The 55,693-nt window shown below is 66.7% G+C and carries 58 protein-coding genes, 2 tRNA genes and 1 pseudogene (2 of these 61 running past the window's edge); 41 read left to right on the top strand and 20 right to left on the bottom strand.

All coding sequences use genetic code 11. The features are described from left to right. A protein-coding gene (locus tag BM002_RS15175) for a DUF2306 domain-containing protein (protein ID WP_092783028.1) crosses the window boundary here: on the bottom strand, window positions 1–350 show its 5' portion. It extends 151 nt beyond the left edge of the window; 350 of the gene's 501 nt are visible here — the first part of the coding sequence; it begins with the start codon at window positions 348–350; its stop codon lies beyond the left edge, outside the window. A gap of 123 nt (window positions 351–473) precedes the next feature. On the opposite strand from BM002_RS15175, the gene BM002_RS15170 reads away from it, so the two are divergent. Both BM002_RS15170 and lipB read left to right on the top strand, forming a co-directional pair. Continuing rightward, complete coding sequence (locus tag BM002_RS15170) at window positions 474–1,259, top strand: LytTR family DNA-binding domain-containing protein (protein WP_175484925.1); 786 nt, start codon at window positions 474–476, stop codon at window positions 1,257–1,259. 3 nt (window positions 1,260–1,262) lie between these two features. Next, the gene (gene lipB / locus BM002_RS15165) at window positions 1,263–1,904 is read left to right on the top strand and encodes a lipoyl(octanoyl) transferase LipB (RefSeq protein ID WP_092783022.1); all 642 of its coding nucleotides are present in this window, start codon (window positions 1,263–1,265) and stop codon (window positions 1,902–1,904) included. A gap of 56 nt (window positions 1,905–1,960) precedes the next feature. Here the strand turns inward: lipB and BM002_RS15160 are convergent, their stop codons facing one another. After that, window positions 1,961–2,878: a hypothetical protein gene (locus BM002_RS15160; RefSeq protein ID WP_092783019.1), complete on the bottom strand. Its 918-nt coding sequence runs from the start codon at window positions 2,876–2,878 to the stop codon at window positions 1,961–1,963. A gap of 301 nt (window positions 2,879–3,179) precedes the next feature. Here BM002_RS15160 and BM002_RS15155 point away from each other — a divergent pair, with 301 nt between their 5' ends. After that, complete coding sequence (locus BM002_RS15155; protein WP_092783016.1) at window positions 3,180–4,853, top strand: cytochrome c oxidase subunit I; 1,674 nt, start codon at window positions 3,180–3,182, stop codon at window positions 4,851–4,853. Next, window positions 4,853–5,365 (top strand): DUF2244 domain-containing protein, encoded by a 513-nt coding sequence (locus tag BM002_RS15150; protein ID WP_092783013.1) that lies wholly within the window; start codon window positions 4,853–4,855, stop codon window positions 5,363–5,365. The genes BM002_RS15155 and BM002_RS15150 overlap by 1 nt, the downstream gene beginning before the upstream one ends. Window positions 5,366–5,370: 5 nt before the next feature. On the opposite strand, the gene modC is transcribed toward BM002_RS15150, so the two are convergent. The 5 genes from modC to BM002_RS15125 are packed head-to-tail and all read right to left on the bottom strand — an operon-like array spanning window position 5,371 to window position 8,863. Further along, window positions 5,371–6,420: a molybdenum ABC transporter ATP-binding protein gene (gene modC / locus BM002_RS15145; RefSeq protein WP_092783010.1), complete on the bottom strand. Its 1,050-nt coding sequence runs from the start codon at window positions 6,418–6,420 to the stop codon at window positions 5,371–5,373. After that, complete coding sequence (modB, locus tag BM002_RS15140; RefSeq protein ID WP_092783007.1) at window positions 6,420–7,112, bottom strand: molybdate ABC transporter permease subunit; 693 nt, start codon at window positions 7,110–7,112, stop codon at window positions 6,420–6,422. The genes modC and modB overlap by 1 nt, the downstream gene beginning before the upstream one ends. Continuing rightward, window positions 7,109–7,852, bottom strand: a complete 744-nt coding sequence (modA, locus tag BM002_RS15135) for a molybdate ABC transporter substrate-binding protein (protein WP_245749284.1) — start codon at window positions 7,850–7,852, stop codon at window positions 7,109–7,111. Before modA ends, modB begins: the two co-directional genes overlap by 4 nt. Then, on the bottom strand, window positions 7,836–8,462 hold the full coding sequence (locus tag BM002_RS15130; RefSeq protein ID WP_092783004.1) for an SDR family NAD(P)-dependent oxidoreductase: 627 nt from the start codon (window positions 8,460–8,462) through the stop codon (window positions 7,836–7,838). Before BM002_RS15130 ends, modA begins: the two co-directional genes overlap by 17 nt. Next, window positions 8,462–8,863: a DUF1178 family protein gene (locus tag BM002_RS15125; RefSeq protein ID WP_092783001.1), complete on the bottom strand. Its 402-nt coding sequence runs from the start codon at window positions 8,861–8,863 to the stop codon at window positions 8,462–8,464. Before BM002_RS15125 ends, BM002_RS15130 begins: the two co-directional genes overlap by 1 nt. Before the next feature lie 101 nt (window positions 8,864–8,964). On the opposite strand from BM002_RS15125, the gene BM002_RS15120 reads away from it, so the two are divergent. Together BM002_RS15120 and BM002_RS15115 are read left to right on the top strand one after the other, a co-directional pair. Beyond that, window positions 8,965–9,468: a glutathione peroxidase gene (locus BM002_RS15120; protein ID WP_092782998.1), complete on the top strand. Its 504-nt coding sequence runs from the start codon at window positions 8,965–8,967 to the stop codon at window positions 9,466–9,468. Beyond that, a complete protein-coding gene (locus BM002_RS15115) occupies window positions 9,452–10,594 on the top strand; it encodes an acetoin utilization protein AcuC (RefSeq protein ID WP_092782995.1) in 1,143 nt (380 codons plus the stop codon). The genes BM002_RS15120 and BM002_RS15115 overlap by 17 nt, the downstream gene beginning before the upstream one ends. A gap of 72 nt (window positions 10,595–10,666) precedes the next feature. Here BM002_RS15115 and BM002_RS15110 read toward each other — a convergent pair whose 3' ends face one another. The 5 genes from BM002_RS15110 to BM002_RS15090 all read right to left on the bottom strand — a co-directional run bounded on the left by BM002_RS15110 (window position 10,667) and on the right by BM002_RS15090 (window position 16,211). Beyond that, window positions 10,667–11,752, bottom strand: a complete 1,086-nt coding sequence (locus BM002_RS15110) for a mandelate racemase/muconate lactonizing enzyme family protein (RefSeq protein ID WP_092782992.1) — start codon at window positions 11,750–11,752, stop codon at window positions 10,667–10,669. Next, on the bottom strand, window positions 11,737–12,693 hold the full coding sequence (locus BM002_RS15105) for a 2-hydroxyacid dehydrogenase (RefSeq protein WP_092782989.1): 957 nt from the start codon (window positions 12,691–12,693) through the stop codon (window positions 11,737–11,739). The genes BM002_RS15110 and BM002_RS15105 overlap by 16 nt, the downstream gene beginning before the upstream one ends. After that, on the bottom strand, window positions 12,686–13,534 hold the full coding sequence (locus BM002_RS15100) for a fumarylacetoacetate hydrolase family protein (protein WP_092782986.1): 849 nt from the start codon (window positions 13,532–13,534) through the stop codon (window positions 12,686–12,688). The genes BM002_RS15105 and BM002_RS15100 overlap by 8 nt, the downstream gene beginning before the upstream one ends. A 102-nt stretch (window positions 13,535–13,636) precedes the next feature. Beyond that, window positions 13,637–15,412: an IlvD/Edd family dehydratase gene (locus BM002_RS15095; RefSeq protein WP_092782983.1), complete on the bottom strand. Its 1,776-nt coding sequence runs from the start codon at window positions 15,410–15,412 to the stop codon at window positions 13,637–13,639. Window positions 15,413–15,470: 58 nt separating this feature from the next. Continuing rightward, a complete protein-coding gene (locus BM002_RS15090; RefSeq protein WP_092782980.1) occupies window positions 15,471–16,211 on the bottom strand; it encodes an SDR family oxidoreductase in 741 nt (246 codons plus the stop codon). 65 nt (window positions 16,212–16,276) lie between these two features. On the opposite strand from BM002_RS15090, the gene BM002_RS15085 reads away from it, so the two are divergent. After that, entirely contained in the window at window positions 16,277–17,143 is an 867-nt protein-coding gene (locus tag BM002_RS15085) for an NAD(P)-dependent oxidoreductase (protein WP_092782976.1), read from the top strand. Between the two features lie 41 nt (window positions 17,144–17,184). Here BM002_RS15085 and BM002_RS15080 read toward each other — a convergent pair whose 3' ends face one another. Continuing rightward, on the bottom strand, window positions 17,185–17,859 hold the full coding sequence (locus BM002_RS15080) for a GntR family transcriptional regulator (RefSeq protein ID WP_092782973.1): 675 nt from the start codon (window positions 17,857–17,859) through the stop codon (window positions 17,185–17,187). 163 nt (window positions 17,860–18,022) lie between these two features. Between BM002_RS15080 and BM002_RS15075 the strand changes: the two genes are divergently transcribed. The 13 genes and pseudogenes from BM002_RS15075 to BM002_RS15025 all read left to right on the top strand — a co-directional run bounded on the left by BM002_RS15075 (window position 18,023) and on the right by BM002_RS15025 (window position 29,408). Continuing rightward, window positions 18,023–19,039 (top strand): TRAP transporter substrate-binding protein, encoded by a 1,017-nt coding sequence (locus BM002_RS15075; protein WP_092782970.1) that lies wholly within the window; start codon window positions 18,023–18,025, stop codon window positions 19,037–19,039. Between the two features lie 120 nt (window positions 19,040–19,159). Then, entirely contained in the window at window positions 19,160–20,002 is an 843-nt protein-coding gene (locus BM002_RS15070; protein WP_245749283.1) for a TRAP transporter small permease subunit, read from the top strand. Window positions 20,003–20,038: 36 nt separating this feature from the next. Next, complete coding sequence (locus BM002_RS15065) at window positions 20,039–21,667, top strand: TRAP transporter large permease (protein ID WP_092782967.1); 1,629 nt, start codon at window positions 20,039–20,041, stop codon at window positions 21,665–21,667. Between the two features lie 10 nt (window positions 21,668–21,677). Then, window positions 21,678–22,607, top strand: coding sequence for a phytanoyl-CoA dioxygenase family protein (locus BM002_RS15060; RefSeq protein WP_092782964.1), 930 nt, complete (start codon window positions 21,678–21,680; stop codon window positions 22,605–22,607). A 6-nt stretch (window positions 22,608–22,613) separates the two neighbouring features. Next, the gene (locus BM002_RS15055; RefSeq protein ID WP_092782961.1) at window positions 22,614–24,116 is read left to right on the top strand and encodes a UxaA family hydrolase; all 1,503 of its coding nucleotides are present in this window, start codon (window positions 22,614–22,616) and stop codon (window positions 24,114–24,116) included. Beyond that, window positions 24,113–25,102, top strand: coding sequence for a Gfo/Idh/MocA family protein (locus BM002_RS15050; protein ID WP_139212394.1), 990 nt, complete (start codon window positions 24,113–24,115; stop codon window positions 25,100–25,102). The genes BM002_RS15055 and BM002_RS15050 overlap by 4 nt, the downstream gene beginning before the upstream one ends. Before the next feature lie 61 nt (window positions 25,103–25,163). Next, entirely contained in the window at window positions 25,164–25,985 is an 822-nt protein-coding gene (locus BM002_RS15045) for a shikimate dehydrogenase family protein (protein WP_139212393.1), read from the top strand. A gap of 5 nt (window positions 25,986–25,990) precedes the next feature. Beyond that, the gene (locus BM002_RS15040; protein WP_092782952.1) at window positions 25,991–26,875 is read left to right on the top strand and encodes a phytanoyl-CoA dioxygenase family protein; all 885 of its coding nucleotides are present in this window, start codon (window positions 25,991–25,993) and stop codon (window positions 26,873–26,875) included. After that, the gene (locus BM002_RS15035; RefSeq protein WP_092782950.1) at window positions 26,875–27,777 is read left to right on the top strand and encodes a DMT family transporter; all 903 of its coding nucleotides are present in this window, start codon (window positions 26,875–26,877) and stop codon (window positions 27,775–27,777) included. Before BM002_RS15040 ends, BM002_RS15035 begins: the two co-directional genes overlap by 1 nt. Continuing rightward, window positions 27,777–27,947, top strand: a complete 171-nt coding sequence (locus BM002_RS19575) for a Gfo/Idh/MocA family oxidoreductase (protein ID WP_245749282.1) — start codon at window positions 27,777–27,779, stop codon at window positions 27,945–27,947. Before BM002_RS15035 ends, BM002_RS19575 begins: the two co-directional genes overlap by 1 nt. Window positions 27,948–27,962: 15 nt before the next feature. Continuing rightward, a pseudogene (locus BM002_RS19665) lies at window positions 27,963–28,106 on the top strand (Gfo/Idh/MocA family oxidoreductase); the annotation flags it as partial. Window positions 28,107–28,133: 27 nt separating this feature from the next. After that, window positions 28,134–28,778: a Gfo/Idh/MocA family protein gene (locus tag BM002_RS15030; protein ID WP_281243840.1), complete on the top strand. Its 645-nt coding sequence runs from the start codon at window positions 28,134–28,136 to the stop codon at window positions 28,776–28,778. 36 nt (window positions 28,779–28,814) lie between these two features. Then, window positions 28,815–29,408, top strand: coding sequence for a LysE family translocator (locus BM002_RS15025; protein ID WP_092782947.1), 594 nt, complete (start codon window positions 28,815–28,817; stop codon window positions 29,406–29,408). Between the two features lie 9 nt (window positions 29,409–29,417). On the opposite strand, the gene hemN is transcribed toward BM002_RS15025, so the two are convergent. Then, complete coding sequence (hemN, locus tag BM002_RS15020) at window positions 29,418–30,782, bottom strand: oxygen-independent coproporphyrinogen III oxidase (RefSeq protein ID WP_425431869.1); 1,365 nt, start codon at window positions 30,780–30,782, stop codon at window positions 29,418–29,420. Window positions 30,783–30,833: 51 nt separating this feature from the next. Between hemN and fnrL the strand changes: the two genes are divergently transcribed. The 10 genes from fnrL (at window position 30,834) to pobA (ending at window position 40,954) form a co-directional block, all read left to right on the top strand. Then, on the top strand, window positions 30,834–31,565 hold the full coding sequence (gene fnrL / locus BM002_RS15015; RefSeq protein WP_092782944.1) for a transcriptional regulator FnrL: 732 nt from the start codon (window positions 30,834–30,836) through the stop codon (window positions 31,563–31,565). Window positions 31,566–31,664: 99 nt separating this feature from the next. Further along, complete coding sequence (gene ccoN / locus BM002_RS15010) at window positions 31,665–33,263, top strand: cytochrome-c oxidase, cbb3-type subunit I (protein ID WP_092782941.1); 1,599 nt, start codon at window positions 31,665–31,667, stop codon at window positions 33,261–33,263. A 6-nt stretch (window positions 33,264–33,269) separates the two neighbouring features. Then, the gene (gene ccoO, locus BM002_RS15005; RefSeq protein WP_092782938.1) at window positions 33,270–34,106 is read left to right on the top strand and encodes a cytochrome-c oxidase, cbb3-type subunit II; all 837 of its coding nucleotides are present in this window, start codon (window positions 33,270–33,272) and stop codon (window positions 34,104–34,106) included. Window positions 34,107–34,122: 16 nt separating this feature from the next. Next, the gene (locus BM002_RS15000) at window positions 34,123–34,353 is read left to right on the top strand and encodes a cbb3-type cytochrome c oxidase subunit 3 (protein ID WP_092782935.1); all 231 of its coding nucleotides are present in this window, start codon (window positions 34,123–34,125) and stop codon (window positions 34,351–34,353) included. Further along, window positions 34,346–35,218 (top strand): cytochrome-c oxidase, cbb3-type subunit III, encoded by an 873-nt coding sequence (gene ccoP / locus BM002_RS14995; protein WP_092782932.1) that lies wholly within the window; start codon window positions 34,346–34,348, stop codon window positions 35,216–35,218. The genes BM002_RS15000 and ccoP overlap by 8 nt, the downstream gene beginning before the upstream one ends. A 223-nt stretch (window positions 35,219–35,441) precedes the next feature. Continuing rightward, on the top strand, window positions 35,442–37,004 hold the full coding sequence (ccoG, locus tag BM002_RS14990) for a cytochrome c oxidase accessory protein CcoG (RefSeq protein ID WP_092782929.1): 1,563 nt from the start codon (window positions 35,442–35,444) through the stop codon (window positions 37,002–37,004). Further along, on the top strand, window positions 36,994–37,467 hold the full coding sequence (locus BM002_RS14985) for a FixH family protein (RefSeq protein WP_092783310.1): 474 nt from the start codon (window positions 36,994–36,996) through the stop codon (window positions 37,465–37,467). The genes ccoG and BM002_RS14985 overlap by 11 nt, the downstream gene beginning before the upstream one ends. Then, a complete protein-coding gene (locus tag BM002_RS14980) occupies window positions 37,464–39,581 on the top strand; it encodes a heavy metal translocating P-type ATPase (protein WP_092782926.1) in 2,118 nt (705 codons plus the stop codon). The genes BM002_RS14985 and BM002_RS14980 overlap by 4 nt, the downstream gene beginning before the upstream one ends. Beyond that, window positions 39,578–39,724: a cbb3-type cytochrome oxidase assembly protein CcoS gene (gene ccoS / locus BM002_RS14975; protein WP_092782923.1), complete on the top strand. Its 147-nt coding sequence runs from the start codon at window positions 39,578–39,580 to the stop codon at window positions 39,722–39,724. The genes BM002_RS14980 and ccoS overlap by 4 nt, the downstream gene beginning before the upstream one ends. A gap of 60 nt (window positions 39,725–39,784) precedes the next feature. Beyond that, window positions 39,785–40,954 carry a 4-hydroxybenzoate 3-monooxygenase gene (pobA, locus tag BM002_RS14970; protein WP_092783307.1) on the top strand — a complete coding sequence of 390 codons (1,170 nt, stop codon included), beginning with the start codon at window positions 39,785–39,787 and terminating at the stop codon, window positions 40,952–40,954. A 166-nt stretch (window positions 40,955–41,120) separates the two neighbouring features. Here pobA and BM002_RS14965 read toward each other — a convergent pair. After that, a tRNA-Cys gene (locus tag BM002_RS14965) sits at window positions 41,121–41,194 on the bottom strand. 166 nt (window positions 41,195–41,360) lie between these two features. Here BM002_RS14965 and BM002_RS14960 point away from each other — a divergent pair. From BM002_RS14960 to BM002_RS14950, 3 genes are all read left to right on the top strand, one after another. After that, complete coding sequence (locus BM002_RS14960) at window positions 41,361–41,984, top strand: protein-L-isoaspartate O-methyltransferase family protein (protein ID WP_245749280.1); 624 nt, start codon at window positions 41,361–41,363, stop codon at window positions 41,982–41,984. Between the two features lie 7 nt (window positions 41,985–41,991). Continuing rightward, window positions 41,992–43,392 (top strand): TolC family outer membrane protein, encoded by a 1,401-nt coding sequence (locus BM002_RS14955; protein ID WP_245749279.1) that lies wholly within the window; start codon window positions 41,992–41,994, stop codon window positions 43,390–43,392. Between the two features lie 121 nt (window positions 43,393–43,513). Beyond that, window positions 43,514–44,644 (top strand): hypothetical protein, encoded by a 1,131-nt coding sequence (locus BM002_RS14950; RefSeq protein WP_092782917.1) that lies wholly within the window; start codon window positions 43,514–43,516, stop codon window positions 44,642–44,644. Between the two features lie 122 nt (window positions 44,645–44,766). On the opposite strand, the gene BM002_RS14945 is transcribed toward BM002_RS14950, so the two are convergent. Next, on the bottom strand, window positions 44,767–45,096 hold the full coding sequence (locus BM002_RS14945; RefSeq protein WP_092782914.1) for a DUF6280 family protein: 330 nt from the start codon (window positions 45,094–45,096) through the stop codon (window positions 44,767–44,769). Window positions 45,097–45,561: 465 nt separating this feature from the next. Between BM002_RS14945 and efp the strand changes: the two genes are divergently transcribed. Then, window positions 45,562–46,125: an elongation factor P gene (gene efp, locus BM002_RS14940; protein ID WP_092782911.1), complete on the top strand. Its 564-nt coding sequence runs from the start codon at window positions 45,562–45,564 to the stop codon at window positions 46,123–46,125. 46 nt (window positions 46,126–46,171) lie between these two features. Here efp and BM002_RS14935 read toward each other — a convergent pair whose 3' ends face one another. Continuing rightward, the gene (locus BM002_RS14935; protein WP_092782908.1) at window positions 46,172–46,774 is read right to left on the bottom strand and encodes a TetR/AcrR family transcriptional regulator; all 603 of its coding nucleotides are present in this window, start codon (window positions 46,772–46,774) and stop codon (window positions 46,172–46,174) included. Between the two features lie 105 nt (window positions 46,775–46,879). Here BM002_RS14935 and BM002_RS14930 point away from each other — a divergent pair, with 105 nt between their 5' ends. From BM002_RS14930 to mgrA, 3 genes are all read left to right on the top strand, one after another. Beyond that, on the top strand, window positions 46,880–47,179 hold the full coding sequence (locus BM002_RS14930; RefSeq protein ID WP_092782906.1) for a hypothetical protein: 300 nt from the start codon (window positions 46,880–46,882) through the stop codon (window positions 47,177–47,179). 83 nt (window positions 47,180–47,262) lie between these two features. Beyond that, the gene (locus BM002_RS14925; protein ID WP_092782903.1) at window positions 47,263–48,549 is read left to right on the top strand and encodes a homoserine dehydrogenase; all 1,287 of its coding nucleotides are present in this window, start codon (window positions 47,263–47,265) and stop codon (window positions 48,547–48,549) included. A gap of 8 nt (window positions 48,550–48,557) precedes the next feature. Beyond that, window positions 48,558–49,616 carry an L-glyceraldehyde 3-phosphate reductase gene (gene mgrA, locus BM002_RS14920; protein ID WP_092782900.1) on the top strand — a complete coding sequence of 353 codons (1,059 nt, stop codon included), beginning with the start codon at window positions 48,558–48,560 and terminating at the stop codon, window positions 49,614–49,616. 100 nt (window positions 49,617–49,716) lie between these two features. Here the strand turns inward: mgrA and BM002_RS19185 are convergent, their stop codons facing one another. Then, complete coding sequence (locus BM002_RS19185) at window positions 49,717–50,262, bottom strand: hypothetical protein (protein ID WP_139212392.1); 546 nt, start codon at window positions 50,260–50,262, stop codon at window positions 49,717–49,719. Window positions 50,263–50,532: 270 nt separating this feature from the next. On the opposite strand from BM002_RS19185, the gene glpX reads away from it, so the two are divergent. Both glpX and BM002_RS14905 read left to right on the top strand, forming a co-directional pair. Then, window positions 50,533–51,492, top strand: coding sequence for a class II fructose-bisphosphatase (gene glpX / locus BM002_RS14910; RefSeq protein ID WP_092782894.1), 960 nt, complete (start codon window positions 50,533–50,535; stop codon window positions 51,490–51,492). Between the two features lie 187 nt (window positions 51,493–51,679). Then, on the top strand, window positions 51,680–52,237 hold the full coding sequence (locus BM002_RS14905; RefSeq protein ID WP_092782891.1) for a hypothetical protein: 558 nt from the start codon (window positions 51,680–51,682) through the stop codon (window positions 52,235–52,237). Here the strand turns inward: BM002_RS14905 and BM002_RS14900 are convergent. Further along, window positions 52,231–53,235, bottom strand: a complete 1,005-nt coding sequence (locus BM002_RS14900; protein ID WP_175484924.1) for an SRPBCC family protein — start codon at window positions 53,233–53,235, stop codon at window positions 52,231–52,233. The two genes, BM002_RS14905 and BM002_RS14900, sit on opposite strands and share 7 nt — an antisense overlap. A 183-nt stretch (window positions 53,236–53,418) precedes the next feature. Between BM002_RS14900 and recJ the strand changes: the two genes are divergently transcribed. Both recJ and BM002_RS14890 read left to right on the top strand, forming a co-directional pair. Beyond that, entirely contained in the window at window positions 53,419–55,182 is a 1,764-nt protein-coding gene (gene recJ / locus BM002_RS14895; RefSeq protein ID WP_092782885.1) for a single-stranded-DNA-specific exonuclease RecJ, read from the top strand. Between the two features lie 94 nt (window positions 55,183–55,276). Then, window positions 55,277–55,351, top strand: a tRNA-Glu gene (locus BM002_RS14890). Between the two features lie 47 nt (window positions 55,352–55,398). On the opposite strand, the gene BM002_RS14885 is transcribed toward BM002_RS14890, so the two are convergent. Then, window positions 55,399–55,693: the end of a diguanylate cyclase domain-containing protein gene (locus BM002_RS14885; RefSeq protein WP_092782882.1), read on the bottom strand. 734 nt of this gene lie beyond the right edge of the window; the window shows 295 of its 1,029 coding nt (coding positions 735–1,029); its start codon lies beyond the right edge, outside the window; the stop codon is at window positions 55,399–55,401.

Here is a 55,693-nt window from a genome sequence, read left to right as displayed (position 1 = left end):
AACAATCCCGCAAGGATCAGTCCGTTCCAATACAGACTGCGCAGGGTTTCGGAATGGCCCGCGAAATTGCGTGCACGCGCCATGCGCACCCCGTCCCAGACACCCCAGAGGGCGAGGAAGGCGAAGACATGGATCGGGCCGAGCGGGCCGATAATCGCGAAGTCCTGCAACCAGAACGAGGAGACCGCCGTGACCACGATCGCCGACAACCAGACATAGCCAACCAGCCGGTGCATCCGGTCCCGTCGCTTGGGATAGATCGCCACCGGCCCGAGGACGAGGGCAAGCATCGCGGCAAGGATATGAATGTCGAGGTAAATCGGCAGGTCGGGAAGCGGGGTCAGGGTCATGGAAATCTCCCTTGGCGAAGGCTGTTCAGGGCCGGGCTTGGCAAGCGGCGGCCCATTGGTTACCCAATCGGGGACGTGCCGCACCGTCTCAACACCGGCTGCGCCAATCACCCGGAGCGCTTCGTGCCTGACATCCTCCCACCATCCACGCTTCGCGAAATGCGGGGGCAATTCGCCCGCCCCGCAACCTGGGTCGTGCTGTTGGGAATCGCGGTCGTCCTGGCCGCACTCGGCCCCTTCGAGACGGACGCCCTGCTGCGCCCCCTGCCCCGCGCGGCGTTCTGGCTGACCCACACGGTCAGCAGCTACGGGATCGCTTTCCTGATCGTGCCGCCAGTGCGGCAGGTCTTGGGGAGCCTCGTCGGCCCGTGGCTTGCCAGCGCATGTGCCGGTGCCGTGGCCGGGGTAGCGATCACTTTCGGCGTCATGGCGATCAACGCCGCGATCCTGGGCTATATTCCGCACCGGGGCGCGGTACTGCCCCTTGCGGGCACGGTCATCCTGATCACTGTCGTCGTCACGTTGGTGCTGGACGTCATCGACCGTGAAATGGCCCGGTCCACCACCACATCGGGCAAATCTGCTGCGAAGCCGCCGACACTGTTGGACCGCCTACCGCTCGAGAAGCGCGGCGCGCTCGTCTCCGTCTCGGTCGAGGATCACTATGTTCGCATCCGCACGGACAAGGGCGAAGAACTGGTGCTCATGCGGCTGTCCGACGCCCTGCGCGAGACGGGCAACGTGGCGGGGCTACAGGTGCACCGCTCCCATTGGGTCGCGCTGGACCAGGTAACCGCCGCCCGCCGCGAGGGGGACCGGGCGGTCCTGACCCTGCGGCATGGTCCCGAAATCTCCGTCAGCCGCGCCAACCTGGCCGCGATCCGGGAGGCAGGGCTGCTGCCCCGGTAACCGATGGTCGACTGGCTCACCTCCTCCGGCCTTGTGGCCTATGAAACGGCCCTGGCCGAAATGCAGGCACGGGTTGCCGCCATTCAGTCCGGCACCGCGACCGAGGCGATCTGGCTGCTGGAACATCCACCGCTCTACACGGCGGGCACGTCGGCCCGGCGCGAGGATCTGCGCGACCCCGACCGCTTCCCGGTGTTCGAGGCGCGGCGGGGCGGGCAATACACCTATCACGGGCCGGGTCAGCGGGTCGCCTATACCATGCTCGACCTCGGCAGCCGGGGCCGCGACGTGCGGGCCTTCGTCAAGACGCTGGAGCATTGGGTCATCGCGACGCTGGCCGAGTTCGGCCTGACCGGCCACATCCGCGAGGGCCGCGTCGGCGTCTGGATCGAACGGCCCGACAAGCCCCCCCTGCCCGACGGGACGATGCGCGACGACAAGATCGCCGCCATCGGCATCCGCCTGTCCAGATGGGTCAGCTTTCACGGCCTGTCGATCAACGTGGAGCCGGACCTCGGCCATTTCGACGGCATCGTCCCCTGCGGCATCACCGGGCACGGCGTCACCTCGCTGGTCGATCTGGGCCTGCCGGTAACGATGGACGATCTGGATGCGGCGCTCAAACGCACCTCGCCCTGGACGTGACATCGGCCACCTGTGCACCGCCCCGGACACCTGATGGTCGTCCGGGGCGGGCCGTATCAGCCGATGATGTCGTCGGCGCCGTACTCGGGGATCGGGCCCTCGCCGATCAGCCATTCCTCATCGAAGACGAGGTCTTCGCCGATGATTATCTCCGGCTCCTCGCCGATCACCACCTCCGGGACATCGGCATCTGCGGGGCCTTCATCGACCGGCGTATCGTCCACAAACACGAATTCGTCGTCGGCGGGCACATCTTCACCCAGGATGACATCGTCGGTGGGCTCCTCCTCGACCGGCGGCTCCTCGATGATCGGATCATCCTCCCCAACCGGCTCCTCCTCCACCGGCGGTTCTTCCACGATAGGTCCGTCTTCCCCGACCGGCTCCTCCTCCACCGGCGGCTCCTCGATGATCGGGTCGTCCTCCCCGACCGGGTCCTCTTCTACCGGCGGTTCGTCGACAATGGGACCATCGTCATCGGGCAAGTCGATGGGATCGGCCACGCCGCCGATCTTGAGCGATCGGTCCCGTGAGCCATCAATTTCACCGACCGATGTCAGACGCGCCGCGGTGTCCTGCCCGATGAACAGATCCAGCGTCAGCGCCTCGCTCTCATGGGTCAGAACGAAGGACACAGACTGGATGTCGTCCTTGCCGATGCCCTGGGTCCCGAACTGAACGCCAAGGTCGAAGGCCCCGAATTCCTTGAGAACCTCGCCCTTGATCGTGGTGAAATTGTCGATCTTGGTGACCGAATTGGCATCGAAGGCCGTTCCGGTCACGTCGGCACCTACGACACTGAGACCGTCAAGCAGCGACTCGTCCAGAATGTCGAGGTAGAGCGCGTTCAGGTCGCCGATCGTCCCGCTGATCTCCAGCACGTCAAGATCGAAGCGCAAATCGCCGTCGATTTCGGTCACGGTCACGCGCACGGTCACACCGCCGCCGCTGATGTCATAGGTGAAACTGTTCAAGGCCTGGTCTCCATCCAAAGTCGATGGCGACGGTTTCGGCGCCGACCGCGCCCGAGGTCAGGCAGAAAAATGGCAAACCTGGATCGAAAATCGTCAATACTGTTCTACTGTGTGACGCTTTGCCCATATGCCCGGATATGTCCACTGTGACTGCATCTCGACCCCGGGTCATATCGATTTCGTGCGATTTCGCCCTGATTGCGACCTCTTGTGCCGTTGCTCCCCGAAGGCACGATGGCTAGAAAGCCCCTGAGCGGGGAATTGCCCGCACCAGAATCGACCAAGTCACGGGAGCGACCGCATGGCAGACGCCGCCATCTCCGGACACGACCAGCACGAGAAGCCCGGCTTCTTCACCCGCTGGTTCATGTCCACCAATCACAAGGACATCGGTATTCTCTATCTGCTGGTGTCGGGCTTTGCCGGGTTCATCTCGGTTGCCTTCACCGTCTACATGCGGCTCGAGCTGATGGACCCCGGTGTCCAGTACATGTGTCTGGAGGGCGCGCGCATCACCGCCGCGGCCGCGGGCGAATGTACCCCTAACGGCCACCTCTGGAACGTGCTGATCACGGGCCACGGCATCCTAATGATGTTCTTCGTCGTGATCCCGGCGCTCTTCGGCGGTTTCGGCAACTACTTCATGCCCTTGCACATCGGTGCACCGGACATGGCCTTCCCGCGCCTCAACAACCTGTCGTTCTGGCTGTTCGTGGCGGGCACCTCGCTCGCGGTCCTGTCGGTCTTCGTTCCCGGCGGCAACGGCCAGACCGGATCGGGCATCGGCTGGGTCCTCTATCCGCCACTCTCGACCACCGAAGCGGGCTATTCCACCGACATCGCCATCTTCGCGGTGCACGTGTCGGGGGCCTCGTCCATCCTGGGCGCGATCAACATCATCACCACGTTCCTGAACATGCGCGCGCCGGGGATGACCCTGCACAAGGTGCCGCTGTTCGCCTGGTCGATCTTCGTGACCGCCTGGCTGATCCTTCTGGCCCTGCCCGTGCTGGCCGGCGCGATCACCATGCTGCTGACCGACCGGAACTTCGGGACGACCTTCTTCGACCCGGCCGGTGGCGGCGACCCCGTCCTCTATCAGCACATTCTGTGGTTCTTCGGTCACCCCGAGGTCTACATCGTGGTCCTGCCCGCCTTCGGCATCATCAGCCACATCGTCTCGACCTTTTCCAAGAAGCCGATCTTCGGCTACCTGCCGATGGTCTATGCGATGGTCGCCATCGGTGGTCTGGGCTTCGTCGTCTGGGCGCACCACATGTACACCGTCGGCATGTCGCTGTCGCAGCAGGCCTATTTCATGGTTGCCACGATGATCATCGCGGTGCCGACGGGGGTGAAGATCTTCAGCTGGATCGCCACGATGTGGGGCGGCTCGATCACCTTCAAGACGCCCATGCTTTTCGCGATCGGCTTCATCTTCCTGTTCACCGTGGGCGGCGTCACCGGCATCGTCTTGTCGCAGGCCGGCATCGACCGCGTTTATCACGACACCTACTACGTCGTGGCGCACTTCCACTACGTGATGTCGCTCGGTGCGGTCTTCGGCATCTTCGCCGGCGTCTACTACTGGATCGGCAAGATGTCGGGCCGCCAGTATCCCGAATGGGCAGGCAAGCTGCACTTCTGGACGTTCTTCATCGGTGCGAACATCACCTTCTTCCCGCAGCACTTCCTGGGCCGTCAGGGCATGCCGCGCCGCTATATCGACTATCCCGACGCCTTCGCGATGTGGAACGAAGTGTCGAGCTGGGGCGCCTTCCTGTCCTTCGCCTCGTTCCTGTTCTTCATCGGCATCGTGGCCTACACCGTCTTCGCCGGTCGCAAGGTCGAGGAAGAGGCCTATTGGGGCGAGCATGCGGACACCTTGGAGTGGACCCTGCCCAACCCGCCGCCGGAGCACACCTTCGAGCAGCTTCCCACGCGCGACATGTGGGACAAGCAACCGGGTCACTGATGCCCTACCGCGTTGTCAACGACACGCTGCACGAGGCCCCGGCGAAGTCCGGGGCCTCTCGCTATGAGGTGGAGCTTTGGCCCCACCAATCCCTGACGGGCAACGGCTTCGTCTGGGTCGTCGGGGCCAGCCTGACGCTCATCTCCCTGCCGATCCTCGGGCTTCTGGGCACCAAGGCGCTCTGGGGGATCCTGCCCTTCGCCCTCGGGGTGATCGGCCTGCTGTGGTTCTCGCTCAAGCGGAACTGGCGCGACCGTGACATCCTCGAGACGCTGACGCTCACCTCCGACATCGCCCGGCTGGTCCGCATCGACCCCGACGGCACCCGGCGCGACTGGCAGGCGAACCCTTATTGGGTGCGCATCACGCGTCACGAAAAGGTCGGCCAGATCGAGGATTACCTGACCCTCGAAGGCGGCCCCCGCACGGTCGAAATCGGCGCGTTCCTCACACCGGAAGAACGCCGCACGCTCGAACACAACCTGCTGGGCGCTCTGGGTCGCCTGAAATAACGGCCTTAGCCGCCGCCCACATCGGCGCGCGCGACGCCCGATGTCTTCACGATGGCCCAGACCGCGACCCCGGGGGCCAGCGACAGCCGCTCCGCCGACCGGCGTGTGATCCGCGCCAGAAGCGCGCCCTCGCCCGCCCGAAGGCGCAGCATCACACCCGGTCCCTGCCCCGGTTGCACCGCCTCGACCACGGCGGGCAGGACGTTCAGGGCCGACACGCCCTCGGGCCGCGCGGTTGCGACGATGATATCCTCGGCCCGGATGCGAATGCGCAGCCGCTGACCGACCTCGCCGCCCGGCACATGCAGCACGCCCGCCGGGGTCTCGACCGCCGCCAACCCGTCGGCCACGGCCGTCACCACGCCTTCCAGCACCGCGCCCGCCTGCGATGGCCCCATGAGGGCCGCCGCCACCGGATCGGACAGAACCTCGGCCAGCGGCCCGGCGCGCACCACCGCCCCGTCGCGCAGAAGGACAAGCGTATCGGCCAGCCGCGCCACCTCCTCGATGGCATGGGAGATATAGAGGATCGGCACACCCGCCTCCCGCACCCGGCCAAGCCAGGGCAGGATCGCGGCACGGCGCCGCGCATCCAGTGCGGCCAGCGGCTCATCCAGGATCAGAAGCTCCGGCTGCCTCAGCAACGCCCGCCCGATGGCGACCCGCGCCGCCTCGCCCCCCGACAGGCCAGCAGGGCGTCGGTCCATCAGGTCGGCGATCCCCAGCATCTCGGCCACCGGCCCCGCCTCCTCCCCGCGCGGTGCGCCGAACATCAGGTTGCCACGCACGTCCAGATGCGGAAACAGCCGCGCCTCCTGAAAGACGTAGCCGATCCCGCGCCGATGCGGGGCAAGGTCCGTCGTCCCGTCGAACAGAACCCTTCCATTCAGGACGATCCGCCCCGCATCGGGCCGCGCCAGCCCCGCAACGCACCGCGCCAACGTCGTCTTGCCCGCCCCCGAAGGTCCGAAGACGGCGGTCACGCCGGACGAGGCCTCGAGGGCGACGTCCAGGGTGAAATCGCCCGCCCGGCGCTGGACCGAGACCTCCAGCATCAGCGCCCGCCCACCCGGGCCGCCACGCGCGGGGCCAGCCAGTTCGACAGCAGCACCGCGCCCACCGCCACCGCAACCGCGATCAAGACCAGCCCGCGCAAGCCCGGCGCGCCGCCCGGCACCTGAAGGAAGGCATAGATGGCGGCGGGCAGCGTCCGCGTCTCGCCCGGGATGGAGGCGACGAAGGTGATGGTCGCGCCGAACTCCCCGAACGCCTTGGCAAAGCCCAGGGTCACCCCGGCCAGCACCCCCGGCAGGGCCATGGGCAGGGTGACGCGCCACCAGACCCGCGCGGGCGACAGGCCCAGGGTCGCCGCCGCCTCCTCCAGCTTGGGATCGACCGCCTCGATGGCCAGGCGGATCGCGCGCACCATGAGCGGAAAGGCCATGATCGCCGCCGCAATCGCGGCCCCGGTCCAGCGGAACGCGGGCGACAGGCCCAGGGGCTCCAGAACCGCACCCAGGGGTCCGGCGCGCGAAAACAGCAGCAGCAGCGCATAGCCCGTCACCACCGGCGGCAGGACCAGCGGCAGATGGATCGCCGCATCGACCAACCCCTTGCCGCGAAACTGCCGCCGGGCCAGCAGATGCGCGACCCACAGCGCCAGCGGCAGCGACAGGACCGTGGCCACCACCGAGACGCGCAGCGACAGGGCCAGCGCCTCCCAGGCCTCTGGCGGCAGGTCGATCACGCGGCGAAGCCGTGGGCGGCAAAGATGGCCTGCGACCCCGCGATGTGCGCCAGCAGATCCGCCGCACCCGGCCGCGCCCCGCGTACCAGCGCCGCGGGATAGACGATCGGCGCGTGGGTCGGAGCGGGAATTTCGGCGGCCACCTCGACCCCCGTCCCCCGGGCGTCCGAGGCATAGACCAGACCGAGGGGCACATCGCCCCGCGCGACATAGGCCAGCGCAGCGCGGACGTTGTCGGTCATGAGCAGATGCTCCGACAGCGCGGCCCAGATGCCCAATGTCTCCAGCGCCTGTTGACCATAGCGCCCGGCGGGCACCGACATCGGGTCCCCCATTGCCAACCTGCCGGTGCCAAGCCGCGCCAGTACCGCCGCGGCGCTCAGACAGACGGGCCCTCCGCCCGGCGTCCCCGCCATGACAAGCCGGTTTCCGGCCACCGACCGCGCGGCGCCCTCCACCGCCCCCTGCGACACCAGCCAATCCATCCAGTCGGTCGCCGCCAGCAAAACCACATCCGCAGGCGCGCCCGCCGCTATCTGCCGCGCGATGGCTCCGCTGCCGCCGTACGCCAGCGCCACAGGGTCGGGCCAGGTCGCCGCGATTTCGTCCAACGCAGGCTTGAGGGAGGCAGCGGCCATCACCACCAGAGCATCCGGCGCGGCCCGGGCAGGCCGGGCCAGAAGCGCGGCACTTCCTGCAAGCAGAAGGCCGCGCCGCGTCGGATCAGGGCGCAAGGGCACGCCCCCGATAATCCTCGAAAACGCCGGTCCGGGCCATGTCCAGCGCCTCGAACCGGTCCCAGAGGCCGCGCGCCGACGCAGGGGAAGTCACCTCGGCCTCGGCCCCGCCCATGTCGGTCTGCACCCAACCGGGGTGATAGATGCCCACGGCGACGCCATGATCCCGCAAGGCCTGCGCCAAGTTCAACCCCAGGTTCAGCGCCGCCGCCTTGGATGCGCGGTAGGCAAAGGCGTTGCCCGCGACCGCCGTCGACGACCCCATCCGGGACGAGATGATCGCCACCCGGCTGCGCGGCGACAGGTTGCGCAACTGCGCCTGCACCGTCAGGGCCACGCCCGCGACATTGGCCGCAAACGTCTCCTGCAACCCCTCAAAGGTCAGGTCCGACAGCCCCAGGCCCTTGTCGAGATAGACGCCCGCATTGCAGACCAGCAGGTCCAGCGGCCCGACCTCGGCCGCGACGCGCGCTTGGGCCGCCGCATCGGTGACATCCAGCAGCAGCCCCTCGCCCGCCCGGACCGTTCCCCAGACCTCATAGCCGCGCGCCTGCCCCTCGGTGACCAGCGCGGCCCCGATCCCGCGTGACGCGCCCGTGACAAGCGCCCGCATCAATTGGCCCGCGATTTGGGGATAAAGGGAAGCGGCGCGACCGGGATGCCGTCTTCCAGCAAGGCCTTCACTTCGGCCCCGTTCGCCTCGCCATAGATGGGGCGGTCGGGGGCCCCGCTCTCGTGGATCGCCCGCGCCTCGCTGGCGAAGCGGCTGCCGACATAGGTCGCCTCGGCCTCGACCTTGGCGCGCAGGCTTGCGACCCGCGCTTCCATGTCCGAGGCGGGGGCGCTCAGGCTGCCGCCGACCTTGGGGGCCATCAACGCCTTCTCCACGTCCTTGGAGCCGCAGACGGCACAGGTCGCCATGCCCGCCAAAACAAGCCGGTCATAGGCATCGACCGACTGAAACCAGCTGTCGAAGGCGTGACCTTCGGAACATTTGAGCGAATAGCGGATCATCTTCTGCCCATGTCGTTATCTACCTGAGCAACCTAAGGGGATTTGCGCCCCGCGCAAGACCGCCCCTTGATTGACGCGCTGCGGCCGCTACCCTTCGTGACATGATCCGGACTCTCGCCATCCTTGCCCTGACCGCCCTGCCCGCGGCCGCCTTCGAATTCGAGGCGCTGGAGGGCGGGACGCTCGACCTGTCCGATCTGTCGGACCGCGCGGTCCTTGTGGTCAACACCGCCTCGCTCTGTGGCTTCACCGATCAATACGCGGGCCTTCAGGCCTTGCAGGACCGCTATGGCGACCGGGGTCTGACGGTTGTTGCCGTCCCATCCGACGACTTCGCGCAGGAACTGGCGACCGAGGCAGAGGTCGCGGACTTCTGCGAGGTCAACTATGGCCTCACCATCCCGATGACGACGATCACCGCCGTGACCGGACCCGACGCGCACCCCTTCTATGCCTGGCTGAAGGATCAGGGGGCGGTGCCGAACTGGAACTTCAACAAGGCGCTGCTGGCCCCCGGCGGCGCGCTTGTGGCGTTCGAGAGGGCGTCGACCCGCCCCGACGCCCCGCGCCTGATCCGCGCGATCGAGGATGTCCTTCCTGACTGACCTGCCGCTGCTTCTGGGCTCCGAAATCTATCGCGGGTCCAGCTATGGCCAGTGGCACCCCCTGCGGGTGCCGCGCGTGTCGACCGTGCTGGACCTGAGCCGCGCGCTTGGCTGGTTGCCGCCCGCACGGTTCCGCAGTTCGCCCCGGGCGCGCCCGGCAGCCCTGTCGGTCTGGCACACCCCCGCCTACCTCGCGGCGCTGCAACGGGCCGAAGCCAGCCAGACCGTCGATGAGGCGACCCGCGAACGGCACGGCCTCGGCTCTGCCGCGAACCCGGTCTTCCCCGAGATGTTCCGCCGCCCCGCCACCGGGGCCGGCGGCTCCCTTCTGGCGGGCGAACTGCTGCGCCACGGCGGCCGCGTCCACAATCCCGGCGGCGGCACCCACCACGGGATGCCGGACCGGGCGAATGGTTTCTGCTATCTCAACGACGCGGTGCTGGCCGTCATCTCCCTGCGCCGCAACGGGGCGCAGCGGGTGGCCTATGTCGACATCGACGCGCATCACATGGACGGCGTCGAACATGCGTTTGCCGATGATCCCGACACGCTACTGATCTCGACCCACGAAGAGAAACGCTGGCCGTTCACCGGCGCGCTGACCGACGCAGGCATCGGCCAGACCTTCAACCTGCCCCTGCCGCGCGGGCTGAACGACAGCGAATTCGCCCTGGCCCGCGACCGCGTGATCCTGCCCGCGGTCGAGGCCTTCGCCCCCGACGCCATCGTCCTGCAATGCGGTGCCGACGCGGTCGACGAAGACCCCCTGTCGCGCCTGTCGCTGTCCAACAATGCGCATTGGGATGTCGTGGCACGGCTGATGGAGATGGCGCCGCGGTTCCTCCTGCTGGGTGGGGGCGGCTATAATCCCTGGTCGGTCGGTCGGCTCTGGACCGGGGCCTGGGCCGTTCTGTCGGGGCAGGACGTCCCGGAGCGTTTGCCCCCCGAGGCCGAGGCGGTCCTTCGCGGCTTGCGGTTCGACGGCAATTCGCGGGGAAAGAACCCGCCGGAGCATTGGTTCACCACCCTGCGCGATGCGCCCCGGACAGGACCGATCCGGGGGGAGGTTCAGGACCGCGTCGCCACGTTGGCAGCGCGCATCCGGCGGGGTCCGGGCATGGGTTGAGGGCGCCGGGGGCCAGCCCCCGGACCCCCGGGATATTTGGGCCGAGAAGAAACAGGGACGCGCGCGTTAACCTTAATGGTGGGTAAACGGCCCAAGGCGGTCCCAGTCGAAGGTCACGCCGATACCCGGGTCTGATGGGGCCAGGGCCTTGCCCTCCTCGACCACCAGCGGGCGGGTTGTGTAGCGGTCGATGGGAAAGCTGTGGACCTCGATCAGGCCGGGGTTCGGTTGTGCGGACACGAGGCTCACATGCAGTTCCTGCATTCCGTGCGAGCAGACCGGAAGGCCCGCAGCCCGGCACATCGCGGCGGCGCGCAGCCAGCCGGTGATGCCGCCGCAATTGCTGGCGTCGGGTTGAAGGAAGGCCAGGTTCGACTGGGCCAGGGCATAGCCGAACTCGTGTTCCGTATGCAGGTTCTCACCCATGGCGAGGGGGCAGCCGGTTGCCGCGTGGATCCGGGCATAGCCCGCGTAGTCATCGGGGATGATCGGTTCCTCGAACCACAGGATGCCGAGATCCATGAAGCCCCTGGCGGCGTCGATGGCCTCGCTTTCGGTCAGGGAATAATTCGCGTCGACCATGAAGGCCCGGTCATCGCCGATCAGCTTTCGCACGGCGGCGGCGCGGGCCTGATCGTCGGGGCGGCCCACCTTGATCTTCACCCCGTCGAAACCGCGTTCCAGATATCCTTCGACCGAGGTCAGGAGCTTGGGCAGATCGAAGCCCAGATCGATGCCGCCGGCATAGGCCCCGCAGCGGTCCGACACACCGCCCGCCATCTGCACGAGGCTTTGCCCCTCGCGCTTGCCACGCAGATCCCAGAGCGCGATGTCTGCGGCGGAGATGGCGAAGGACGCGATACCGCCGCGCGCCACGTAATGCACATGCCATTGCATTGCATCATAGAGCACCGCCGCATCCGCCACCTGCCCGGTCAGCATCGGCGCCAGATCGTCGCGGATCATCGCCAGGATCGCCGTGCCACCCTTGCCGCCGGTGTAGGTATAGCCGGTGCCCGACAGCCCGTCGGACGTGGTGATCGCGCAGGTCACCAGCTGGAAATGCGTATGATCGCCATGCTTGGCGTCCACCAGCACCTCGTCCAGCGGCACGTCGTACAGACGCGCCGCCACTGAGGTGATTACAGGTGCCGACATTCGGGCACCGGTGTCTTGACCGACCCGTCGTCCAGCCATTGCTTCAGGTTGGCCACCACCAGATCGCCCATGGCCTGCCGCGTCTCGTGGGTGCCCGAGGCGACGTGGGGTGTCAGGACGACGTTGTCCATCGTCTTGAGCGCATCCGGGATCTTCGGCTCTTCCTCGAACACATCGAGACCCGCGCCCGCGATCTTGCCGTCCTGCAGGGCCTTGACCAAAGCCGCCTCGTCACAGACCGAGCCGCGCGCCACGTTGATGAAGAACCCGTCGGGGCCAAGCGCCTCCAGCACCTCGGCGTTGACCATGTGCTTGGTCGACGGCCCGCCGGGCGTGATCGCCACCAGAACCTCGACCGCCGCGGCGCAGCCAAGGGCGCTGTCGTGATAGGTGTAGGGCACATCCTTGGGCGTGCGGGAATGGTAGTGGATGTCCGCGCCGAACGCCGCGCAGCGGTCCGCGATGGTCTGGCCGATGCGGCCCAGGCCCAGAATGCCGACTCGACGGTTCTGCACCGAACGGGTCAGCGGGAAATTCCCCTCGCTCTCCCATTTGCCCGACCGGGCGTGCCGGTCCGACGGGATCAGCTGCCGCGACACGGCCAGCCACAGCATCACGAAGGTATCCGCCACCTCGTCGTTCAGGACGTCGGGCGTATGCGCCACCTTGATGCCGCGCGCGGCATAGGCGTCGGCGTCGATGCCGTCATAGCCCACACCATAGGATGACACGACCTTCAGGTTCGGGGTCGCGGCGGCCACGTCCTCGGGCACGCCCCAATGACCGTTGGTCAGGATGGCGGGGTAATCCGCCCCGTGGGCGGCCAGAAACGCGGCCCGGTCGCCTTGGGCGAACAGCACGTCAATGTCGAAGGACGGCGACAGGGCGTCGCGCATCCGGTCGGTGATGTCCCCGATCTGGAGGAGTTTCGTCTTAGTCATCGGCCCGCACCTCCTGACGCTGCTCGCCCAGTCCCTCGATGGTCAGTTCCATGACATCGCCCGCCTTCAGATAGACCGGCGCGGGCTTCATCCCCATGGCGACGCCCGGCGGGGTGCCCGTGGTGATGATGTCGCCCGGATGCAGGGTCATCAACTGGCTCAGATGGCTGATGCACTGGGCCACGGTAAAAATCATGGTCGACGTGTTCCCGGTCTGCATCCGCTTGCCGTTCACATCCAGCGACATGGCGAGGTTCTGCGGATCGCCAACTTCGTCGCGGGTGACCAGCCAGGGGCCGATGGGCCCGAAGGTGTCGCAGGATTTGCCCTTGGTCCACTGTCCGGTCAGCTGGGTCTGGAAATGCCGCTCGGACACGTCGTTGACGACGCAATAGCCCGCCACGTGATCCAGCGCGTCCTCCTCGCTGACGTATTTGCACCGCGTTCCGATCACCACGCCCAACTCGACCTCCCAATCGGTGTGCGTCGATCCGCGCGGCATCACCACGTCGTCATCCGGCCCGACGATGGCGCTGGTGGCCTTGTGGAACAGGATCGGATGCTCGGGGATCGCCGCGCCGGTTTCGGCGGCATGGTCGGAATAATTCAACCCGATGCACAGGAATTTGCCCACGCCGCTCACACAGGGGCCGAACCGCACCGGGCGGTCGACCTTGGGCAGGGCCATCGGGTCCGTCTTGCGGAGTATCTCCAGCGTCGCATCCGACAGCGCTTCATGCGCGATATCCTCGACCACGCCGGTCAGGTCGCGCAGATCGCCGTTGTGGTCGATCATGCCGGGTTTCTCGTGGCCGGGTTTACCGAAGCGGCAAAGTTTCATGGGGTCTCTCCTTGGATTTTCGTGTCCCCCCGACTGTAATCGAAGGACTTTGCAGATGGGCGGGCCGCGATCCGCGACCGGCGCGATATCGTCGTCCTGATGTCAGTGGTTGTCGCGCGGCACACCCTTCTGGGCGGTGCCACGATATTTGTCGGCCCCGCGCAGGATCATGCCGTCGGACAGCGGCTCGACCCGGTCCCGGAAAATCTCCTGCCAGGGTGTCTCGCTCTCGGGGGTGAAGGGGCGCGGGCCAAGGGCGGCGCGCCGTTCGGCCAACACCGACTCCTCCACCAGCATGTTCGCCGTGCCCCGGCCCAGATCGATGCGCAGCCGGTCGCCCGTCGCCACGAGGGCCAGGCCCCCGCCCGCCGCAGCCTCGGGCGATGCGTTCAGGATCGACGGGCTGCCCGATGTGCCCGACTGGCGGCCATCCCCAATGCACGGCAAGGCCGAGATACCCTTCTTGATGAGGTAGGACGGTGGCCGCATGTTCACGACTTCGGCGGCCCCCGGATAGCCGATGGGCCCCGCCCCCCGCATAATCAGGATGCAATCATCATCGATTTCAAGGGTTTCATCGTCGATCTTCAGGTGGAAATCCTCGGGGCCGTCAAAGACGATCGCCCGCCCCTCAAAAGCCTCCGGATCGTCGGGGTCCGACAGGTAGCGTTTGCGGAACTCCGGGGAAATCACGCTCGTCTTCATGATGGCGCTGTCGAACAGGTTGCCCTTGAGATTCAGGAACCCCGCATCCGCCTTCATCGGCGCATCGATGGGCTTGATGACATCCGGCAGGGCCGACGACAGGCCCGCGCAATTTTCGCCCATGGTCTTGCCGTTCACCGTCATCGCATCGGGATGCGGCAGCAGCCCCGCTTCGATCAATTGCCCCGTGACGGCGGGCACGCCCCCCGCATGATAGTAGTCTTCACCCAGGTATTCGCCCGCCGGTTGCAGGTTGACCACAAGCGGGATCTTCAGCCCAAGGGCCTGCCAGTCATCGTTATCGAGCGGCACGCCCATATGCCGCGCGATGGCGTTGAGGTGGATGGGCGCATTCGTCGACCCCCCGATGGCCGAATTGACCACGATGGCATTCTCGAAAGCCTTGCGCGTCATGATGTCGGACGGCTTCATGTCCTCGTGCACCATCTGCACGATCCGCTGTCCCGTCTGATAGCTGATGTGCCCCCGCTGGCGGTAGGGCGCGGGAATCGCCGCCGCCCCCGGCAGCTGCATCCCCAGGGCTTCGGCCAGCGAATTCATCGTCGTGGCCGTGCCCATGGTGTTGCAATAGCCGACCGACGGCGTGGACGAGGCCACGATCTCCATGAAGCCCGCATCGTCGATCTCGCCCGCCGCGTGCAATTCGCGCGCCTTCCAGACGATGGTGCCCGACCCGGTCCGCTGCCCCTTGAACCAGCCGTTCAGCATGGGTCCGACCGACAGCGCGATGGCCGGAATATTGACCGTCGCCGCCGCCATCAGCAGCGCGGGCGTGGTCTTGTCGCAGCCGATCATCAGGACGACCCCGTCCAGCGGATAGCCGTTCAGCGTCTCGGACAGCGACAGATAGGCCAGGTTCCGGTCGAGCGAGGCCGTGGGCCGCTTGCCCGTCTCCTGGATCGGATGGACCGGCACCTCCAGCGGGACGCCCCCCGCTTCGATGATGCCGTCGCGCACCCGCTTGGCCAGCTCGATGTGGTGGCGGTTGCAGGGGCTCAGGTCGCTCCCGGTCTGGGCAATCGCGATGATTGGCTTGTCGCCCTGCAATTCCTCCCGCGTCAGGCCATAGTTCAGATACCGCTCCAGATAGAGGGCCGTCATCTCGCGGTTGTCGGGGTTGTTGAACCACAGGCGGGAACGGAGTTTGGTCATCGCACGCTCATCGGATTTGTTAATATTTCAGAAAGGGTTACCCGTGGGTAACCCCCCCTCATTGCCCTGACCAGCCGCCATCGATGATGTGCGGATGCCCCGTGGTGAAGCCACTTTCGTCGCTCGCCAGGTAAGTTACCAGTGCCGCGATCTCGGTCGCCCGGGCGACCCGGCCCATGGGCTGGCGCGCCACGAAGGCCTCGAGTGCGGCGTCATAGCTCCCCATCTCCTCGCCCAGTTTGCGGACCCGGTCATGCCAGGACGGCGATTCCACCGTGCCGGGACAGATCGCGTTACAGCGGATGCCCTGCTTGATGTAGTCGACCGCGATTGACTTCGTCAGCCCGATCACGGCCGCCTTTGTCGCGCCATAGATGAAGCGGTTCGGCGCGCCGATGATCGACGAACAGGCCGACGACATGTTGATGATCGACCCGCCCCCGTTGGCGAGCATCCCGGGGAGGACGGCGCGGATGGTGCGGAACATCGACTTGACGTTCAGGTCGAACCCCATGTCCCACTCCGCGTCGGTCGCCGCCTGCACGTTGCCGTGGTGGACGAAGCCCGCGCAGTTGAACAGCACTGTCGGGTTGGCCCTGCCCACGCCCGCCACGACCGATGCGTCGTCGCGGACATCCATCGCAAAGGTCTCGCAGTCCAGACCCGCAAGCAGATCGGCGTTCACATCCGTAGCGAAGACCTCTGCCCCTTCGGCGATGAACATCTCGGCGGTCGCCCGGCCGATGCCCTGGCCCGCAGCGGTGATGAGGGCGCGTTTGCCCCGAAGACGATCGGTCATGACAACTCCTTGGTTGCGCAGGGGGCGTCCTGCTTTCTAGGGTCCGCACAAACACGGAGAGCGATATGCCCAAAGTTACACTTCTCGGAACCGGCCTGATGGGTGGACCGATGTCCCGCAACCTTCTGGCGGCGGGTCACGACCTGACGGTCTGGAACCGCTCGCGCGCCAAGGCCGAACCTCTGGCCGACCACGGGGCCAATGTCGTCGACTCCCCGGCCGAGGCGGTCGCGGGATCCGGCATCGTGATCTCCATGCTGTCGGACGGTCCGGCCTCGGACGCGGTCCAGGTCGCGGCGATGGAGGCCTTTGCGCCCGGCGCCATCTGGGTCGAGATGGGGTCGATCAAACCCGCCGAAGCCCGCGCCCATGCCGCCCGGTTCGCCGAGCGCGGCCTGGGCTATGTCGATGCGCCGGTATCTGGCGGGACGAAAGGTGCGGAAAGTGCAAGTCTCGCGATCATGGCCGGCGGCGACCCCACGACTTTTTCCAAAGTGGAAACAGTGCTCAAGGCCTTGGGTCGCCCGGTTCACGTCGGACCCGTCGGTGCGGGGCAATTGTCGAAATTGGCCAATCAGGCGATCGTGGCCTGCACCATTGGCGCGGTCGCCGAAGCGATGCTTCTGCTGGAACGCGGCGGGGCCGATCCGGCGGCGGTGCGCGCTGCACTGAAAGGCGGGTTCGCCGACTCGACGATCCTGCAACAACACGGAGCACGAATGACCGAGGGCAACTTCGTGCCCGGCGGATTGACCAAGTTCCAGATCAAGGACCTCGACAACGTGCTGGACGAGGCGGCGGGACTGTCGCTGACCTTGCCGACCGTCACGGCGATCAACGATCGCTTCAAGCGGCTGCGCGACGCCATGGACGGGGGCGAGATGGATCACTCGGCGCTCTATCTGGAGCTGAAGGACCTGAACGGGCTCTGACCCTTTGGGCATAATGTATTCAATATCTTGCGCGACATTCTTCATGTGATGTGCCGCGCCTGGTGGTCGTGGATCGCATGACGCAGCGCCGCCTCGTCGCCGGACAGGGCGGCGTCGACGATAGCCTGATGGTCGCTGATGATCCGGTGGAAATAGCTGGGCACGCAATTCTGTTCCAAGCCGACCATCTGCTGGCGGAACTGCATGTAGATGCTGTCGAAGGCCTCCAGCAGCGGTGGCAGGCGGCATTCGGACATCAAGGTGCGGTGAAAGGCCAGCTCTGCATCCGACCAGATCCCGACAAAGGGAACCGTATCAGGCATTTGCGCGATCTGGCGTTCGATGTGCATCAGCCGGTGATGGGCCGCGGTCAGCGCGGCCTCCCACTCCAGGCCGCCGTTGCGCATCGAGGCGACGGCCCCCTCCTGCTCCAACATGACGCGAAAGCGGGCCACTTCGGAGCGGCGTTTCAGGCTGACCTGACGGGCACGAAATCCGCGCTGGATCTCGAAATCGACCAAACCGACCTTGGAGAGCTGCAACAGGACATCGCGGACCGTATTGGCCGAACAGCCGAATTCCTGATGGAGCGCTGACGGCATCAGTTTGGCCCCCGGCTCAAACCCTCCGGTCAGGAGCCGCCGTTGCAGGCTGTCATAGATTTCGGGCGTCCCGATCCGATCTCTCGGCTCGGTCCCGGTCTGGCCATCCGCCATGCCACATCCTCCCTGAAATTTCGATATTCCGATAAATATCGACTTGTCCAGTGATTTTCATTTTTCGTTTGCGCTCTGCCGATTCCCGGCTAGGGTCGAAGGGCACCCCCTGATGGGAGGCCCTCCGGGGCTCAGGGGTCGAGCTTCACTTTGGGAGGAACTGATGAAGAAACTGACACTTGCGGCCATTGCCGCCGCATCCACTGCGCTTGTGAGCACCGCTGCTCTGGCCCAGACCACGAGTTTGCGAATCCAGACACACTACGCGCCCGAGACAGAATCCGGCCGGCTTGCGGCGCAGTACGTCGATAACGTCCAGACCATGTCGAACGGCGAGATCACCATCGAGATGTTCTATTCGGCCTCGGTCGTGAAGCCGACCGAGACGTTCGATGCGGCCGCGACCGGCATTCTCGACTGTGACATGACCGGCGGGGCCTATCAGACCGGCAAGAACCCGGCGTTCCAGTTCGTCGGCGACATCATGGGCGGCTATTCCACCCCCTATCAGCAGCTGAGCTGGCTGTATTACGGTGGCGGTCTCGATGCCGCGCAGGAACTGTATCACACCTATGACATGCACCTGGTCGGCTGGTGGGTCTACGGTCAGGAGAGCTTTGCCTCGACCAAGCCGATCGCGGGCATTTCCGACCTCGTGAACTGGAAGTTCCGTTCGCCTCCGGGCATGGAGACCAAGATCTTCGAAAAGCTGGGCGCGACGCCCATCGTGATGGACTTCACCGAGATCTTCACCGCGCTTGAGACCGGCATCATCGACGGGGCCGACGCCTCGGGTCTGTCGAACAACGTGGGCCTTGGTCTTTATGACATCGCGAAGTTCGCCAACTATCCGGGCTTCCACTCGATGCCGTCCGACCATCTGGCGTGCAACAAGTCGGTCTGGGACGCGATGCCCGCGCATCACCAGCGGATCATGTCCATCGCCATGGAAAGCCTGGCGCTGCAGACGGCCCTGACGTTCGAGAAGAAGAATGCCGAAGCCGCCGCACAGCTGCGCGCCGATGGTGTGACCCTGTCAGAATGGTCGCCGGAAGACCTGCAGACGTTCCGCAACGCGGCGCAGGAGACCTGGCCCGAGTTCGCCACGACCCCCGAGGCCGAGGCCCTGGTCGAGTCGCACCTGACCTACCTGACGCAACTGGGTCTGGTTCAGAACTGATCCGACGCCCCGATACGGCGCGGCCCCCACCCTGCGGGGCCGCGCCTGACCCTGCCTGCGGCCTGCGGGCCGGTGTCTGACGTGTAGCTTCCCGATCCCCGTTTGCCAGACAGGTGCGCAATGGCCGAAACGAGACCGCAGACCACTACCGACGCGAAATCCGTGGCAGCCATATATGTGCCCGGCGCCGCCGAGGTCATCGTGCCGCTGCTCTTCGTCTTTGCCAGCGCCTGGACCATCTGGCATTTCCCGGGGTTCCTGATGATCCTGCGCGAACCCGGGCCCGAGGTGGACCGGTTGGCGCGCGAATGGCCCGGTCTGAGGGCCATAGACTGGGGCATGGCCGCCGCGATGCTGGCCTTGCTGGTGCTGGGCGTGAAGACGGTGCGCCGCGCGCCGATGGAATGGCAGGGCTGGGGCCTCTTTGACCGGCTGTCGTGTTTCCTCGGCCGGGTGGTCATGGCCCTGATCGCGGTGATGGTCTGCGTCATGCTTTACGAAGTTCTGCTGCGCTACGTCTTCGAGAAACCGACGCTCTGGGCGAACGAGGTGACGCTCTGGCTGGCCGGGTTCACCTTCCTGCTGTCGGGTCTCTATGCGATGCAGCAACGCAGCCATATCCGCATCTACCTGCTTTATGACATCATGCCCCGCTGGGCACAGCGCACCTGCGACGTGATCTCGACATTGCTGATCGTGGTCTTCGCCTTCTTCCTGGTCTGGGGGGGCTGGGGCGAGGCGACGCAGAAATTCCTCCGCTGGGAGCTTTATGGCACGGCGTTCAACCCGCCCCTGCCCGCGACGATCAAGCCAGCCATCCTGCTGGTGATCGTGCTGGTGGCACTTCAGGCGGTGGCGAACCTGTTCCGCGACTGGAACCTTGAACCGGTGGTTCATACCGCCGCCGACGACATCGACCCCGACGAGATCGAGCGGCTGCGCCGCACCGTCGGGACGGAATAAGTCCGGGAAAACGGACGCGAGGGGGAGAGAGACACGATGGACGTCGGAACGATTTCACTGGTCCTGATGATCGGACTCATGTTGCTGCTGGCCATCGGGATGCCACTTGGCATGGCCTCGGCGGTGTTGGCGGTGCTGGTCCTTGTCATGAAGTTCGAGCCTGCGCTGCTGACCGCGCCGTGGGACTTCGGCGAGGGGATGCTGACCGGGCGGTTCGGATCGGGTCCGCTCAACATCCTGGCGCAGAAGATCTTCGGGCTTCTGACGGATTACGTGCTGATCTCGATCCCGCTGTTCATCTTCATGGCCGCCCTGCTGGAGCGGTCGGGCATCGCCAAGGACATGTATTCGTCGCTCAATGTCTGGCTCAGCCGGACGCGCGGGGGCATCGCCATCGTCACCTCCATCATGGCCGTCATCATGGCCGCGATGTCGGGCATCATCGGTGGCGAGGTCGTCCTTTTGGGCCTGATTGCCCTGCCGCAGATGCTGCGCCTCGGATACGACCAGAACCTGGCCATCGGCACGATCTGTGCCTCGGGGTCCCTCGGGACGATGATCCCGCCGTCGATCGTGCTCATCATCTTCGGCCTGATCACGGAAACCTCGATCAAGGCGTTGTTCACGGCGGCCTTCGTGCCGGGCTTCATGCTGGCGTCCTTCATCATCCTCTACATCATCGTGCGCACGCAACTGAACCCGGCGCTGGCCCCGCTGCCCGCCGACGACCCGAACGATCCGAAGGGGCGCGAGAAGACGATGCTCTTTGCGGCCTTCGTCGCCATCCTGACGGCCGGGTTCTCGGCCGCGCTGTTCCTGCGGGCCGGTTTCTTCACCGTGACCGGGCAGAACGAGGTGATCGAAAACGTCGACCCAATCACCATGGGCCAGCCGCATCACGTCTATTGGACCGGGGGCATTCTGATCGTCGCACTGGCGCTGATCTTCTTTGTCTTCGGCAAGGCCCGCTCGGCGCAGGCCTGGGGCATGGGCAAGGGCCTTGTCGCCCCCATCGTCGTCATCGGCGTGGTCATGGGCTCCATCTATGGCGGCATCTCGGGCATCACCGAGGCGGCGGCCATGGGCGTGATCGCAGTCTTCCTGATCTCGGTCTTCCGGGGCGAGGCCAGCGTGGAGCTGGTCTGGGACAGCCTGATGCGCACCCTGAAATCCACCGGCACGATCATCTGGGTCACCATCGGCGCGGCCACGCTGGCGGGCGCCTATACCATCGCGGGCGGCCCGACCTTCGTCGCCAACCTGATCGTCAGCGCGGACCTGCCGACCATGGGCATCCTGCTGGTGATGATGCTGATCCTGCTCTTCATGGGGGCCTTCATGGATTGGGTCGGGATCGTCCTTCTGATCATTCCGGTCTTCCTGCCCATCGTGCAGCGCCTGCCGATCGAGGAAATCGGCCTGTTCGGAGAGTTGCAGCCCAAATACCTGGCCGTCTGGTTCGGCGTGCTGTTCTGCATGAACATGCAAGTCAGCTTCCTGTCGCCGCCCTTCGGTCCCGCCGCCTTCTACCTCAAATCCGTGGCCCCGCCGCATATCTCGCTCACGGATATCTTCCGGGGTTTCCTGCCCTTCATCTGCATCCAGATCGCGGCGCTATCGGTCCTGTTGATCTATCCGCCGATCATCGAAATCCTGCTTGAATGACGGGGGCGGCATGACGCTTTCCCCCGATCAGATCGCGACGTTTCACCGCCAGGGCTACCTGGTGGTGGACGACGTTCTGGACGCGGGCCTGCTTGCCCGGATCGAGACGGAATACGCAGACCTCCTGCACGATCTGGCGACCGGGTGGGGCCTGCCCTGGCAAGGGTTCTTTCCCACGCTGCATGCCGCGCATCTGGCCGGGCACGACTGGTTTCAACCGATGGACATCTCGCTGCCCGGCGACCGGATCCGGCCTGACACGCCGTTCCACGCGGGGCCTGCGGTCTTCGACCTGCTGACATCGCCCGCCCTTCTGGACATCGCCGAAAGCCTTCTTGGCCCCGAACTCACCTCGACCCCGATCCAGCATGTCCGCATCAAGCCCCCGGCCCGTGACCTGGCTCCGGACGAGGCGCGCGCCCACGTCACCGGCACCTCGTGGCATCAGGACCGCGCCGTCGCCCATGCCGAAGCGGACGCGACGGACATGGTGACGGTCTGGGTCGCGATGACCGATGCCACCCCCGAAAACGGCTGCCTTGTCGTGCAACCCTTCGAGGGGGCGCAAGACATGCTGCCCCATTGCCCCCTGTCGCAGACGGCCATTCCCGCCGACCATCTGCGTCCGGGCGCCGCGCACCCCCTGCCGGTGCGGCGGGGTGGTGTGGTTCTGCTGCATCCGATGGTGCCCCATGCCTCGCTCGACAACCGGACGGACGGGTTCCGCTGGTCCTTCGATCTGCGCTATCAGAAGACCGGCCAGCCGACGGGCCGCGCCCATTTCCCCGAGTTCATCGCCCGCAGCCAGAGCGCACCCGAAGGGGAGTTGCGCGACTGGCAGGTCTGGCGCGACAGCTGGATCGACGCCCGTGCCGCCTGTGCCCTGCGCGATCACATCCCCATCCACCGCTGGACATCCGACAGCCCGCTCTGTGCCTGAGTTCCCATGCAAACCACCATCCGCCTTTCGCCCGCCGACAATGTCGTCACCGCCACCCGCGCCCTGGAGGCGGGCGCAACCGTCGAGGATGTGACCACGACCGCGCTCATCCCCTCGGGCCACAAGGTCGCCACCCGCGTGATCCCCATGGGCGAAGCGGTGCGCAAATACGGCCAGATCATCGGCTATGCCAGCGCCGACATCGCGCCCGGCGACCACGTCCACACCCAGAACTGCGCCTTCGCCCCCACCGATCATGCCTATGAATTCGGCACCGACCTGCACCCGATGACCCCGGCGACGGGCGACACCTTCATGGGCTACCGGCGCGACAACGGCGACGTGGGCACGCGCAACTACATCGCCATCGTGACGTCGGTGAACTGCTCGGCCACCGCCGCCCGCCGCATTGCCGACGCCTTCGGGCCCGAGGAACTCGCCGCCTATCCCAATGTCGACGGCGTCTGTGCCTTCGTCCATGGCACCGGTTGCGGCATGGCCGACAGCGGCGACGGGTTCGAGGCGTTGCAACGGGTGATGTGGGGCTATGCCCGCCACCCGAACCATGCGGGCGTGCTGATGGTGGGCCTCGGTTGCGAGATGAACCAGATCGACTGGCTGCTGGACGCCTGGGGCCTGAAGCACAGCCCGACGTTCCAGACCATGAACATCCAGAACGTCGCGGGCCTGCGCCGCACGGTGGAGTTGGGGGTCGAGAAGGTCCGCGCGATGCTCCCCATTGCCAATCAGGCGCGGCGCACGCCCTGCCCGGCCTCGGCCCTCCGGGTGGCGCTGCAATGCGGCGGGTCGGATGCCTGGTCGGGGGTCACGGCGAACCCGGCCCTGGGCCATGCCTGCGACCTGCTGGTGGCGCAGGGCGGGACCGGGGTTCTGGCCGAGACGCCCGAAATCTATGGCGCCGAACACCTGCTGACCCGACGCGCCGTGGACCGCGCCACCGGCGAGCGGCTGATCGGCCTGATCGACTGGTGGAAGGATTATACCGCGCGCAATCGCGGCTCGATGGACAACAACCCCTCGCCCGGCAACAAGAAGGGCGGGCTGACCACCATTCTGGAAAAGTCGCTCGGGGCGGCGGCCAAGGGCGGCACCACGCCCCTGACGGCGGTCTACAAATACGCCGAGACCGTGCGCGCGCCGGGCTTCACCTTCATGGACAGCCCCGGCTATGACCCCGCGTCCGTCACCGGCCAGATCGCGGGCGGCTGCCAGATCGTATGCTTCACCACCGGGCGCGGCTCGGCCTTCGGCTCCAAACCCGCGCCGACGATCAAGCTGGCCACCAATCAGGGCCTTTTTGACCGGATGCCCGAGGACATGGACATCAACGCGGGCGACATCCTGTCGGGCGGCGTCTCGGTCGAGGCAAAGGGGCGCGAGATCTATGACATGATCCTGCGCGTCGCGGGCGGCGAGACGACGAAGTCCGAAGCACAGGGTCTGGGCGACTACGAATTCGTGCCTTGGCAGATCGGGGCGGTGATGTGACCCGCCTGCTGCTGGCCGGGACCGGGTTGATCGGCGAACGCCACCTCGCCCGTATCGCGGCGCACCCCGACCTGACGCTCGCCGGGATCATCGACCCCGACCCGGCGCGGCGGGACCACGCCATGGCCCCCGGCTTCGCGCGCCTGGAAGACGTCGATGTCGCGGCCGACGGGATCGTCATCGCGACCCCGACCGCCAGCCATGCGCCCCTGACCCTCGCCGCGCTGGACCGGGGCCTGCATGTGCTGGTCGAAAAGCCGGTGGCCGATACGCTGGCCCATGCGGATGCGATGATCGCCGCCGCCGCGCGCACGGGGCGGCACATCCTGGTCGGGCATCACCGGCGGCACCACCCGCGCGTGGCCCGCCTGAAAGAACTCGTGGCCTCGGGCCGCCTGGGCCAGCCGGTGGCCGCCACGCTGATGTGGCTGATGAAAAAGCCCGATGACTATTTCGACGTCGCCTGGCGCGCGGGGCTGGACGGCGCGCCGATCAAGCAGAACCTGATTCATGATGTCGACACCCTGCGCTGGCTCTTCGGCGAGGTGACGGATGTCGTGGGCCTGGCCTCCAATGCCGTGCGCGGCGCGGCCCGGCCCGAAAGCGGCGGCGCGGTCCTGCGATTCAAGGGCGGCGCGGTCGCGACGCTGACCTACGCCGACACCACGCCGACACCGTGGGGCTTCGAAGCGGGAACGGGCGAGAACCCCCACATCCCGCCGAGCGCGCAGGACTGCCTGCGCATTGCCTGCACCGCGGGCGCCATCGAATTCCCCTCGCTGCGCGTCTGGTCGGGCGCCGCCCACTGGAACGAAGCGCCCCGCGCCCATACGCTCGACGTGGCCGATGGCGTGCCGCTCGTCCGGCAGCTGGAACATTTCGCCGACGTCATCGCGGGCCGCGCCCTGCCCGTTGTCGATGCCGCCGACGCCCGCGCCACACTCGACGTCATCCTGAAGATCGAAGCGACGGCGGGAACCGCCTGATGACCCTTCTCTGCTTTCCAAATACTCCGGGGGTGCGGGGGCTGGCCCCCGCTTCGCCCCGGTGACGCATCTTGTCTGCGGCCTGATCGGCGACAACATCGCCAACTCGCGCCTATCGCGCGCGCTTGCGATCATGTGCGCCGATCATGGCTGGACCTTCGATTTCACCCCGATCGACACCAGCGACGTGCCGGATTTCGACTTCCCGCAGACGGTCGACCGATTGCGCGCCGAAGGGTGGACCGGTGTCACCGTTACCCATCCGTGGAAAACCCAGGCCGCCGACTGGGCGGGCGACGCGATGCTGGCCGATGTGCGCGACCTGGGCGCGTCCAACACCCTGACCTTCGCACCGCTGGCGGGGCACAACACCGACTACACCGGCTTTCTGGCCGCCTACCGTAATGTCATGCGGACGCCCCCCGGACGGGTCGCCCTTGCGGGCGCGGGCGGCGTGGCCCGCGCCATCGTCCCGGCCCTGCTGACGCTTGGCGCGACAGACGTGGCGATCTGGGACAAGGACGCGGACCGGGCCGCAACCTTGGCCCGACGAACCGGCGCCCGCGCCATTCCCGCAGGCGAGGCCCCCGCGGCGATCCGGGCGGCGGACGGCCTGATCAATTGCACCCCCATGGGCATGGCGCCCTATGGCGGCACCGCCTTTGACGCGGCGCTCATCGACGGGCAGGCCTGGGCCTTCGACGCGGTCTATACGCCGACCGACACGCCTTTTCTGCTGGCTGCGAAATCGGCGGGGCTGGCGCTCTTGACCGGGTTCGACCTGTTCCGCTTCATGGCGATGGAAAGCTTTGCGGCCTATACCGGCGTCACACCCGATGCGGCGCGCACCCTGCCCCAACTCGACCTGCTCAGACCGGAGTGACCGCGATGGAAGTGCTGACCCAAGCCCAGAAAGACGCCTTCCACCGGGACGGGTTCCTCGTTCTGGAACGACGTCTGTCACCTGACCAACTGGCCTCGCTGCACGCCGAAGTCGCCCGCTACGAGGCGCGCGCCCGGGGCCTGACGGCGGGCACCGAGGAGTTGGACCTGGAGGACAGCCACCGCCCCGACGCGCCCCGCGTCCGGCGGATCAAGCTGCCGCACACCCATTCAAGGGTGATGCGCGACCTGATGTATTCCGACACGATCCTTGCCCCCGCGCGCGACCTGATCGGCCCCGACCTGCGGTTGCATACCACCAAGCTCAACATGAAATCGGCGGGCTTCGGGGCCGCGGTGGAATGGCATCAGGACCTGGCCTTCTATCCGCATACCAACGACGACGTGCTGGCCATCGGCGTGATCTTCGACGACATGGGCCCCGACAACGGCCCCCTCATGGTCTTCCCCGGAAGCCACCGTGGACCCATCCATGACCATCACGCGAACGGCCATTTCGTCGGCGCGATGGACCTGGCCCGCGACGGCTTCGACCTGGCCGATGCCGTGCCCCTGATGGGCCCCGCGGGGTCGGTCAGCATTCACCACGGGCGGATCGTCCATGGCTCGGCGCTCAACACCTCGACGCAGTCGCGGCGCATCCTCTTCTACGAGATGATGGCCGCCGATGCCTGGCCCGTCATGGGGTCGATGACCAAGTTCACCGATCTGGCCGACTATGACAGCCGCATGCTCTGCGGTCAGTCGCGCCAACCGCGTCTGGCGGATGTGCCCATCCGCATCCCCCTCCCGGCTCCGCCCATCGGCAAGACCATCTACGAGATCCAGAAAGGTCTGACCGCCCGCGCCTTCGAGACGGCCAAGGACTGATGGCGGCACCCGCCCCCGTCAGCCATCTGGCCCGCGCGCGCGAGGATGCACCGGGCAAGGGCATCGCCTTGATGCTGTTGGCCTATGCCCTCTTTTCGCTCACGGATACCTCGGTGAAATGGCTGTCGCTGGCGGGTTTGCCCGCGCTGCAACTGGCCTTCATGCGGTTCGCCACGCATTTCGCCCTGTCGACCGGGCCGATGCTGGGCCGCGATCACTCGGGCTGGACCGCACCGCGCAGGCAGGCGGCGCTGATGTTGCTGCGGGGCGCATTGCTCTCGGTCTCGACGGTCAGCAATTTCTTCGCCCTCCGCTATCTGGACCTCACCATGTCGGCGGCGATCATGTTCTCCTCGCCCATCCTCGTGTCGGCGCTGTCGGTGCCGCTTCTGGGCGAGACGGTGGGGAAATGGCGCTGGTCCGCGATCCTTCTGGGGTTTGTCGGCGTGTTGATCGTGGTGCGTCCCTGGTCGGCCGAATTCCACTGGGCGGCGATCCTGTCGCTGACGTCGGCCATGGCGCTAGCGCTGTTTTCGATCCTGACGCGGCAGCTGGCGGGCGTCGCGGCGCCCCGCACGATGCAGCTTTACAGCGGCCTCGTCGGCACGGTCGTTCTGGCCCCGATCGCCTTCATCGTCTGGGACAACCCCGACACCCCGCTCGACTGGGTCCTGATGGTCGGGGTCGGGGTGACAGCTTGGGCCGGACATCATTTCTTCAGCCAGGCGCATGGCTATGCCCCGGCGAGCGTTCTGATGCCGTTCAGCTATTCCTTCCTGATCTACCTCGCCATCAGCGGCTATCTGGTGTTCGGCACGATCCCCGATGGCCAGACGATCATCGGGGCCGCCGTCATCGCCGCCGCCGGACTGGTCATCTGGTGGCGCGAGCGGCGCGTCTGATGCGCGTCGGCCTGATCGGAACCGGCATGGTGGCGGAGACCCATGTGGCGGCCATCCGGGGCGCGGGCCTCACCCTTTCGGTGGTGATGGGACGCGACCCCGAGCGCACCCAGGCCTTTGCCGCGCGGCACGGTGCCCGCGCCGCCGACAACATCAACTTCGTCGCGTAAAATTCTGATTTCGTTGTACTTGTGACGCCACCCGATGCGCGGCTTGATCTGATCCGCGCCCTGGCCCAGGCCCGCATTCCGATCCTGTGCGAAAAGCCACTGGAGCGAGACCTGCCCCGCGCCCGCGCCCTCGTCGATATCTGCGCCGAGGCGGGCGTGCCCCTTGGCGTCACCTTGCAGCACCGGATGCGGCCATCCACGCGCCTGCTGGCCGAGCGCTTGCCGGAGCTTGGGCGTATCGCCAGCGTCGAGCTGCGGGTGCCATGGTGGCGCGACCAAGGCTACTACGACGCGCCGGGGCGCGGCACTTTCGCCCGCGATGGAGGCGGCGTCCTGATCACCCAAGGGATCCATGCCATCGACCTGATGCTGCACCTCTGCGGTCCCGTGACGGCGGTGCAGGCGATGGTCGCGACCACGGCCCTGCACCGGATGGAGGCCGAGGATTTCGCCAGCGCCGGGTTCACCTTTGCCAGCGGGGCGGTCGGCTCGCTGATGGCGTCGGTCACGCATCGACCGGGCGGCGTCGAGACGCTGGTCCTCAACGGCACCGCCGGGTCGGCGCGGCTGGCGGGCGACGTGCTGAGGCTGGATCACGCCGACGGCCGACAGGAGGTGGCGGGCGCAGAGGTCGCGACCGGCGGCGGGGCCGATCCGATGGCGTTCGACCACGCGTGGCATCAGGCCGTCATCGCGGAGTTCGCCGACAGCCTGCGGGCCGGTCGGCCCCCCGCAATCACCGGCCAATCGGCCTTGCCCGCCCTCGCCCTGATCGATGCGATACAGGCGTCGGCCCGCACCGGCACGCGACAGGAGGTTGCCCATGTCTGACCCGAAACCCGGGCTCTTCGCGACCGGCATCGCGCCATGCTGACATTCGCCGCCGCCGTCTTTTTCCTGATCGTGACGCCCGGTCCCGGCGTGTTGTCCACCGCGGGCGTCGGCAGCGCTTTCGGCCTGCGGCCCGGGCTGCGCTATGTGGCGGGGTTGTGCATCGGGACCAACCTCGTGGCGCTGGCCGTCATCACCGGCATCGCCGCCGTGATTTTCGCGCATCCGGCGATCCGGCTTGTCCTGCTGGCGGCATCGACGGGTTACCTGCTGTATCTGGCGTATCGCATCGCGACGGCGGGGGCGAATGTCGCCTTCACGGCGGCGGCGCGGCCGCTCGGGCTGCGCGACGGGCTGGCGTTGCAGGCGATCAATCCCAAGGCCTATGCGGTCAACACGACGCTCTTCAGCGGGTTCAGCTTCCTGCCCGACGCGGCGGTCGCTGAAGCGGTTCTGAAACTGCTGATCATGAACGCGATCTGGGTGCCGATCCACATCGGCTGGCTTCTCGCGGGGATATGGCTGCACCGGCTGGCATTGGCGCCCGAGGTCCAGCGGCGCATCAACATCGCCATGGCGGCGTCCCTTCTGGCGGTCGTCGCCCTCGCGCTGTTCAGCCTGCGTGGCTAAGGCGCTGTCCTAGACGGCTATGCTGTGGCGTCCTTCGGGGCGCGCATAGGCATCCAGGTCCATCGCCATCTGCCGCACGAGCGGTCGCGCCCAGTCGGTCACCGCGATGCCGCCCGTGCCATCGGGAACCATCGCGCCCGGCCAGCGGGCCAGCAAATCGTCGAGAATGGTCATGGCGGCAGCGGCATGGGCTCCCGCAAGCCGGGGGTGCGCGGCGAAGTCACAGAGCAATCCTTCGATCAACGCGCCGCGCATCCGGTCGTCTTCGCTCAGCGCGTGGCCCCGCACGACGGGCAGTTGCCCCCGCGCCACCCGGCGCGCCCAATCGGCGGTGCCGGTCGCATTCTGCACATAGCCCTGCGGCAGCTTCCAGATCGAGGAGGCGCCGAGGCCGATCATGCTGGGCGCGGAATCGTCGGTATAGCCCTGGAAATTGCGCCGCATCCGGCCGTCGCGCGCGGCCAGGGCCAGCGGATCATCGGGCCGGGCGAAGTGGTCGATGCCCAGCCGTACGAACCCCGCCTCGATCAGGCGACCGGCGGCCAGATCGAACAGATCGAGGCGCGCGGGGCCATCCGGCAGGGCGTCTTCGGGGATCATCACCTGGCGTTTGGATGCCCAGGGCACATGGGCATAGCCGAACAGGGCAATCCGGTCCGGCGCCATATCCAGCACAAGGTCCAGCGTCCGCGACAGGCTGGCGGGCGTCTGAAACGGCAGACCGTAGAGCAAGTCCATATTGACGCGCGAAACACCCCGCGCCCGCAGCCCATCGACGGCGAAGGCGGTTTCAGCCAGGCTTTGCGGCCGACCGATGGCGGCCTGAACGCGGGGGTCGAAATCCTGCACGCCGATGCTGGCGCGGGTCACCCCGGCCCGGGCCAGCGCATCAAGGCGAACATCGTCCAGCACGGTCGGGTCGACCTCAACCGATACTTCGGCCCCGGCGGTCAGCGGGATACGGTCGGTGATGGCCGCAAAGACCCGGTCCAGAAGATGGGGCGACAGGATCGTGGGCGTGCCGCCGCCCAGGTGCAGATGCGCCGCCTCTAGACCGGGGGGCAGATGCGCGGCCAGCAGGTCCGCCTCGGCCTCAAGGGATTCGACGTAAGGCGCGAGCGGTGCATCCGTCTTGGTGCCCTGCGTACGACAGGCACAGAACCAGCAGAGCCGCCGGCAAAACGGGATATGCGCATAGACCGATACAGGCTCCGTGCGCGGCAGGGTCCGAAGCCAGCCCGCCACCGTTTCGGGGCCGATGCCGGGCGCGAAATGCGGCGCCGGCGGATAACTCGTGTAGCGCGGGGTCCGCGCGGTGAAGAGGCCGTGTTCGGCAAGGAAGGCATGATCTGACATGGCGGAAACATCGCCCATCCGCGCGAAACGCGCCTTGATGCAGGTCAACCCCGGTGGCACAACGCTGGGATGACCGCTCTTGACCTTCAGATCGCGACCGAAGCCTGTCGCCAATGCCCGATCCGGCACCGTGCCGTCTGCGCCACCTGCGAGCCGGATGAGCTGACGCGGCTGGAGGCGATGAAATCCTATCGCACCTGGATGGCCGGCCAGACCATCGTTATGGAGGGTGAGCCGATGCCCTTTGCCGCGTCTGTCGTCACAGGCTGCGCCACGCTGACGCGGTCGATGGAAGACGGGCGCATGCAGATGGTGGGGCTGCTGTTGCCGTCGGATTTCATCGGGCGACCGGGCCGCGCCAATGCCCCCTACGAGGTGGTGGCCGCGACCGATGTCACCCTGTGCATGTTCGATCGCCCCGCCTTCGAACGACTGCTGACCGATACGCCCCATGTGTCGCAGCGCCTGCTGGAGATGTCGCTGGACGAGATCGATGCCGCGCGCGAGTGGATGCTGCTGCTCGGCCGCAAGACCGCGCGCGAGAAGGTGGCGACCCTGCTGGCGATCGTTCTGCGCCGTGCGGCCACCGGCAGCGCGCCGTTGCGCGCCGAACTGCCCCTCACCCGCGAGGCGATGGCGTCCTATCTGGGTCTGACCATCGAGACGGTCAGTCGCCAGATGACCGCGCTCAAGAAGGATGGCGTGATCCGCATGTCGGGCCTGCGCGGCCTTCTGTGCGACGATCTGGGCGCCCTTCTGGCCGAAGCCGGGGATGACGCCGACGGAGACGTTTTGTCCTGATCCGTCAGAGACCTTGACCCAGATCAAGGCGTGGCCCTGCCCGCCCCCCTAGTCCGATGATGACGGAAGGTCCCAGCCTTCCCGGATTCGGAGGACGGAATGGACTACGTAAAGATCGCATTTTTCGGTCTGGTCGCGCTCTTGGCGGCAATCGCCGCAAATTTCGCGCGCGACCCGGCCTATATGGTGCACGCCCTGATCTTCATGGGCGTTGCGGGCGGCATGATGCTCTGGACGCTGCGGCAGACGGACCCCTACGGGGCCAATGCCAAGGTCGCCACGCCCGAGGGCTATATGGACGGGCCGGTGCGCGCGGGCGTCATCGCCACCGCGTTCTGGGGCGTGACGGGGTTCCTTGTGGGCACCCTGATCGCGTTCCAGCTGGCCTTTCCGGTGCTGAATTTCGAATGGGCACAGCCCTTTGCGAATTTCGGGCGGCTTCGGCCCCTGCACACCAGCGCGGTGATCTTCGCCTTCGGGGGCAACGCCCTGATCGCGACGTCCTTCTATATCGTCCAGCGCACCTGCTCGGCCCGCCTCTGGGGCGGCAACACCGCCTGGTTCGTGTTCTGGGGCTATCAGCTCTTCATCGTGCTGGCGGCGACGGGCTACCTTCTGGGGGCGACCCAGTCCAAGGAATACGCCGAACCCGAATGGTACGTGGACATCTGGCTGACCGTCGTCTGGCTGGCCTATCTGGCCGTCTTCCTGGGCACGCTGATCAAGCGGCGTGAAAAGCACATCTATGTGGCCAACTGGTTCTTCCTCGCCTTCATCGTGACCGTCGCGATGCTGCATGTGGTCAACAACCTGTCGATCCCGGTCTCGATCTTCGGCTCCAAGTCGGTGCAGGTCTTCTCGGGCGTGCAGGATGCGATGACCCAGTGGTGGTATGGCCACAACGCCGTGGGCTTCTTCCTGACGGCCGGCTTCCTGGGGATGATGTACTACTTCGTTCCCAAGCAGGCGGGCCGCCCGGTCTATTCCTACAAGTTGTCGATCATCCACTTCTGGGCGCTGATCTTCCTGTATATCTGGGCCGGTCCGCACCACCTGCATTACACGGCCCTGCCCGATTGGGCGGCGACCCTGGGGATGGTGTTCTCGATCATCCTGTGGATGCCCAGCTGGGGCGGCATGATCAACGGCCTGATGACGCTGGAGGGGGCGTGGGACAAGATCCGCACCGACCCGATCATCCGGATGTTCGTGGCCTCCCTCGCCTTCTACGGCATGTCGACCTTCGAGGGTCCGATGATGTCGATCCGCGCGGTCAACTCCCTGTCGCACTACACCGACTGGACCATCGGCCACGTGCATTCCGGTGCGCTCGGCTGGAACGGGCTGATCACCTTCGGCGCGCTCTACTTCCTGACGCCCAAGCTCTGGGGCCGCAGGCAGATGCATTCCGTCTCGGCGATCAACCTGCACTTCTGGCTCGCGACGGTCGGTATCGTTCTCTACGCCGCCTCGATGTGGGTGACAGGTATCATGGAGGGCCTGATGTGGCGCGAAGTGGATGCCAACGGCTTCCTCGTCAACTCCTTCGCCGACACCGTGGATGCCAAGTTCCCCATGTACCTGGTGCGTGGTCTGGGCGGGATCCTCTTCCTCAGCGGCGCGCTCGTGATGGTCTGGAACATGTGGATGACCATCCGAAGCCCGAACACCGCCGCCATCGCAACCCCTGCGGAGTGATCAGACATGACCGATCCCAAAGACCCTCGCGACCCGGCCTATGATCCCGAACAGGATCCGAAGGTCGCCACCCTGTCGGACGCCCCGGGCAAGGTTCCCAACGAACTGCCCCCCGAGACGCAGACGATCACCTTCCACCAGCGGCTGGAGCGCAATGCGACCCTTCTGCTGGTGGCCAGCCTCGCCGTCGTCACCATCGGCGGGGCGGTGGAAATCGCGCCGCTCTTCTGGCTGGAAAACACCATCGAGGATGTGGAGGGCATGCGCCCCTACACCCCGCTGGAGCTGGCCGGGCGCGACATCTACATCCGCGAAGGCTGCTATGTCTGTCACAGCCAGATGATCCGCCCGATGCGCGACGAGGTGGAGCGCTATGGCCACTATTCGCTGGCGGCGGAATCGATGTACGACCACCCGTTCCAATGGGGCTCCAAACGCACGGGGCCGGACCTGGCCCGTGTCGGCGGGCGCTATTCGGACGAATGGCACGTCGATCACCTGCGCGACCCGCAATCGGTCGTCCCCGAAAGCGTGATGCCGAAATACGCCTTCCTGCAAAGTGCCCGGCTGGATGGCGAATACGTCGGTGACACCATCGCCGTGCATCGCATGGTGGGCGTCCCCTATACCGACGACATGGTCGAGAATGCCCGCGCCGACTTCCTGGCGCAGGCCGATCCCGACGCGGACACGGGCGGGCTGGAAGATCGCTATCCCGACGTTCAGGTGCGCAATTTCGACGGCCAGGATGGCGTGACCGAGATGGATGCGCTGATCGCCTACCTGCAGATGATGGGCACGCTGGTCGACTTCACGACCTTCACCCCCGACGCCAGCCGCTGATCGAAAGGACACGACAATGGACACCTATTCCTTCCTGCGCGAGCTGGCCGACAGCTGGGCCCTTCTGGTCCTGACGCTGATCTTTCTGGGCGTCATCGCCTGGGCCTTCCGCCCCGGATCGCGGCCGCTCCACGACGATGCCGCCGCCGTTCCCTTCCGCGAACGGGAGCCGTCGGGCTGTGCCAACGCCTGCCCCGACTGCACCTGCGCGGTGACCGACTTCATGAAGGAGCGCGACCATGTCTGACGACAAGCGCATCGACGACGCCACCGGAACCGAGACCACGGGTCACGTCTGGGACGGCATCGAGGAACTGAACACACCCCTGCCGCGCTGGTGGCTTTGGACGTTCTACGCGACCATCGTCTGGGGGGTGATCTATACCATCCTGTTCCCGGCCTGGCCGCTGGTGTCGGGAGCCACGGCCGGGATACTCAATTGGTCCACCCGGGCCAATGTGGCCGCCGAGATCGCGGCGGTCGACACGGCCAATGCGCCGCTCAACACCCGGCTGGAAGAAATCGACCTGGCCGCCCTGGGCACGGACCCCGAGTTGCAGGGCTATGCCATCTCGGCGGGCGAGGCCGTGTTCCGCACCAATTGCTCGCAATGCCACGGGGCCGGTGCGGCAGGTGTTCAGGCGGCGGGTTATCCCAACCTTCTGGACGACGACTGGCTCTGGGGCGGTCAGATCACCGAGATCGCCACCACCATCCGCCACGGCATCCGCAATGACGACGACGCCGATGCGCGCTGGTCCGAGATGCCGGCCTTCGCCGAGCTGCTCAGCGACGAGGAGATCACCGCCGTCGCGGCCCACGTCCGCTCCCTGTCGGGAATGGACGAGGCGAACCCCGCCGGGGCGGAGCTGTTCCTTGACAATTGCGCGTCCTGTCACGGCGACGCAGGGATGGGCGACCGCGAAATCGGGGCCCCGAACCTGACCGACGCGATCTGGCTCTACGGCGGCTCGCCCGAGGCGGTGGATTATTCCATCCGCAACGCGCGCTTCGGCGTCATGCCCCCCTGGGGCGCCCGTCTGGGCGAGGCCGAGGTTCGCGCCGTTGCCGCCTATGTCCACGCGCTTGGCGGTGGGGAAGCCACCGAGTGACGACCCACACCCGGTGCGCTCGGGGGAGGGCGCGCCGGGACGGACACGCCTTCCTCGCGCCGCGCCCTTGCGGGTTGGACGGACGGCGTGACCGCAGCCCCGGGGCCTGGATGACCAGCGCCCCGGGGTTGACCTGAATCAAGGCGGCCTCCCGTTCGATTTGCGACACGGAGGACCAGGGAACGCCCCTTCGATCCGGCGGATCCCACAGCCAGAGGCCCTGATGACCGACACACCGCTTTTCGCCCCCCGTGAACCCGTCTTCCCGCGCCGGGTTTCGGGCACGTTCCGCCGCCTGAAATGGTGGTTGATGGCGTTCACCCTGGGCATCTACTACCTCGTCCCGTGGATCCGGTGGGATCGCGGCCCGAACCTGCCGGATCAGGCGGTGCTGGTCGATCTGGCGGGACGGCGCTTCTATTTCTTCTGGATCGAGATCTGGCCCCACGAATTCTATTTCGTCGCGGGCCTGCTCATCATGGCGGGGCTTGGCCTGTTTCTCTTCACGTCCGCGCTCGGCCGGGTCTGGTGCGGCTATGCCTGTCCGCAGACGGTCTGGACCGACCTCTTCATCCTGGTCGAACGCTGGATCGAGGGCGACCGAAACGCCCGGGTCCGCCTGTGGAAGGCCAAGTGGGACGGCCGCAAATGGCGTCTGCGCCTGACCAAATACGCGGCCTGGATCGTCATCGGTGTGGCGACCGGCGGGGCCTGGGTGTTCTATTTCGCCGATGCGCCGACACTGGCCCGCGATCTGGTCGCCGGAACCGCCGCGCCGGTCGCCTATATCACCATTGCCATCCTGACCTTCACCACCATCCTGATGGGCGGCATCGCGCGCGAACAGGTCTGCATCTACATGTGCCCCTGGCCGCGCATCCAGGGCGCGATGATGGACGAGGGCACGCTGACCGTCGGCTATCGCGACTGGCGCGGCGAGCCCCGGGGCAAGAAACACGACAACACCGAGGGCGATTGCATCGACTGTATGGCCTGCGTGAACGTCTGCCCCACGGGCATCGACATCCGCGAGGGTCAGCAGATGGCCTGCATCACCTGCGCGCTCTGCATCGATGCCTGTGACGAGGTGATGGAGAAGATCGGCAAGCCCCGCGGCCTGATCGATTATCTGGCGCTGTCGGACCGGCCGCCCGACACGCTGGCCGAACGTCTGGCCGTCAATCCGATCGGCACAAGGGCCACGGGCGACGCCGTGACCATGGCCGCGCCGGGCGATCCGGCCCCGGCGCCGAACGCCGCGCCGATGCCCATCCTGACCCGGGCGGACATCAAGGGCTGGAAGCCGCAGCCCGTCTGGAAACACGTCCTGCGGCCCCGGACCATCGTCTATACCGTCGCCTGGGCCGCCATCGGCGTCGCGCTTGTCGTGGGCCTTTTCATCCGCCCGGAGATCGAGCTGACGGTGGCCGCCGTGCGCAACCCGACCTTCGTGACCCTGTCGGACGGAACGATCCGCAACGCCTATGACATCCGGCTGCGCAACAAGCACGGCGAGGCGCGCGATTTCCACCTGTCGCTCACCTCGGACGAAACCCTGCGCATCGCGCTCGAGGGGGACGACGACCTGGTGGTCACCGTGCCCCCCGATTCCACCAGGCGCCAGCGCGTCTATGTGCTGGCGCGTCCCGACGATCCGGCCGCCCGGTCCGACCGCAGCGACCTGCGGTTCTGGGTCGAGGACCTCGTGTCCCAAGAACGCGCCTACCGCGACACCATCTTCAACGGAGTAGCCAGCAATGACGAACGCGCCGCAAATGCAGGTTGAGCCCGCCTCCCCCCGCCGCCTGACCGGCTGGCATGTCCTGGGCATGTTCGGGGCCGGGTTCTCGATCATCATCGGGGTCAACCTGACCCTCGCCTTCAACGCCATCCGCACGTTCCCCGGTCTCGAAACCGACAGCTCCTATGTCGCGTCGCAGACCTTCGACGCCGACCGCGCCGCGCAGGATGCCCTGGGATGGGACGTGCAGGCCGATGTGACGGGCGATGCCCTGCGCCTTGCCATCCTCGGCCCGGACGGCCGGCCCGTCCGGCCCGACGTCGTCTCGGCCACCCTGGGTCGCGCCACCACCGTCGCCGACGACCGGACGCCCGCCCTGGCATGGGATGGCACCGCCCTTGTCGCGCCGGTCGACCTGCACCCGGGCAACTGGAACCTGCGGCTGGACCTGCGGGCCCCCGATGGCACGCCATTCCGCCGCCGCATCATCCTGCGGGTGCCGGGATGAGCGCCGTCGCCGCCTGCCCGGGGTGTATCGCGGCCCCCGATGAGCGCCCGGCCCTGCACGCGGCGGCGGGGGCAGACCTGGTCCTGTCGCTGCCCGGCATCCACTGCGCCGGGTGCATCGGCGGGGTCGAGCGTGCCCTGACCGCCCTGCCCGGCGTGCGCTCGGCCCGCGTGAACCTCAGCCGCAAACGCGTCAGCATCGTCACCGACCCGGGCCTGGGCGCCGAGATGCCGATCCGCGCCCTGGCCGAGGCGGGGTACGAGGCCGCCGAACTGGACGCCGCCCTCCTCGACACACCCGACCCCAAGGCCCGCGCCCTGCTGGCCCGTATCGCCGTCGCAGGCTTTGCCATGATGAACGTCATGGCCCTGTCGGTCGCCGTCTGGTCCGGCGCGTCGGCGGTGACGCAGGACATGTTCCACTGGCTCTCCGCCGCCATCGCCCTGCCCGCCGTGACCTATGCCGCGCAACCCTTCGCGGTCGGGGCCTGGACCGCGCTGCGCGCCGGGCGGATGAACATGGACGTGCCCATTGCCGTCGCCATCGCGCTGGCCTGCGGCAGCTCGCTCTACGAAACGGCCTTCGGCGGCGGCACCGCATGGTTCGACGCGGCGTTGTCGCTGACGTTCTTCCTGCTGATCGGCCGCTGGCTCGATCACCGTGCGCGGGGCCGTGCCCGGTCGGCGGCGGCGGATCTGACGGCGCTGGAGATGACCCGCGCGACCGTCCGCCGGGACGGCGCGGATATCGTCGTGCCCGTGGCAGCACTTGAGGTCGGCGATGTCGTCATCCTCCACCCCGGCAGCCGGGCACCGGTCGACGGCATCGCGCTCGACGCCGCTACGCTGGACCGCGCGGCGCTCACGGGCGAAAGCCTGCCCGTCCCAATCGACCCCGAAGCGACGGTCTGTGCGGGCGAAGTCGTCCTGGGTCAGCCTCTGCGCCTGCGCGCCACGGCCCGGGCCGAGGACAGCACGCTGCGCCGCCTCGCCGCCCTTCTGGACGTGGCCGAGACGGGTCGGCACCGCTATTCCAGCCTCGCCGACCGGGCCGCGGCCCTCTATGCGCCGCTGGTTCACCTGCTTGCGGCGGCGGCCTTCGTCGGGTGGTGGTGGCACAGCGGCAGCGCCCATACCGCCCTTGGCGTGGCGACCGCCGTGCTCATCATCACCTGCCCCTGCGCCCTGGGCCTGGCCGTGCCGACGGTGACGACCACGGTGTCGGGCCGTCTGTTCAAGGCCGGTGTCCTTCTGAAATCGGGCACCGCGCTGGAACGGCTGGCCGAGGTGGATACCGTCCTTCTGGACAAGACCGGCACGCTGACGACCGGGCGCGCCGACCTGTCCGGACTCGACCCTGCCGCCGCCGGGATCGCCGCCGCCCTGGCCCGCGCCTCGGCCCATCCGGTGTCGCGCGCCATTGCCGCGGCCCTGGAAGGCGTCGCAGCCGCAGAGGTCACCGACCTGCGCGAAGAGCCGGGACAGGGGATCACCGGCCAGACCGTGGATGGCCCCGTCGCCCTGACACGCGGCGCCGATGGTCCGGTCCTCGTCCTGCCGACCGGCGCGCGCCCGCTGACCTTCGCCGAAACCCTGCGGCCCGGCGCGGCCGAGATGATCGGCGCGCTGCGCGCGCGCGGCTTCGCCGTCCACATGGTGACGGGCGACACGGCCGAACGGGCGGCGCGCATCGCCGACCAACTGGGCATCGCCGAGGTTCACGCCGCCGCCAGCCCGACCGACAAGGCCGACCTGATCGACCGGCTGACGGCACAGGGCCACAAGGTCCTGATGCTGGGCGACGGGTTGAACGACACCACTGCGCTGGCCCGCGCCCATGCCTCGCTGTCACCCGCCAGCGCGCTCGACGCCGCCCGCGCCGCGTCGGATGCGGTGCTTCTGGGCGATGGATTGGCCCGCGTGCCCCTGGCCCTGGCCGAGGCGCGACTGGCCGCCCGCCGCATCCGCCAGAATTTCGGCCTGGCCATCGCCTACAATCTGGTGGCGGTGCCATTGGCCCTGCTCGGCCTCGCCACCCCCCTGATCGCCGCCGTCGCCATGTCGTCATCGTCGGTGACGGTCGTCCTCAACGCCCTGAGACGAGGTCGCGCATGAACATCCTGATCGTCCTCATCCCCGTGTCGGTGTTCCTCGGCGCGCTTGGCCTTGTTGCCTGCATCTGGACTTTGCGGGGCGGCCAATACGAAGACCTCGACGGCGACGCGGCCCGCATCCTTCTGGACGACGAACCGGACTGACGCCGCCGATTTACACCGGGCGCGGGCCCGTGGCATAGCTGTCCCATGACGGGGGGGTCCATGCGCACACAGGTCGCCATCATCGGCGGCGGACCTTCGGGCCTGCTACTGTCGCAATTGCTGCACGTCCACGGCATCGACAGCATCGTGCTGGAGCGTCGGACCAAGGGCCATGTCCTGTCACGCATCCGCGCGGGTGTGCTGGAACGCGGGCTGACCGACCTGATGGCCACCGCCGGGGTCGACGCGCGCCTGCGGGCCGAGGGTTTTCGCCATGACGGCACGCTGATCACCTATGGCGACCGGATATTCCGCCTCGATTTCGCGGACCTGACCGGCCATTCCGTGACCGTCTATGGCCAGACCGAAGTGACCCGCGACCTCTATGCCGCGCGCGAAGCCGCTGGGGGCCGGATGGTTTTCGAGGCCGAGGATGTCACCCTCCACGACGTCGACAGCGACCGGCCCCACGTGACCTGCCGCGCCAACGGCGACGACATCCGCATCGACTGCGATTTCATCGCTGGCTGCGACGGGTTCCACGGTGTCAGCCGCCGCACGATCCCCGCGGCCCTGCGGCAGGAACACGAGAAGGTCTATCCCTTTGGCTGGCTTGGCATCCTGTCCGAGACACCGCCCGTCGACCCCGAGCTTATCTATGCCAATTCGGAGCGGGGCTTTGCCCTTTGCTCCATGCGCAACGCCAACCTCAGCCGCTACTACATCCAGTGCGATGCCACCGACCGCCCCGACGCCTGGAGCGACGACGCCTTCTGGGACGAGCTGCGCCGCCGCATCCCCCGCGCGCAGGCCGAGACGCTGGTGACCGGCCCGTCCATCGAGAAATCCATCGCCCCGCTACGCTCGTTCGTCTGTGAACCGATGCAATGGGGCCGGTTGTTCCTGTGTGGCGATGCCGCGCATATCGTGCCGCCGACCGGGGCAAAGGGCCTGAATACGGCGGCATCCGACGTCAATTATCTCTACCGCGCGTTGCATCGTTTTTACGCCGACGGCGACAAAAGCGGCATCGACGGCTATTCCGCCCAGGCCCTTGCCCGCGTCTGGAAGGCCGAACGGTTCAGCTGGTGGTTCTCGTCGCTGATGCACCGTTTCCCGGATCAGACCAGCTTCGATCACAAGATGCAGCTGGCCGAACTGGCCTTCCTCGAAAGCAACAGGGCGGCGCAGACCGCCATGGCCGAAAACTACGTGGGCTTGCCGTACTGACGCAGGGGCATCGCTTCTGTTCGGAAAGTGATGTCTTGCGCCGAAAATGGGCGGATTCTCCGCTGAAAACATCGCAAAAGGGATATCGCTCCGGCATACGGGAGGTCCGAATCCCGAACATCTCAAGCCGTTTCCAACAAGATGAACAACGCATGTCGGGGATATCTGGAGGCGAGTACCGGAATCGAACCGGTGTGCACGGATTTGCAATCCGCTGCGTAACCACTCCGCCAACTCGCCGCCGGGGATGCGCCCTGCATTAGCGCCTCGCCTCTCTGCCCGCAAGCACCTCGGTGCGGCTTTCCCGTTGCGGCGCGCGGCAAGACATGCTTTCTGGACGAGGACTGCAAAAATAAACCGATGGGTTCAGATTGTCATGGTGACTTCCCATTCTCTCCGCACGATGATGGTCGACACGCAGGTGCGTCCGTCCGATGTGACGAAATTCCCGATTATCAAGGCGATGCTCGACACCCCGCGCGAGGCTTTCGTGCCGAACGCGCAAACCTCTGTCGCCTATATGGACGCGCCCATTCCACTGGGGTCGGGTCGCGAGTTGATGGAGGCGCGGACACTGGCCAAGATGCTGGACGCGCTGGATATTCAGGTGACGGACGAGGTGCTGATCGTGGGCGGTGGCCTGGGGTATTCGGCCGCGATCCTGGCGCAGATGGCGCAATCGGTCGTCATGGTCGAAGAAGACGAGGCGATGGTCCACGACGCCGAGGCCGCGCTGACTTCGGTCGAGGCGGACAATGCCGTCGTGCTTGCCGGACCGCTGGCAGAAGGGGCCGCCAAGGCGGGACCGTTCGATGTCATCATGATCGACGGCGCGATCGAGACCTTGCCGACCGCCCTGCCCGCACAGTTGCGCGAAGGTGGCCGGATCGCCGCGATCTTCCAGAAGGGGGCCCTGGGCGAGGTCCGCGTGGGTCAGGTCGTCGACGGCCACCTTGCTTGGCGGTTTGCCTTCAATGCCTCCGCACCGGTCCTGCCCGGCTTTGCCGCGAACCGCGAATTTCAACTGTGAGGACGTGATGGCCGCTCTGGGAAAACGCCGATTTGGCCGCATGATGACAATGGCCGCCTTCGCGGTCCTGACCTCTGTCGCCGCCAACGCCCAGACGCTGAGCGATGCGCTCATTCAGGCCTATCGCAGTTCGCCTCTGCTGGAGCAGCAACGCTTCCTGCTGCGCGCGACCGACGAGGATGTGGCCCTGGCGATCTCGGCCCTGCGCCCCACGGTCAGCTTTCAGGCGGAATACGGCAAATCTTCCGCCTTCCGTGATTTCCCGCGGCAGGCGACGACCACGAACGCATCCCTCGCCCTGATCCTCGACTACACGCTCGTGGACGGGGGCCAGCGCGCCCTGCGGATCAGCGCCGCCAAGGAGGCGGTTCTGGGCGCGCGGTTCGGGTTGCTGCAATTCGAACAGGGCGTGTTGCTTGATGCCGTGACCGCCTATCTCGACCTGCGGCTGGCCGTCCGGATCGTCGATGTGCGCGAAAGCAACGTGCGGCTGATCACCCAACAGTTGCGCGCCGCCGAAGATCGTTTCGAAGTGGGTGAAGTCACCCGCACTGACGTCGCCATTGCCCAGTCGCGGCTGGCGGCTTCGCGCTCGGCTCTGGCCGCCGCCCGGGGTCAGGTCGACATCGCGCGCGAGACCTATCGCCTCGCCATCGGTGTCTTGCCCACCGGCAGCCTGGCCGCGCCGCCCGCCGCCCCCGCCCTTCCGCAATCGGTCGATCAGGCGCAACAACTCGCCCTTCAGGTGCATCCGCTGATTTCCGCGGGCCAGCACGAGATCACCGCCCTCACGCTGTTGTCCGAGGCGCGGGCCGCCGACCGCCTGCCCTCCCTCGGGCTGCGCGGCACCGTCGCGCGGGGCCGTCCTGATACCGACAGCGCGTCGATTTCCATCACCGGGAACGTGCCGATCTATACCGGCGGACGCCTGCCGGCGCTGCAACGTCAGGCCATCGCGCAGGCGCAGGCGGCACGGTCGAACCTTGGCCAGACGGCCCGCACCATCACCGATGGCGTTGGCCGGGCCTGGGCCGGGCTGGAAGTCGCGCGCGCGCAGATCACCGCCACCCGCGAGGGCGTTCGCGCAGCACAACTCGCCTTCGAAGGCTTCAGCGAAGAGGCGCAACTGGGCGCGCGCACCACGCTTGACGTGCTGGATGCCGAGCAGGAACTGCTCGATGCCCGCACCGCCCTGCTCGAGGCGGAAAGCAATGCGCAGCTGGCCGTTTACAACGTCATGGCCGCCATCGGCCTGATGACGACCGACCATCTGGGCCTGTCGGTGGAACGCTATGATCCCTCCGCCTACTACAACGCGGTCTCCAATGCCCCGCGCGGCGTCCAGACGCAGCCATCGGCGCAAGGTGACCGTCTCGACAGCGTGATGCGGCGTTTCGGTCGCAACTGATCGCGGTTTTTAACGCTGTTGCGTCAAGTGCGATGGACCTTTCCCCTCGGGAATGTGCTATGAGCAGTCTGTAGCGGCGCAAGACCGCGCGCGGGGAGCAAGGGCAGGATCGGGGCTGGGAATGGCACAAACACACGATATCGAAGACGTCCTGTCGTCCATCCGGCGCCTTGTCGCGAACGAACAGGCCGCCATTCCGGTCCCGCCGGAACTGGAACCCGGACCCATGCTGGTGCTTGCCGAAGAACACCGCGTGACCGAGCCCGAGGATCCGTTCCAGACCATTCACGCGCTGGCCCAGGAAGAAATGGACGGCCGCGACGCCGAACATTTCGTCGAAGACATGCCGTCCGATGTCACCGCGATCACCGGCGATCTGGTCGACTTGCTTCCCGAAGAGGTCGAGGACGAGGCGACAGATTGGTCCGACGAGTCGGAGCTGGACACCTATGCCGAAGATGCCGACTTCGAAGCCGAGAGCGCGACCGACGAAGACACGATGGTGATCTCGTCGCTGGCTGAGGTCAGCAAGACCTACGAATGGAATGTCGCGAACAATCCGGACATGGTCCCCGATATTGAAGCCGAAATCGCGGCAATGCTCGATGCCGAGGACGCCGCCAAGCACCAGATCGAGGTGGAAACACCCGAGGAGAGTGTCACGCAATCCCAGGCCGATGCGCCCGAGACCGACGCCCCCGAGGCCGCGACGGAAAATGCGCCCGAAGGTGAACTTTGGGCGGAATTCCCCGCACCCACGGCCGAGGCAGAGGCGGAAGCCGCCGCGCCCGAGGCGGACGTGGTGACCTTCGAGGCGGACCCGTGGGAGCCGTCACCCGTTGCCGAGACGCCTGCCCCCGAGGACGAGGACAGCGCAGAACCGGATTTGAAGGCAGCGGATATCGACATCGAAGCCTCACAGCCCGAGACCGAGGCCGACCCCTTGGACGAGCCGTCCCTGGGCGATGTGGACCTGTCGGGGCTGGACCTCTCGGAGGTCGATTTCGACACCCCCATGGCCAATATCGCCGCCGGTGCCGTGACCGCCGCCGCGACCCGGGCCGTAGAAAGCGCCATCGACCTGTCCGACCTGTCGGACGCAGGGCAGAGCGAGGAAGCGCTGCGCGAGATGATCGCCGAAATCGTGCGCCAGGAATTGGCCGGAGAGTTGGGCGAGCGGATCACCCGAAACGTGCGCAAGCTTGTCCGCCGCGAAATCCGCCAGATGATGGCAGCCGAAGAATTCGAGTGAAGATCACCGGCTAACCATTTGTTCAAAAACAAGATGGTCAAAAAGAAAACCGCGCCCGACGTTCAGTCCGGGCGCGGTTTTCTGTCTTTCAGGTCGGCATTCAGCCGACCATTGTCATACGATCATGCGGCTTCGGCGGCCTCGGCCAGCTCGGCGGCCTGACGACGCTCGCTCTCTTCCCGCGACAGCGCGACAGAGGTGCGGACACCCCGGCTCACGAATTCCATGAGACCGGACACAACCCGCTCATTGGGGTCGATCCCGGCACAGGACAAAACTTCACGACCGTCACGCGACCGCGCCCAACGGGCGATCTGCTCGGGTCCATTGCCGAATTTCTTGTCATCCGAAATAGCGTCGTCGAGGGCAGCGAGCACAACGGCGGCGAAAAGCTTGCGGGACCGTTGGCCCTGCTCAAAATTGAACGCCGTGGCATCGACGAAATTAGTCATTGCTGCTCTCTCCATATTGCTCTTGCATCTCCCCGGTGCGGTGACCTAGCACATGCTTTCCTGATTCGCGCTATGCATTTTTGGAATACCTCACCTGCGTCAGACGCACACTGCGGCACAAGGCAGCCCAAAAAACGGCGGTCAGACACCCATCACACGACTAGATATGGGGTTGGCCTGACGATCTTCAAGTTTCCGTCATCTTTTCGCCCCATTCCGGGGACTTGACCTCTGCGCTGATCTCAGACCTGACCAATCCGCGCCTCTGTATGCGGCATGGCATTCCCGCGGGCGGCGTCAACGCAGGATGGTGCGCTTTTCGCCACGGAGGCTCCGGTCATGGCCTGCTTGCGCCCCGCCGCGACCCTGCCCCCGATTTCGTCCCCCGGCTTGTCAGGCGCCGTCCCGGTCGCTACAGGCCAAGCCCAGTCATCCGCAACCTCATCATCATACGCGAGCCTCCCGATGCCCAAGATCAACGGCAACGAAATCCGCCCCGGCTTTGTGCTGGAACACGACGGCCACCTGTGGTCCGCCGTCAAGGTCGACCACGTCAAGCCCGGCAAGGGCGGCGCCTTTGCCCAGGTGGAAATGAAGAACCTGCGCAACGGCTCCAAGCTGAACGAACGCTTCCGGTCCGCCGACAAGGTCGAGCGTGTGCGTCTGGAGCAGAAGGACCAGCAGTTTCTTTACGAGACCGACGGCAAGCTGGTGTTCATGGACACCGAAACCTACGAGCAGGTCGAACTCGACGCCGAAATCCTGGGCGAGCGTCGCCCCTTCCTGCAGGACGGGATGATGGTCCTGGTCGAATACCACGAGGCCGAGGCGCTTAACGCCACCCTGCCCCAGAAGGTCACCTGCCGCATCGCCGAGACAGAGGCCGTGGTGAAGGGTCAGACCGCCTCCAAAAGCTTCAAGCCCGCCGTGCTGGAGAATGGCGTCCGGGTGATGGTGCCCCCCTTCGTCGGCCCCGAGGAGGATATCGTCGTGAACACCGAGACGATGGAATACTCGGAGCGCGCCTGACCGGGCGGGGGCAAAAACTCTTCCCCGAAGAGTTTCTGAAAGAGTTTCACGTCGAAACTCTTTCCACCCCGACCATTCCGCGCGCCATATCGGCATAGATCCCCTCGACGGCGTCGCGGTCCAGCCGCCCGCCGTCGCGGTACCAGGTGTTGACCCCCGTCAGCATCGCGATGAGCGCCATCGACGCCAGCTTCACATCCGCCACCGCCATCACGCCCGCCGCGACCCCGTCGCGCAGGATGCCCTCGGGCACCGTCTCATAGCGGCGGCGCAGCGCCTCGATCCCCGCAAAGGTCTCGGGCTCCAGCGACCGCAACTCCATGTAGGCGATGAAGACGGCGTCGGGCCGGTCGATGTGAAACCGGATGTGGAACCGCGCAAAGGCATCGAGCCGTGCAACCGGATCCGTGCCCGGATCGGCCTTGCCCCAGGCCGCCAGCAGGTCGTCCAGATGTTCGCGCATCAGACCGGCCAGAAGGGTCTGCTTGTCCGGCGTGTAGTGATAGAGCGCGCCCGCCCCGATCCCGACCTCTGCCGCGATCATTCGCATGGAGACGGCGGCATAGCCGTGGCGCGCAAACAACCGCTCGGCGGCGGCGCGCACGCGCGGGCCGGTCACGCCGGCATCTGATCCACTGGGTCTTGCCATGACCTGTGGTAAACCGAACGCGCGTTCAATTCCAACCCTGACCGTATCACGCGCGACCCCCGACACGGGCTTGTGGCGGATCGGTCGCGGGCCTACCGTGGGCCGATGATCCGACCGATTTTTCTTGTCCTGTTCTGTGCGGCCTGCGGGGCCGACCTGCCCCCGATCGAGGGCACGATTTCCGACCGCGCCCGGTCGCAGCCTTTTCCGACCCTTGTCCCGCTCGACCCGATCCTGGCCGAAACCGCTCGCCCGTCGCGCGCCGCCCTGGCCGAGGCAGAGCTGCGTGGTCGCGCCACACGCCTGACACGGCAGTCCATCGGCCGCCCCATCACCGGCGATCTGGCCGAACGCGGGCGCCGGTTGCGCGACCGCGCCGCCCGCCTGCGCGCCATCCAGATCTGACCCCGCAACAAGCCGCGTTGCACCCCCGCGCGTCTGCGGCTACCCCTTTGCCGACCCTCACGAAGACCCCGGAGATTGCCGCCATGACCCCCACCCTCCGCCTTGGAATCGCCGGTCTCGGCACGGTCGGCGTCGGCGTCTTGCGCATCGTCGAAAACCAGGCGGCCCTGCTGTCGGCCCGCACAGGCCGCGCGATCAGCGTCTCGGCCGTGTCTGCCCGCAGTCGCGGCAAGGACCGGGGCGTCGACCTGTCGGGCTATGCCTGGGAAGACGATCCGGTCGCGCTCGCCCGCCGGGACGATGTGGATGTCTTCGTCGAACTCATGGGCGGCGCGGACGGCCCGGCCAAGGCCGCGACCGAAGCGGCCCTGGCGGCGGGCAAACACGTGGTGACGGCCAACAAGGCAATGCTGGCGCTGCACGGTCAGGCGCTGGCCGAAGCGGCCGAGGCCGCGGGCGTCGCCCTGCGGTTCGAAGCGGCGGTGGCGGGCGGCATCCCTTGCGTCAAGGCCCTGACCGAGGGGCTGGCCGGAAATGCCATCACCCGCGTCTCGGGCGTCATGAACGGCACCTGCAACTATATCCTGACGCGCATGGAATCCTCGGGCCTGCCCTATGCCGAGGTCTTCAAGGAGGCCGACGCCCTGGGCTACCTCGAGGCGGACCCGACCCTCGACGTGGGCGGCATCGACGCGGGCCACAAGCTGGCGATCCTGGCGGCCATTGCCTTCGGCACCCAGGTCGACTTCGAGGGCGTGCAGCTTCAGGGCATCCAGCAGGTCTCTATCGACGACATCCACCGCGCCCGCGACATGGGTTACCGCATCAAGCTTCTGGGCGAGGCGCGGGCCACCCCCGCGGGCATCGAGCAGAGCATGCGCCCCACCCTCGTTCCCGCCGACAGCCCCCTGGGCCAGCTCGAGGGCGGCACCAACATGGTGGTGATCGAGGGCGATGCCGTGGGCCAGATCGTGCTGCGCGGCGCCGGCGCGGGCGAGGGCCCGACGGCCAGCGCCGTGATGGGCGACGTGGCCGACATCGCGCGCGGCCTGATCCTGCCGCCCTTCGGTCAACCCGCCGCGACGCTGACCAAACCGCAGCGCGCCAATGCCGCCACCGAATGCGCCCACTACCTGCGCCTGACCCTGCGGGACGAGCCGGGCGCATTGGCCCGCGTCGCGACCGTTCTGGGCCAGTCCGGCATCTCCATCGACCGGATGCGCCAATACGACCACCCCGGCGACGACGCTCCCGTCCTGATCGTCACGCACCCCTGTGCGCCCGCCGACCTGGCCGCCGCCCTGCGCGGTGTCACCGCCACCGGCGTCGTCTCGGGCGAGCCGGTCGCCCTGCAAATCCAAACCCCCTGAGGCCCCAGATGTCGCGCAAACCCAAGACCTTCGTCCCCGCCTATCGCCCTGCCGCCACGCGCTATGACACGATGGACTACCGCCGCTGCGGGCGTTCCGGCCTGAAACTGCCCGCCATCTCGCTTGGCCTGTGGCACAACTTCGGCGACGACACCCCGCATCAAACCAAGCGCGACATCTGCACCACCGCCTTCGACCACGGGATCACGCATTTCGACCTGGCCAACAACTACGGCCCCGAACCGGGCAGCGCCGAACGCGCCTTCGGCCAGATTCTGCGCGAGGAATTCGCGGGCTACCGTGACGAGCTGATCATCTCCTCCAAGGCGGGCTACCTGATGTGGCCCGGCCCCTACGGCGAGATGGGCAGCCGCAAGTACCTCGTGGCATCCTGCGACCAGTCGCTGAAACGGATGGGCCTCGATTACGTCGATATCTTTTACAGCCACCGCTTCGACCCCGAGACCCCGCTCGAGGAAACCATGGGCGCGCTCGACTATATCGTGCGGTCGGGTCGCGCGCTCTACGCGGGCATCTCCAGCTACAACTCCGAGCGCACCGCCGAAGCCGCCGCGATCCTGAAAGACCTCGGAACCCCCTGCCTCATCCATCAGCCGAGCTACAACATGCTCAACCGGTGGGTTGAACGCGACGGATTGCTCGACACGCTGGACGCCAACGGCATCGGTTCCATCGCCTTCACACCACTGGCTCAGGGCCTGCTCACCCGCAAATACCTGGGCGGCATCCCGGACGGCAGCCGCGCGACCCAGGGCAAATCCCTGGACGCGGGCGTCATCACACCCGAGATGATCGCCGCGCTCAACGGCCTCAACGACATTGCGACAGCACGGGGCCAGACCCTGGCCCAGATGGCCATCGCCTGGGTTCTGCGCGGCGGCCGCGTGACCACCGCCCTCATCGGCGCGTCCCGCCCCGAACAGGTGATCGATTGCGCGGGCGCCGTCGGCAACCTCGACTTCTCGGACGACGAACTGGCGCAGATCGACACGCTGTCAGGCGAAAAGGGCCTGAACCTCTGGGCGGCATCGTCAGAAGGGGTGTGAGGGGCATCACGCGCGGGACAAACGCCTGAGGAAGAGATGTCGGCTGGGCGGACGGAACGGACCTTGTCGACAACCAAGCAAGAGCCTCGCTTGAATGCTCTCAAGTGTCGTAGTTGCACAAACTCCAAGGACCATAGAACATCAGTGTATACCCGGGCATGGCATCAATAAGCGTTTCCTCGGATGTCCCTTCGCCATCTTCGGCCTCACGAACAACTAAACCGAAGGTATGGCCATAAAACGAGACCGAAAATGGCTTAACTATTATTTCTGTTACGTTCTTTGCATCGATTTTTTTCTTCAGCTTCCCAATGATTTCTTCGAGTGGTTGATCCGGTTCCTCCTTGCGAAGCCCACGGTCAACCACTTCAGAATGAATAAGATCTCCTTCCCTATCAAAAACATAGGCGGCAACGAAGTCACGCGTACCACCTTTTTCACGGGCGAGTTGAACATCAATCCAGTAGCCATTTCCCTTGGCCGTCTTGCCGACGTGCTTAAGGTGATAGTCGTCGGGGACTAGAGGGAAACCGGAGGTTCTTACATCTCCGTCCTCAGGCCTGGGAAACCTCATGCCATGCACTTCATCATGATCATTGCTTTGCCGTTCTTGCTTTCTAAGGAAGCGATCAAAAATTGATCTCATATTGGTTCTTCCTGATGCGGAGGTCGGAAATCGTTAACCTACTCTACAGAGCACAGAGGCCCGTCAAACCCGGCCAATATGGGCTCAAATCCACCCTCCGATCAACACCCTTCGGCAAACTGCATCGGCCAAGATCCGAAGCCGCTCGCTTATTCGCCGGGACACCCTCACCTGCCACTGGCCCCACACTCCGCCGTTAGCGCCACCGCCCTTGCCCCACTGCGCGCGGCCCCGTAAGTCCAAGGCATCGCACCACAAGGACGCCAGCCTATGCCCAAGACCGATTTCAACGACCGCCTTCTGTCCCTGGGCCTGGCCCGCGTGTCCGAGGCGGCGGCGCTGGCCTCTGCCCGCCTGATCGGGCGCGGCGACGAGAAGGCCGCCGATCAGGCCGCCGTCAACGCCATGCGCGATCAGCTCAACCTGCTCGACATTGCGGGCACTGTCGTCATCGGCGAGGGCGAGCGGGACGAGGCCCCCATGCTCTACATCGGCGAAGAGGTGGGCACCGGCAAAGGCCCCGAAGTTGACATCGCCCTCGACCCCCTCGAAGGCACCACGCTCACGGCCAAGGACATGCCCAATGCCCTGACCGTGATCGCCATGGGCCCGCGCGGCTCCATGCTGCACGCCCCCGACGTCTATATGGAGAAACTAGCCATCGGCCCCGGTTACCGCACCGGCGTCGTCACCATGGACATGTCCCCCGCCGAACGGGTCAACGCGCTGGCTGCGGCCAAGGGCTGCTCGACCGAGGACATCACCGTCTGCGTCCTCGAACGCCCCCGCCACGACCAGATGATCGAGCAGCTCCGCTCCACCGGCTGCGCCATCCGCCTCATCACTGATGGCGACGTCGCGGGCGTGATCCACTGCGCCGAGGCGGCCAAGACCGGCATCGACATGTACATGGGCCTTGGCGGCGCACCCGAAGGCGTGCTGGCCGCCGCAGCCCTGAAATGCATGGGCGGGCAGATGTTCGGCCGCCTTACCTTCCGCAACGACGACGAAAAGGGGCGCGCGGCCAAGGCGGGCATCACCAACCTCGACCGCGTCTACACCCGCGACGACATGGTAACCGAAGACGTGATCTTCGCCGCGACCGGCGTCACCGATGGCTCCATCCTGGCGGGGATCCGGCGCGAACCGGGGTTCCTGACGGCGGAAACCATCCTCATGCGCTCCAAGACCGGGTCGGTCCGCCGCATGGTCTATCGCAATCCGGTCTGACAGGGGGGCTAGCCCTGAACCTGCGGTTCGCCGAAGCTTGGGCCGAAGCCGCTGATCCGCAACTCGCAACGAACGGGAGAAGCGCGGATGCAGAGGTCAGCGACGCTTGGTGGCAGTCGCCGTTGCAGAACGGCGGCACGCCGCTCGTCAGCCGGGGCGTCGTTCAGCGCAGCTATTGGGCAAACGTTTGACACGCCATGAAAAATCGCTGCCTGCGACGGGTCTGACCGCCCTCTGGATCGTGCCGGTTCTCGGCACGATCTGCGCGGCTGGCCTCCTGGCCATCGGCGGGCGGCTTGACCTCGGTCAGGCAGGCTTCGGCGATCTGGCGGCGGCCATGATCCTCTGGCTCCTGCTTCCCGCACTGGCCCTCGTGACCGCGACGTGGCCGCCCCTTTCCCGACGCGGCCAGAGCGGGGCCTGGGGTCCGGTCCTGTGGGGCTTCGTCTGGCTGACTTCCGTCTGGGCGATGCGTCAGTGGCTTTTCCTTCCGGCAGGCACATTCCTGGAGCCGCGCCACGGCGTCGCCCTGGGTGAGGCCGCGAAAACCCTCGCCGTGGCGGTGGCAATCTCGGCAGTCGTCCTGCGTCTCTGCCCGCCGACCCTGCTGGAGATCCGGCTGGGCAACTGGATCACCGGACGCCCCGCGGGGGCCATCCTCGCGTCTGCAATCCTTTTGATCTGGCTGACCGCCAGCGTTTGGGCCATCTGGCGCGGCGCCATGCTTGGCGTCCCCGATTACTGAGCCACGCCTGCCGCCCGCGCCGCCGTGTCGCGCCCCAGAACCCCTGCCGCCATCGACGTCGCCGCCCGCATCATCGGGCCGAACACCAGGGCCGGGGCCAGCTTGCGGTCAAATTCGACCTCGACGCTCAGGCGGGTGCCGCCCTCGGTCGGGACGACCTCATAGGTGATCGTCCGGATGGCGATCCACCGTCCCGTCGGCGTGTGGTCCGACACGGTCTCGAACCGGACGCGCGTCGCGGTCCGCTCCACCACGCGCAGGTGCAACGCCCCGCGCCCCTCGCGCCCCGCCATGATGACGACCCGGTTCGAGCCGAGCGCCACGCCCTCATCCACCCGCACTTCGACGGGCTGCGGCAGGAACCGCAGGATCGCCGGAACTGCGATCGCGGGCGACGTCGCGGTCTGCATCGCGTCCCACACGGCCTCGGGCGGGGCGGCGACATCTGTCGAAAAGCTGCCCAACCCGCTGCCATCAAAGCGGTAGCTTCCGGGCACGCCTTCCAGACTTGCGCCGACAAGCAGCAGGGCGACGACGCCCAGACTGCCCAGATCGTTCCGCCGATTGTCGTCAGACGCGCCGCCGAACACCGTCATGATCAGTTTGTAGACAAGCCAGATCGCGCCCACGATGACGGCAAGCACAACGGCCAGGATCAACACACAGGCGACGACCGTCAGCAGACCAGCAACGATGTCGCCCGCATCGACGGCCTGACTTGGCATGGGCGCCCAGATCACCGCCATCAGGATGCATCCGACCAGACCAACGCCGGTCACGGCACAGCGGCGCAGCACGATCTCGCCGGTCCATCCGCCGCGCCAGACGGCCCAAAGCACATGGACCGACAGGATCACCAGGGCGGGTGCCACGAATTGAAGCCCCGAAGGCATCAGGGACGTGCGGGACACGACCCAGGCATAGACCATCGCCAGCCCCCCGGCGAGGATATGGGGCAGGGTCCGTTCGATCCGGGCCAATCGCGGAACAACACGCATCGCAACCTCTTTCCTGTTCGCGGCCATGCTGCGCCGAAGATTGCCGGAATGACAAGTAGACAGACCATAGATCGGCGCACGGCTCCGAAATTTGTTCATGTTTCATAAACGGTTACCCACGGGTAACCCCCGGAACACCGGGTTACCCTTGCGCTTGCCCCCCGCCCGCGCGACACCGGGCGCATGTCCTATCTCGGCGTCACAACCTCCGCCACGGGTCGCCGTTGGGTCGGCCTCGACCCGGCCGCCGAACGGCTGGCCGAGGCGATTGCGCAGACGGGTCAGCCCCCTGCCCTCGCCCGGCACCTGGCGCGGCGCGGCGTCCTGCCCGAAGCAGCCGCCGCCTTCCTGGCTCCGAAGCTGCGCGACCTGCTGCCTGACCCCCTGTCGCTGCGCGACATGGGCATTGCCGCAAGCCGCCTTGTCGCCGCCGTCACCCGGGGCGAACGCATCGCGATCTTCGCCGACTACGACGTCGACGGCGGCTCCTCTGCGGCCCTTCTGGTCTGGTGGCTGAGGGGTCTGGGACAGCGGGCGACGATCTATGTTCCCGACCGCATCGACGAGGGCTATGGCCCGAACGCCCCCGCGATTGCCGAACTTGCCGCTGGTCATGACCTCATCATCTGCGTCGATTGCGGCACCCTGTCCCACGAGGCTCTGGCGGCGGGCAAAGGCACTGACATCCTCGTCCTCGACCACCACCTGGGCGGCGAGACCCTGCCCCCCGCCCTGGCCGTGGTAAACCCGAACCGCATCGACGAGGATGGCGCCCTCGCCCATCTCTGTGCCGCCGCCGTTGTGTTCCTGACGCTGGTGCAGGCCAACCGTCTGCGCCGCGATGCCGGTCAATCGCAACCCGACCTGATGGCCATGCTCGACCTTGTCGCCCTGGCCACCGTTGCCGATGTCGCCCCACTGATCGGGGTGAACCGCGCCCTTGTGCAGCAGGGCCTCAAGGTGCTGCGCGACCGCAACCGCCCGGGTCTGCGCGCCCTGTCGGATGTCGCGCGGATGGACGGCCCGCCGGGCAGCTATCACCTGGGCTATCTGCTCGGGCCGCGCATCAATGCCGGCGGTCGGATCGGTGCCGCCGACCTTGGCGCGCGGCTTCTGTCGACGGACGACGAGCACGAGGCGGCGGCGCTTGCCGAACGTCTCGACACGCTGAACGGCGAACGCCGCGCGATCGAGGCAGAGGTGACCGAAGCTGCCCGCGATCAGGCCGAAACGCTGCTGTCCCAGGGCGACGCGCCGCTGGTCTGGGCGGCGGGCGAAGGCTGGCACCCCGGTGTCGTGGGCATCGTCGCCTCCCGCCTGAAAGAGGCGTTCAACCGACCCGCCGTGGTGATCGGCCTGCGCGACGACGGCTTGGGCCAGGGATCGGCCCGGTCGGTCGCAGGCGTCGACCTAGGTGCGGCGATCCAGCGACTCGCCGCCGAGGGGTTGCTGGTCAAGGGCGGCGGTCACCGGGTGGCCGCCGGCCTGACCGTCGAAGCCGACAAGATTGAACCAGCCATGGCGCGGTTGGGCGAACTTCTGGCCCGGCAAGGGGCTGGAGCGGCGGGTCCGCGCGACCTGAGCATCGACGGCACGCTGATGCCGCGCGCGGCCAGCCGGGATCTCGTCGCCGCCCTTGAGAACGCCGGCCCCTTCGGTCAGGGCGCATCGGCGCCGCGCTTTGCCTTTCCCGACCTTCGCGCCGTTCACTCACGGCCTGTTGGCGAAGGGCACCTGAAACTCACCCTGTCCGATGGCGGACCCGTCCGCCTTGACGCCATCGCCTTTCGCGCGACCGAAAGCGGAATCGCCCAGGCCGTCGACCGCGCCGCCGGTGGCCCGCTGCATGTGGCCGGACGCTTGGAGATCAACCGCTGGCAAGGCCGCGAAACCGTTCAGCTGAAGCTGGAAGATTTGGCCGTGGTGAGCGAATTGAACCCGGTTTGAACAGGTCCGACAGCCTGAAACTTTCCTGCAAAAGGGGCGTAAAAATCGCTTGCAGGGCCAGACCCCCTCGCCTAGATACCCGTCACGCCAGCGTGGCCCGTTCGTCTATCGGTTAGGACGCCAGGTTTTCAACCTGGAAAGAGGGGTTCGATTCCCCTACGGGCTGCCACCTTTCCTTTAGTATCAGTATTTTGACGTCGAAAATGCGGCGCTCGATCAGGCGTTGGCGCCATTTCCTGATGCGGCGAAAGCCTTCGATCTGGGTGTGGCGACGGCGTGCCGGGCCCGGCCGGCGCGCTTTGAGCTGTAGAGCGCCTTGTCGGCATCCGCGATCAGCTGATCGGGGTCGAGGGTGTCATAAAAGCTCGACATGGTGATGCCGATGCTACCCGAGACGCGGCATTCATGCCCCTGCCAATCGATCGGCTGCTCCAGCCGGTCGATGATGCGGGCGGCGATGCCCTTGAGGAAATCGAGATCCGAGCAATCGTCGAAGACGAGGATGAATTCA

It is taken from the genome of Jannaschia pohangensis, from assembly GCF_900113875.1.
Taxonomy (GTDB): Bacteria; Pseudomonadota; Alphaproteobacteria; order Rhodobacterales; family Rhodobacteraceae; genus Jannaschia; species Jannaschia pohangensis.
This window is presented reverse-complemented; position numbering and strand designations above follow the sequence as displayed.

Coding starts and splice junctions, on each gene's coding strand:
- lipB (WP_092783022.1), top strand. CDS start 1,263: ATGGTCGACTGGCTCACCTCCTCCGGCCTTGTGGCCTATGAAACGGCC.
- BM002_RS15155 (WP_092783016.1), top strand. CDS start 3,180: ATGGCAGACGCCGCCATCTCCGGACACGACCAGCACGAGAAGCCCGGC.
- BM002_RS15150 (WP_092783013.1), top strand. CDS start 4,853: ATGCCCTACCGCGTTGTCAACGACACGCTGCACGAGGCCCCGGCGAAG.
- modC (WP_092783010.1), bottom strand. CDS start 6,420: ATGCTGGAGGTCTCGGTCCAGCGCCGGGCGGGCGATTTCACCCTGGAC.
- BM002_RS15130 (WP_092783004.1), bottom strand. CDS start 8,462: ATGCGGGCGCTTGTCACGGGCGCGTCACGCGGGATCGGGGCCGCGCTG.
- BM002_RS15125 (WP_092783001.1), bottom strand. CDS start 8,863: ATGATCCGCTATTCGCTCAAATGTTCCGAAGGTCACGCCTTCGACAGC.
- BM002_RS15120 (WP_092782998.1), top strand. CDS start 8,965: ATGATCCGGACTCTCGCCATCCTTGCCCTGACCGCCCTGCCCGCGGCC.
- BM002_RS15115 (WP_092782995.1), top strand. CDS start 9,452: ATGTCCTTCCTGACTGACCTGCCGCTGCTTCTGGGCTCCGAAATCTAT.
- BM002_RS15110 (WP_092782992.1), bottom strand. CDS start 11,752: ATGTCGGCACCTGTAATCACCTCAGTGGCGGCGCGTCTGTACGACGTG.
- BM002_RS15105 (WP_092782989.1), bottom strand. CDS start 12,693: ATGACTAAGACGAAACTCCTCCAGATCGGGGACATCACCGACCGGATG.
- BM002_RS15100 (WP_092782986.1), bottom strand. CDS start 13,534: ATGAAACTTTGCCGCTTCGGTAAACCCGGCCACGAGAAACCCGGCATG.
- BM002_RS15095 (WP_092782983.1), bottom strand. CDS start 15,412: ATGACCAAACTCCGTTCCCGCCTGTGGTTCAACAACCCCGACAACCGC.
- BM002_RS15090 (WP_092782980.1), bottom strand. CDS start 16,211: ATGACCGATCGTCTTCGGGGCAAACGCGCCCTCATCACCGCTGCGGGC.
- BM002_RS15085 (WP_092782976.1), top strand. CDS start 16,277: ATGCCCAAAGTTACACTTCTCGGAACCGGCCTGATGGGTGGACCGATG.
- BM002_RS15080 (WP_092782973.1), bottom strand. CDS start 17,859: ATGGCGGATGGCCAGACCGGGACCGAGCCGAGAGATCGGATCGGGACG.
- BM002_RS15075 (WP_092782970.1), top strand. CDS start 18,023: ATGAAGAAACTGACACTTGCGGCCATTGCCGCCGCATCCACTGCGCTT.
- BM002_RS15070 (WP_245749283.1), top strand. CDS start 19,160: ATGGCCGAAACGAGACCGCAGACCACTACCGACGCGAAATCCGTGGCA.
- BM002_RS15065 (WP_092782967.1), top strand. CDS start 20,039: ATGGACGTCGGAACGATTTCACTGGTCCTGATGATCGGACTCATGTTG.
- BM002_RS15060 (WP_092782964.1), top strand. CDS start 21,678: ATGACGCTTTCCCCCGATCAGATCGCGACGTTTCACCGCCAGGGCTAC.
- BM002_RS15055 (WP_092782961.1), top strand. CDS start 22,614: ATGCAAACCACCATCCGCCTTTCGCCCGCCGACAATGTCGTCACCGCC.
- BM002_RS15040 (WP_092782952.1), top strand. CDS start 25,991: ATGGAAGTGCTGACCCAAGCCCAGAAAGACGCCTTCCACCGGGACGGG.
- BM002_RS15035 (WP_092782950.1), top strand. CDS start 26,875: ATGGCGGCACCCGCCCCCGTCAGCCATCTGGCCCGCGCGCGCGAGGAT.
- BM002_RS19575 (WP_245749282.1), top strand. CDS start 27,777: ATGCGCGTCGGCCTGATCGGAACCGGCATGGTGGCGGAGACCCATGTG.
- BM002_RS15030 (WP_281243840.1), top strand. CDS start 28,134: ATGCGGCCATCCACGCGCCTGCTGGCCGAGCGCTTGCCGGAGCTTGGG.
- BM002_RS15025 (WP_092782947.1), top strand. CDS start 28,815: ATGCTGACATTCGCCGCCGCCGTCTTTTTCCTGATCGTGACGCCCGGT.
- hemN (WP_425431869.1), bottom strand. CDS start 30,782: ATGGGCGATGTTTCCGCCATGTCAGATCATGCCTTCCTTGCCGAACAC.
- fnrL (WP_092782944.1), top strand. CDS start 30,834: ATGACCGCTCTTGACCTTCAGATCGCGACCGAAGCCTGTCGCCAATGC.
- ccoN (WP_092782941.1), top strand. CDS start 31,665: ATGGACTACGTAAAGATCGCATTTTTCGGTCTGGTCGCGCTCTTGGCG.
- ccoO (WP_092782938.1), top strand. CDS start 33,270: ATGACCGATCCCAAAGACCCTCGCGACCCGGCCTATGATCCCGAACAG.
- BM002_RS15000 (WP_092782935.1), top strand. CDS start 34,123: ATGGACACCTATTCCTTCCTGCGCGAGCTGGCCGACAGCTGGGCCCTT.
- ccoP (WP_092782932.1), top strand. CDS start 34,346: ATGTCTGACGACAAGCGCATCGACGACGCCACCGGAACCGAGACCACG.
- ccoG (WP_092782929.1), top strand. CDS start 35,442: ATGACCGACACACCGCTTTTCGCCCCCCGTGAACCCGTCTTCCCGCGC.
- BM002_RS14985 (WP_092783310.1), top strand. CDS start 36,994: ATGCAGGTTGAGCCCGCCTCCCCCCGCCGCCTGACCGGCTGGCATGTC.
- BM002_RS14980 (WP_092782926.1), top strand. CDS start 37,464: ATGAGCGCCGTCGCCGCCTGCCCGGGGTGTATCGCGGCCCCCGATGAG.
- ccoS (WP_092782923.1), top strand. CDS start 39,578: ATGAACATCCTGATCGTCCTCATCCCCGTGTCGGTGTTCCTCGGCGCG.
- pobA (WP_092783307.1), top strand. CDS start 39,785: ATGCGCACACAGGTCGCCATCATCGGCGGCGGACCTTCGGGCCTGCTA.
- BM002_RS14960 (WP_245749280.1), top strand. CDS start 41,361: ATGGTCGACACGCAGGTGCGTCCGTCCGATGTGACGAAATTCCCGATT.
- BM002_RS14955 (WP_245749279.1), top strand. CDS start 41,992: ATGGCCGCTCTGGGAAAACGCCGATTTGGCCGCATGATGACAATGGCC.
- BM002_RS14950 (WP_092782917.1), top strand. CDS start 43,514: ATGGCACAAACACACGATATCGAAGACGTCCTGTCGTCCATCCGGCGC.
- BM002_RS14945 (WP_092782914.1), bottom strand. CDS start 45,096: ATGACTAATTTCGTCGATGCCACGGCGTTCAATTTTGAGCAGGGCCAA.
- efp (WP_092782911.1), top strand. CDS start 45,562: ATGCCCAAGATCAACGGCAACGAAATCCGCCCCGGCTTTGTGCTGGAA.
- BM002_RS14935 (WP_092782908.1), bottom strand. CDS start 46,774: ATGGCAAGACCCAGTGGATCAGATGCCGGCGTGACCGGCCCGCGCGTG.
- BM002_RS14930 (WP_092782906.1), top strand. CDS start 46,880: ATGATCCGACCGATTTTTCTTGTCCTGTTCTGTGCGGCCTGCGGGGCC.
- BM002_RS14925 (WP_092782903.1), top strand. CDS start 47,263: ATGACCCCCACCCTCCGCCTTGGAATCGCCGGTCTCGGCACGGTCGGC.
- mgrA (WP_092782900.1), top strand. CDS start 48,558: ATGTCGCGCAAACCCAAGACCTTCGTCCCCGCCTATCGCCCTGCCGCC.
- BM002_RS19185 (WP_139212392.1), bottom strand. CDS start 50,262: ATGAGATCAATTTTTGATCGCTTCCTTAGAAAGCAAGAACGGCAAAGC.
- glpX (WP_092782894.1), top strand. CDS start 50,533: ATGCCCAAGACCGATTTCAACGACCGCCTTCTGTCCCTGGGCCTGGCC.
- BM002_RS14900 (WP_175484924.1), bottom strand. CDS start 53,235: ATGCGTGTTGTTCCGCGATTGGCCCGGATCGAACGGACCCTGCCCCAT.
- recJ (WP_092782885.1), top strand. CDS start 53,419: ATGTCCTATCTCGGCGTCACAACCTCCGCCACGGGTCGCCGTTGGGTC.